At 40.0% G+C, this 41,544-nt stretch carries 40 protein-coding genes, 1 tRNA gene and 3 pseudogenes; 14 read left to right on the top strand and 30 right to left on the bottom strand.

Features of this window, described 5'->3' with window-relative positions; genetic code table 11:
- Positions 1 to 77: 77 nt before the first annotated feature.
- The 4 genes and pseudogenes from ACN6OV_RS06340 to ACN6OV_RS06325 all read left to right on the top strand — a co-directional run.
- A pseudogene (locus ACN6OV_RS06340) lies at positions 78 to 347 on the top strand (hypothetical protein); the annotation flags it as partial.
- A gap of 70 nt (positions 348 to 417) precedes the next feature.
- Positions 418 to 1,061, top strand: a pseudogene (locus tag ACN6OV_RS06335) (DUF421 domain-containing protein).
- A gap of 218 nt (positions 1,062 to 1,279) precedes the next feature.
- Entirely contained in the window at positions 1,280 to 1,513 is a 234-nt protein-coding gene (locus ACN6OV_RS06330; protein ID WP_427950882.1) for a DUF2171 domain-containing protein, read from the top strand.
- Positions 1,514 to 1,602: 89 nt separating this feature from the next.
- Positions 1,603 to 1,929, top strand: coding sequence for a four-helix bundle copper-binding protein (locus ACN6OV_RS06325; protein ID WP_427950880.1), 327 nt, complete (start codon positions 1,603 to 1,605; stop codon positions 1,927 to 1,929).
- A gap of 546 nt (positions 1,930 to 2,475) precedes the next feature.
- Here ACN6OV_RS06325 and ACN6OV_RS06320 read toward each other — a convergent pair.
- From ACN6OV_RS06320 to efp, 21 genes and pseudogenes are all read right to left on the bottom strand, one after another.
- Positions 2,476 to 3,855: a phage terminase large subunit gene (locus ACN6OV_RS06320; RefSeq protein ID WP_427950877.1), complete on the bottom strand. Its 1,380-nt coding sequence runs from the start codon at positions 3,853 to 3,855 to the stop codon at positions 2,476 to 2,478.
- A complete protein-coding gene (locus tag ACN6OV_RS06315) occupies positions 3,848 to 4,267 on the bottom strand; it encodes a hypothetical protein (protein ID WP_427950874.1) in 420 nt (139 codons plus the stop codon). Before ACN6OV_RS06315 ends, ACN6OV_RS06320 begins: the two co-directional genes overlap by 8 nt.
- Before the next feature lie 57 nt (positions 4,268 to 4,324).
- The gene (locus ACN6OV_RS06310) at positions 4,325 to 5,314 is read right to left on the bottom strand and encodes a major capsid protein (RefSeq protein WP_427950872.1); all 990 of its coding nucleotides are present in this window, start codon (positions 5,312 to 5,314) and stop codon (positions 4,325 to 4,327) included.
- Positions 5,315 to 5,451: 137 nt separating this feature from the next.
- The gene (locus ACN6OV_RS06305; RefSeq protein WP_427950869.1) at positions 5,452 to 6,009 is read right to left on the bottom strand and encodes a hypothetical protein; all 558 of its coding nucleotides are present in this window, start codon (positions 6,007 to 6,009) and stop codon (positions 5,452 to 5,454) included.
- Between the two features lie 22 nt (positions 6,010 to 6,031).
- Positions 6,032 to 6,355: pseudogene (ssb, locus tag ACN6OV_RS06300) on the bottom strand (single-stranded DNA-binding protein); the annotation flags it as partial.
- A gap of 242 nt (positions 6,356 to 6,597) precedes the next feature.
- The gene (locus tag ACN6OV_RS06295; protein ID WP_427950866.1) at positions 6,598 to 8,715 is read right to left on the bottom strand and encodes a DUF3987 domain-containing protein; all 2,118 of its coding nucleotides are present in this window, start codon (positions 8,713 to 8,715) and stop codon (positions 6,598 to 6,600) included.
- Positions 8,708 to 9,109: a hypothetical protein gene (locus ACN6OV_RS06290; RefSeq protein ID WP_427950863.1), complete on the bottom strand. Its 402-nt coding sequence runs from the start codon at positions 9,107 to 9,109 to the stop codon at positions 8,708 to 8,710. The genes ACN6OV_RS06295 and ACN6OV_RS06290 overlap by 8 nt, the downstream gene beginning before the upstream one ends.
- Positions 9,102 to 9,413: a hypothetical protein gene (locus tag ACN6OV_RS06285; protein WP_427950860.1), complete on the bottom strand. Its 312-nt coding sequence runs from the start codon at positions 9,411 to 9,413 to the stop codon at positions 9,102 to 9,104. Before ACN6OV_RS06285 ends, ACN6OV_RS06290 begins: the two co-directional genes overlap by 8 nt.
- Complete coding sequence (locus tag ACN6OV_RS06280) at positions 9,410 to 9,613, bottom strand: hypothetical protein (protein ID WP_076753823.1); 204 nt, start codon at positions 9,611 to 9,613, stop codon at positions 9,410 to 9,412. Before ACN6OV_RS06280 ends, ACN6OV_RS06285 begins: the two co-directional genes overlap by 4 nt.
- A complete protein-coding gene (locus tag ACN6OV_RS06275) occupies positions 9,610 to 9,849 on the bottom strand; it encodes a hypothetical protein (protein ID WP_427950857.1) in 240 nt (79 codons plus the stop codon). Before ACN6OV_RS06275 ends, ACN6OV_RS06280 begins: the two co-directional genes overlap by 4 nt.
- A complete protein-coding gene (locus ACN6OV_RS06270) occupies positions 9,846 to 10,064 on the bottom strand; it encodes a helix-turn-helix domain-containing protein (RefSeq protein WP_427950856.1) in 219 nt (72 codons plus the stop codon). Before ACN6OV_RS06270 ends, ACN6OV_RS06275 begins: the two co-directional genes overlap by 4 nt.
- Entirely contained in the window at positions 10,061 to 10,264 is a 204-nt protein-coding gene (locus tag ACN6OV_RS06265) for a helix-turn-helix transcriptional regulator (RefSeq protein ID WP_427950854.1), read from the bottom strand. The genes ACN6OV_RS06270 and ACN6OV_RS06265 overlap by 4 nt, the downstream gene beginning before the upstream one ends.
- A 94-nt stretch (positions 10,265 to 10,358) precedes the next feature.
- Entirely contained in the window at positions 10,359 to 10,916 is a 558-nt protein-coding gene (locus tag ACN6OV_RS06260) for a hypothetical protein (RefSeq protein ID WP_427950852.1), read from the bottom strand.
- On the bottom strand, positions 10,909 to 12,114 hold the full coding sequence (locus ACN6OV_RS06255) for a tyrosine-type recombinase/integrase (RefSeq protein ID WP_427950849.1): 1,206 nt from the start codon (positions 12,112 to 12,114) through the stop codon (positions 10,909 to 10,911). The genes ACN6OV_RS06260 and ACN6OV_RS06255 overlap by 8 nt, the downstream gene beginning before the upstream one ends.
- A gap of 185 nt (positions 12,115 to 12,299) precedes the next feature.
- Positions 12,300 to 12,376 (bottom strand) — tRNA-Val (locus tag ACN6OV_RS06250).
- 32 nt (positions 12,377 to 12,408) lie between these two features.
- Entirely contained in the window at positions 12,409 to 14,421 is a 2,013-nt protein-coding gene (locus ACN6OV_RS06245; protein WP_427950847.1) for a transglutaminaseTgpA domain-containing protein, read from the bottom strand.
- Between the two features lie 3 nt (positions 14,422 to 14,424).
- Positions 14,425 to 15,330, bottom strand: a complete 906-nt coding sequence (locus ACN6OV_RS06240; protein WP_427950844.1) for a DUF58 domain-containing protein — start codon at positions 15,328 to 15,330, stop codon at positions 14,425 to 14,427.
- 11 nt (positions 15,331 to 15,341) lie between these two features.
- The gene (locus tag ACN6OV_RS06235; protein ID WP_427950840.1) at positions 15,342 to 16,298 is read right to left on the bottom strand and encodes an AAA family ATPase; all 957 of its coding nucleotides are present in this window, start codon (positions 16,296 to 16,298) and stop codon (positions 15,342 to 15,344) included.
- 293 nt (positions 16,299 to 16,591) lie between these two features.
- Positions 16,592 to 16,897: a YbdD/YjiX family protein gene (locus ACN6OV_RS06230; RefSeq protein WP_427950837.1), complete on the bottom strand. Its 306-nt coding sequence runs from the start codon at positions 16,895 to 16,897 to the stop codon at positions 16,592 to 16,594.
- Between the two features lie 10 nt (positions 16,898 to 16,907).
- Positions 16,908 to 19,007 carry a carbon starvation CstA family protein gene (locus ACN6OV_RS06225; RefSeq protein WP_427950835.1) on the bottom strand — a complete coding sequence of 700 codons (2,100 nt, stop codon included), beginning with the start codon at positions 19,005 to 19,007 and terminating at the stop codon, positions 16,908 to 16,910.
- Between the two features lie 177 nt (positions 19,008 to 19,184).
- Positions 19,185 to 19,754 carry an elongation factor P gene (gene efp / locus ACN6OV_RS06220; RefSeq protein WP_427950833.1) on the bottom strand — a complete coding sequence of 190 codons (570 nt, stop codon included), beginning with the start codon at positions 19,752 to 19,754 and terminating at the stop codon, positions 19,185 to 19,187.
- Positions 19,755 to 20,141: 387 nt separating this feature from the next.
- Here efp and epmB point away from each other — a divergent pair, with 387 nt between their 5' ends.
- From epmB to ACN6OV_RS06205, 3 genes are read left to right on the top strand one after another with little or no spacing between them, the layout of a single operon-like run.
- Positions 20,142 to 21,158 (top strand): EF-P beta-lysylation protein EpmB, encoded by a 1,017-nt coding sequence (gene epmB / locus ACN6OV_RS06215; protein ID WP_427950830.1) that lies wholly within the window; start codon positions 20,142 to 20,144, stop codon positions 21,156 to 21,158.
- 14 nt (positions 21,159 to 21,172) lie between these two features.
- Complete coding sequence (locus tag ACN6OV_RS06210) at positions 21,173 to 22,918, top strand: GTPase (protein WP_427950827.1); 1,746 nt, start codon at positions 21,173 to 21,175, stop codon at positions 22,916 to 22,918.
- Positions 22,900 to 25,026, top strand: coding sequence for an EAL domain-containing protein (locus tag ACN6OV_RS06205; protein WP_427950824.1), 2,127 nt, complete (start codon positions 22,900 to 22,902; stop codon positions 25,024 to 25,026). The genes ACN6OV_RS06210 and ACN6OV_RS06205 overlap by 19 nt, the downstream gene beginning before the upstream one ends.
- Before the next feature lie 91 nt (positions 25,027 to 25,117).
- Here the strand turns inward: ACN6OV_RS06205 and rpmE are convergent, their stop codons facing one another.
- The 4 genes from rpmE to ACN6OV_RS06185 form a co-directional block, all read right to left on the bottom strand.
- A complete protein-coding gene (gene rpmE, locus ACN6OV_RS06200; protein WP_427950821.1) occupies positions 25,118 to 25,342 on the bottom strand; it encodes a 50S ribosomal protein L31 in 225 nt (74 codons plus the stop codon).
- Positions 25,343 to 25,721: 379 nt separating this feature from the next.
- A complete protein-coding gene (locus ACN6OV_RS06195; protein ID WP_427950888.1) occupies positions 25,722 to 26,696 on the bottom strand; it encodes a bile acid:sodium symporter family protein in 975 nt (324 codons plus the stop codon).
- Positions 26,697 to 26,887: 191 nt separating this feature from the next.
- On the bottom strand, positions 26,888 to 27,289 hold the full coding sequence (gloA, locus tag ACN6OV_RS06190; RefSeq protein WP_427950818.1) for a lactoylglutathione lyase: 402 nt from the start codon (positions 27,287 to 27,289) through the stop codon (positions 26,888 to 26,890).
- Between the two features lie 208 nt (positions 27,290 to 27,497).
- Positions 27,498 to 29,636 carry an AmpG family muropeptide MFS transporter gene (locus ACN6OV_RS06185; protein ID WP_427950816.1) on the bottom strand — a complete coding sequence of 713 codons (2,139 nt, stop codon included), beginning with the start codon at positions 29,634 to 29,636 and terminating at the stop codon, positions 27,498 to 27,500.
- Between the two features lie 183 nt (positions 29,637 to 29,819).
- On the opposite strand from ACN6OV_RS06185, the gene ACN6OV_RS06180 reads away from it, so the two are divergent.
- On the top strand, positions 29,820 to 32,486 hold the full coding sequence (locus tag ACN6OV_RS06180) for a Lon protease family protein (RefSeq protein WP_427950814.1): 2,667 nt from the start codon (positions 29,820 to 29,822) through the stop codon (positions 32,484 to 32,486).
- Positions 32,487 to 32,647: 161 nt separating this feature from the next.
- Here ACN6OV_RS06180 and grxD read toward each other — a convergent pair whose 3' ends face one another.
- Positions 32,648 to 32,989, bottom strand: a complete 342-nt coding sequence (grxD, locus tag ACN6OV_RS06175; protein ID WP_427950811.1) for a Grx4 family monothiol glutaredoxin — start codon at positions 32,987 to 32,989, stop codon at positions 32,648 to 32,650.
- Positions 32,990 to 33,186: 197 nt separating this feature from the next.
- Between grxD and ACN6OV_RS06170 the strand changes: the two genes are divergently transcribed.
- Positions 33,187 to 34,398, top strand: coding sequence for an aspartate aminotransferase family protein (locus ACN6OV_RS06170; RefSeq protein WP_427950808.1), 1,212 nt, complete (start codon positions 33,187 to 33,189; stop codon positions 34,396 to 34,398).
- Between the two features lie 68 nt (positions 34,399 to 34,466).
- Here the strand turns inward: ACN6OV_RS06170 and ACN6OV_RS06165 are convergent, their stop codons facing one another.
- The 3 genes from ACN6OV_RS06165 to surE form a co-directional block, all read right to left on the bottom strand.
- On the bottom strand, positions 34,467 to 35,396 hold the full coding sequence (locus ACN6OV_RS06165) for a LysR family transcriptional regulator (protein WP_427950805.1): 930 nt from the start codon (positions 35,394 to 35,396) through the stop codon (positions 34,467 to 34,469).
- 92 nt (positions 35,397 to 35,488) lie between these two features.
- Positions 35,489 to 36,322, bottom strand: a complete 834-nt coding sequence (locus ACN6OV_RS06160; protein ID WP_427950885.1) for a peptidoglycan DD-metalloendopeptidase family protein — start codon at positions 36,320 to 36,322, stop codon at positions 35,489 to 35,491.
- Positions 36,323 to 36,437: 115 nt separating this feature from the next.
- Complete coding sequence (surE, locus tag ACN6OV_RS06155; RefSeq protein WP_427950802.1) at positions 36,438 to 37,211, bottom strand: 5'/3'-nucleotidase SurE; 774 nt, start codon at positions 37,209 to 37,211, stop codon at positions 36,438 to 36,440.
- Positions 37,212 to 37,328: 117 nt separating this feature from the next.
- Here surE and ACN6OV_RS06150 point away from each other — a divergent pair, with 117 nt between their 5' ends.
- The 5 genes from ACN6OV_RS06150 (at position 37,329) to ACN6OV_RS06130 (ending at position 40,845) form a co-directional block, all read left to right on the top strand.
- Complete coding sequence (locus ACN6OV_RS06150) at positions 37,329 to 37,703, top strand: MCR_0457 family protein (protein WP_427950799.1); 375 nt, start codon at positions 37,329 to 37,331, stop codon at positions 37,701 to 37,703.
- Positions 37,704 to 37,916: 213 nt separating this feature from the next.
- Entirely contained in the window at positions 37,917 to 38,303 is a 387-nt protein-coding gene (locus ACN6OV_RS06145; RefSeq protein WP_427950796.1) for an MCR_0457 family protein, read from the top strand.
- Positions 38,304 to 38,421: 118 nt separating this feature from the next.
- Entirely contained in the window at positions 38,422 to 39,570 is a 1,149-nt protein-coding gene (dacC, locus tag ACN6OV_RS06140; protein WP_427950794.1) for a D-alanyl-D-alanine carboxypeptidase PBP5/6, read from the top strand.
- A 101-nt stretch (positions 39,571 to 39,671) separates the two neighbouring features.
- Positions 39,672 to 40,214, top strand: coding sequence for a gamma carbonic anhydrase family protein (locus tag ACN6OV_RS06135; protein WP_427950791.1), 543 nt, complete (start codon positions 39,672 to 39,674; stop codon positions 40,212 to 40,214).
- A gap of 37 nt (positions 40,215 to 40,251) precedes the next feature.
- Positions 40,252 to 40,845: a hypothetical protein gene (locus ACN6OV_RS06130; RefSeq protein WP_427950788.1), complete on the top strand. Its 594-nt coding sequence runs from the start codon at positions 40,252 to 40,254 to the stop codon at positions 40,843 to 40,845.
- A gap of 133 nt (positions 40,846 to 40,978) precedes the next feature.
- Here ACN6OV_RS06130 and ACN6OV_RS06125 read toward each other — a convergent pair whose 3' ends face one another.
- On the bottom strand, positions 40,979 to 41,365 hold the full coding sequence (locus tag ACN6OV_RS06125; protein ID WP_427950785.1) for a hypothetical protein: 387 nt from the start codon (positions 41,363 to 41,365) through the stop codon (positions 40,979 to 40,981).
- Between the last annotated feature and the right edge of the window lie 179 nt (positions 41,366 to 41,544).

Below are 41,544 nucleotides of genomic sequence, written 5' to 3'. Positions count from 1 at the left end.
AATTGAAGAATTGCTGCCGCACTGCTGGAAACCTAAATCGAATTAAAAAATAGGTATGGGATTCAGCGGACGCTTACAATCCGACTCCTCACGATTGGCGTACGGATTATAATAACCGCCCTTACTATGGTGAGATTCAACGCGAACTTCCTGATGTAGATTATGACCGCGATCTTCGTTCTGCTTATGAGCTAGGTCAACACGCTCGAAGTGAATATGGCGATAATGCACGCTTTGAAGATTCAGAGAGTGATTTGAAAGTAAAATGGGAAGATCTAAAAGCTGAGTCTCGTTTAAAATGGGAGCAAGCTAAACATGCCATTAAAGATGCATGGGATAGAATATAATTTTTTCTATTCTTAACTCTTCATAGCATTTAACTTAAAAGACATTATAAAAATTATAAAGAGTTAAAGAATGGACTTGATAAGAATTCTACTGCATGACACCACGCTTAACTTTGTTGTCGAAATTATCTTTCGATGCATCGTTATGTATATCCTTATTATCTTGGTTTTAAGATTTTCAGGAAAGCGTGGTGTCAGGCAGCTTTCCATTTTTGAAATCGCCATTATTCTTAGTCTTGGCTCTGCAGCTGGCGATCCCATGTTTAATGATGATATTCCTATCATTCATGACTTAGTTGTTTTTGCAGTCATATTAATCCTTTATCGTTTAACAACATATCTCATGATGAAATCTGACGCCATCGAAACTGTACTTGAAGGTAGGCCAATGTATATTGTTAAAGAGGGTCTGCTCATCATTGAAGATATTAAACAAGAAAAATATTCATATGATGAGTTTTTTCTGAAATATGCCAAAATAAAGTTGAACATTTAGGGCAAGTTAAATTAGCACTATTAGAAACTGATGGCTGCCTAAGTGTGATCCTTTATAGCAAAGAAAATATTAAATGGGGATTGCCTTTATTCCCTGATGACTATCAACAAGCAGTAGAACACATTATCGATCATCATTATTCATGTATGTTATGTGGTAATACTCAAAAAATTAAATATTTAACTCAAACGTGTCCACGTTGCCAATCTCATCATTGAGCTAAATCTAAATTTAGTTGTGAACAATAAAATCAGAAAAAAATTAAAAGATAATATTAAATCCTTGAATAGTCATTTCTAAATAATACAATGTAATGAAACTATACAGTGTCGTAAGCTTTCACAGTTTAATTTAACCTCTTTTATTTCAAATGCAGATATAACAAGTAATTTAATATAAGGTAATTATTCAATCACATTTAAATAGGAAGTATCCGATGACTGCTATTAATGTTGAAAATATTAAGAGCCATGCCGAAGTAATTGCTTCATGCGGTACCAAAGTGGGTGAAGTTGACCACATGCAAGGTAGTGACCAAATTAAATTAACCAAACACGGCGATGGTCACCATCATCTAATTCCAGTTTCATGGGTGGGTGAAATTACCGACAATAAAATTATACTCACCAAAGATTCTCAGGAAGTCAAAGATACTTGGGTACAACTTTAACATCACTAAAGGCTTGTATTGAAAACCCTCTTGATTAGAGGGTTTTCCTTAATTTTTTAGAATCTGCGATGATTAAAAAGGTATATAACATGGACTCATTAAACTTTTCAAAATGTGCTGAAATATGTATTCAGTGTTCGCTAGCCTGTACTACGTGTGCCTCTCAATGCTTAAATGAAGAACATCTACAAATGATGCGTGAATGTATTCAAAAATGCCTAGAGTGTGCTGATATATGTCACTTGTGCGCTAAAGCTGAACAAAGAAATTCACCATTCTCCAAGGAAATATGCAATGTGTGTGCTTTAGTATGCGAAGCATGTGCAGAAGAATGTGAAAAACACGATCATAAGCATTGTCAGGAATGTGCAGAGATTTGCCGTAAGTGCGCAAATGAATGTCGTAAAATGTCTTAATAAATTTAACTCAACTTCAATTTTTTGATACGCATTTTTAGATCTCGCCTCTTTTTCTTGGCTTTGGTAGTTTCATGTTGTCGCATATTTGTCGCAGAAGGCTTGTAAATATTGCCATTTTTCCAACTATACCAAATATAAAACATGAAAAATCGGCAAAAAAAATGGCCTATAAGTAATTAATTTACTTATAGGCCATTAATAAATCTTGGTAGGTTTAACCAATACCTAACTATTTTATAAGATATTGATTTATAAATATAATTTTAATGCACAAAATAGCAATGTACATATCAGTGTACAAATAACTTTTTCCTGCATGGTTTTCAATGACTAAAATCAAGGAAAAAAACACAATCAAAGGCCGCTTTCTTATATCTTTTTTACTGTTCGGAAAGGTCGGAGTTCATAAGTTTTTCTTATATAATCCCCATTAAAAAATCCCTCACTCATTATAAGCAAGGGATTCTCAAGGATTCGATTATTGTAATGGCTGCTACTATAATCTACACGACCATTATATAACCAATTCACATAAAAGAGAATCTATAACAATCCCTCTAATCTTACTTGTCCAGCTTTAAAATTAACTGCATTTAATCCATATCGCAAAGCATCGGCTGCATGGTCTGGGCCAGTAGAATCCATATCTTCAACTCTCCTCTGATCCCTTTCTAATATCGGTAAAGTTTCCCACAAGTATTTGCATCGGGTAGAAATATACAATCCGGCTTTATCAGGCTTTCCAGCATTGGCTAGTAGCTTCTTGAGTCTTTGCCATCCACTGATTCGATCCGCTTTCTTAGCTGGGTTAAATGTCACGCCATCAGCTCTAAACTCATCAGCAATAGAAGCAGAAGCATGACCTCGCACATGAGCAAAGCAAGCATCGTCCGCCACGCCTTGAGCTTTAATATCCCAATACTGGCACATCTTCTTAATTTCCTCGGCTAACACTGGCACAGTCCAGCCTAAACCTAGATTTAAATTGCCTGCCTTGTTTGTAACCAGCTCATCCACCACCACAATTGAACCTCTAGGATAGTAATAGCCATCAGGCGCAATTGATCCATCAGATTCACACATAACCAAAGTTGCAGAAGGTGCGGAGCTGCCGAAGTCATGAGCTAACCAAGTTCGCCATGTTTCAGGAATCATATTCCAGCTCTCTACTCGGTTTCTCTTTTCCTCCAGTACCGAAGCGAAATAAGCACCACGATTAACCGCCCAATCTCCATCAGTCCAAGCCTTTAATAACTCTGGATCGTCTGGGCATGAACTTTTGAGCTGCTGAAGATATTGCTCCTGATCAATGCAAGTATTATCTGTAAAGGTACTTGGTGCATAAATCCACTGACGTTGTGATTTTTCCTCGAAGAAAGGTAGCCAGGGAGTATTACCATTAAATACATATCTTTTTGCTAACCAGTGATGACCTACTCCACCTGGGTTGGCTGCAATCATCATCCGGATTGGAATATCTCTCGATCCTCGAAGGTTTGACCTCATCATGTCCAATAAGCCCGGATCGGAATATTGTCCAGCTTCATCGACAATGAGTAGGTTAAAAGATCGGCCTTGATACTTGGAATAATCTGCATAGGTTTCCAACTGTCCCAGCTCTAAATAAGCACCATTTGGGAATCTCCAGACATGCTCCCCTTGATTGTATTTTGCTGCTGTGCCGTAAATCATCCCGAAGATTTCACGGCAATTTAGCTCAAAGTCTGCCAGTCCTTTATAAGTTTTTCGCAAGAATAAAATACGTGCCTTTTCTTTATAAATCTCGATATGCCGTAAACAAGCCAATACGATGCCGTAACTCTTGCCGCCACCACGACCACCACCTAAAAAAATATCGTAGTTTTCAGGGATAGACATCAGCTTTTCTTGAAATGGATTTAACTCGATCTTTTGCTTATTCATTGCCGCCCCCAATCAAGGTTCTATTACTGCCAATTGTTCTTAGATAATCATCGGCATTTTGAGCCGGAGCTGGAAGCTGGAAAGTAATTGCAACTTTGTTTGATGTGTCGGATTGGTCGCCTTCACGGTAGCCATGACGAGCTTTTAATAAGAAGATAGCCGCTGTGACGTTTCCCTGCTCCGTAGCGGCCTTATAGAGTGCATTGTGTAGCTCTTTATGCTCTTTATCCTTTCCAAGCTGTAAGGCTTCCTCAAGCTCTGGATATTGCTCTAACCAAACTAAAAACAAGTCATAACCAATGCCCAAGCCTTTCGCTATGTTGCGTCTGGAATAGCCTTCACTCGCCATCTGCTCAATGATTTGAGCCGCATTAGGTTTTGGTTTTTTTCGGGTTCCTGTAGATACTGCCATTTTCTTAATCCTCCAATAATTGAAATAAGAAGGGATGCCGAAGCACCCCTGTTTTTCTTACTTAGTGACTAAGAAGGCAAGCTGTACGCTTTTCCGGTCTGCTGCAATTCGTGACCAGTGAGAAGCATCTGCTAGCTCTGCAATTGTTGGGGATTCACCTGTTAAGGTTCCCTCATTCCAAGTGAAGCCGCTTGGATGAATTGCCATATTTACACGACTATGGAGGATTTGCACACCAGCACCACGACCAGCACTAGGCTTGTTCTCGATCTCTGTCCCAGCCGATTCTGTCGGCTCTGAAATACCGTAGCCAAAAGCACCTTGTCCAAAAAGCACCGTTGTATAGTTGCCTGTTGCATCTTTTGCAAGGCCATCATCTACCAGCACAGATAAACCTCGGAAGGTTTGTATAGTCTGCCCTTGAGAATCTGCTACCGTCTGGATCAAGTCATTCTTTAATGCTTGCAAGTAAATATCACTGTGCATTGCAATTGCTACAATATCCTCCAGACTGTCGCCTAGAGTTCCGATTGCGTCAATAACTGACGATGCGGTGAATTGAGAAGCGGATCCGGTTTCTGCCGAAATATCTACAACCATATCACTATCATTATTTGCGATATTTGAGGCCTTGATACCATTCAGGGATGCAATTAAACGCTTCTGTGCCTGTCGTCCCCAGTAGGCGGCTGCACGATCTTTGATTCGAGTAATTGCACTATCCCCAGCAAGTTCGCTTGCAAGGTTCGCAGCACTCCACGAGTTATGAAGGAATGATTTTCTTACCAATTGTTTAGCTGCATTTAGCTTGTTTGGTACTGCAAAATCATCAGGGTCGTCATTTGTAGTATTGGCTTCGTCATCCCCTAGATCACGCCAGAATGGAGTGTTAAAACTATGTGCGCCTGCTTTGAGCTGGCTATTCATAACTTCATTGGGAACAATTAAACCGCTTTCAAATAATCGGGTTTTTGTAACTGCATTTTCTATGATGTACTGAGTAAAAACTGCGGGTTCAATTACATCAGTTAAACGAGTTGTCGACATTTTTGATTTTCCTGTCAATTAAAAGATTTTTAACTGATCAGAAAGTCACAGACTTTTAGATGTGAGCCACAAGCTCAAGGGGGAAGCGTAAACACTTGGCACGGCCTTATGATTACGCTTTGAATTATAACACTATCTTAACGGATGCCAAACTTTCTAATTGCTGGGGCAGCTTCTTCTGGTTTTTTGCTTTCGCAAACTCTGCCGCTACCCAATGCACCTGTCCCCTGAGGTTTTGGAAAGAAGTGGTTAAACTGATCCATCATTTTCATTTTGAGCTGCTGGCAATCTATTGCATCGAATGGCGACATGATAACGTCACTTTCTCCAGCATCCTTTTTGGCTCTCAGAAGTGGTGAGCCATCGGCATTGGTGAAGATCGGGTTATCATTTTCATCTAATCCAAACTTGATGCCTAAGCTACTCTCTAACTCCATAAAGAAATATTTTTCATGCTCTGCCAATGCACCCGATTCAGAAAAGAAATTATTTTTCGCCTTTGCTGTCTTGATGGTGATTAGCTCGTTTTTCATATTTGCAAGCTGCTCATCTTTTGCCTGATTATCAGACTTCACAGATTTAAGTGCTTTGACCTCTCCTAGAAGCTCCTGATTTTTCTCCAGTAGCTTTAACTTTTCCTCTTTAAGCTGCTGCACTTCTGCTTTCAATGTTTCAAGTTCGGTTTGGTTTGTCATTTTTAATGCTCCTGAATGGTTATAGAAGTTGTAAAGAATCGGCTTTAATCTCGGTGACTTCCCGATCTTGGCCGCTTTGGTCTTTCCATTTACGTGTTCGCAAGCTGCCCTCAATGTAAACCTTGCTGCCTTTCTTGAGGTACTTACTGGCAATCTCGGCTAAACGGTTGTTAGTGGTTATTCTGTGCCACTCAGTCGCTTCTTTACGCTCGCCTGTGGTCTTGTCTTTCCAAAACTCAGTAGTTGCAACGCTGAATGTCGTAATGCTGCCACCGTTGGGAAATTGTTTAGTTTCAGGGTCACGGCCTAATACACCCATCACAGTTACTTTGTTTACGTTTGGCATTGCTCAATTCTCAATTTATATATTTTTCTTCAAAAGTCTGACTAAATGACTAAATAGCCCTGTAACTATTGATATATAAGGCTCTCTGTTTAGCAGTCACCTAAAACCGCTATGACTAAATGACTAAACAAAAAATTAAATGATTAATTCCACTTAGTCACTTAGTCACTTAGTCAAACCATGACTGCTAAATGAAAGCCCTTTAGCTGTAAGGCTTTCAGGCTCATTTAGTCACTTAGTCACTATTTTACTAAACAAGGGTGAATTACAACGTATCTTGTCCGCCCTATGGATTCGATCTTGATATGACTTGAATCAATCAACTGCTCTACAACCATCTCCAAAAGGTTTTTATTCTTTTGCATTGGTCTAGGGCATGAGGTTTGAACATTTGAATACGCTATACGGTCGGTCTTTTGTTCATTGCACTTTTTGGCAATCCATTTAATGAGGCGTTCCGCTTCCGTTTCGGTTTTAACCTCAATATCTGCATACATTGCCCATTCATTCAAAGAATGCTTAACGACCTCACAAGCTCCCTTTAGGGTTTTGGCATCAATCCACTGCAAGCCCTCAAAATAAGCAAATACAGTAGCTAAACGGCGCGCTAATTGACTGGCACGACTGGCGAATGCTTGTAAGTACTCGTAGCGTTTCCCTTTGCCCTGTAATTCTTCAAACATATTGTAGAACGCTGCATCTATTTCCTTTGCTTCTTCATTCATAGGCAGAACATAACGCCCATTATGTAACTCATGCTCGGCTTTCACTTGAGGGCAGTAATCAAGTAGATATTCGCATCGTGTCCAGTAGGCTATAAGCCTATGGTCTGTGCTTGCGTTTTTATTTCGATAGATTGCATCTTGTAGGCGTGTGCCTGCTAGGTTTTCGGGAATGGTTAGAATAAATCTAGGTAAAAAACCTTGTCCCCTTAGCACTGGGTCTTTCAATGCTTCTGCTAGAACTTCGTGCTGCCCCTGCAAATTAAACGTCAATCGAACGTCATAAGCTCGTCCACTGCCGTTTAAATTAGACTTGGATCGGGTGCGTTCCACAAAACCATCATCAAATAACTTTGCATAGCCTCCTAGTGCTTGGTTACGTGTGTCGGCTTTCATGCTATGACCGCCGAAAAATTGCCCTGCTTCATCACTGGCAATGGACGCATTATTTAAAACGCCGTCAATAAAAAGCCCTGCAATAGATTCTAAGGTGATGTCACTGTATAGGGTGCTAGGGTCGTTTGGTGGTGGATTCTCTGCACAATATGCCTCACGGTCTTTTTTAGGTAATCCAGCCTGTGCGCTTTTCCATTGCTCCAGCTCTTGTCTGTATGCCTCGTACTGCTTACGCTCGTGCTTAATAATGGCCTGGTCTGCCAGGTTTCGGCTTGTACTCTTACGGCTGCCACTTTGCCCCTCTGTAAGCAAAAATAAGCTGCATGGCTCTCCCTGTGCATTAAATGGATGGGGTGCATTTACTTTAGCTTGGGCAATATGCGACATAGCACCAATAACACATTGGGCAGTCATAGCAATTGGTGATTGCACATGCTCAGAAATGGCCTTTACTGCCTCCTGTGCCAGTGGTGGCAGTGCATGGATCGGATAAGGATTTAAAACGGTTTCTGATTGAGATAACGGCAATAACTCGCCCCAATCGGTAGGCTTACTTAATAGCTCAATAGCTTCCTCAATAAACGCCAGTACCTCACTTACACTTTCATGCTGGCTTAATTCGATCTGAAATTCATTTACACCAATTTTTAAATACTGGCATAGCAGTCTAACTGCCGTGTTTTGCTCCAATGCTTTAAATGGCTCAAGGTGCATGTGTTCAATTCTGACAGGCAAATAAAGCTGCTTATAGCCTGCCTGTGATAGCTGATTAATAACGAACTGTATTTGTTCAAAATCATACGGCTTGAGTTCTGTTTTATGGCTGCTGCATAGGGTAGGCAGTAGTACCAATACAACGGCATAACCTGTTTGAGCAATCTTAAAGAATGCCTCCAGTCCATAAGTAATGATTACTGGCTTGGCATGGTCAAAATCACCATACCTTGCAAAACCTTTAGCCAGTCCATCAGGAATGACAGCTACACGCTTCCCATCTTGCATGACAGCACATTGAACAAGCTCAAGATACCCATCATAAATAGGCATAATCAAAGGCTGTGCATAGGTAACGCCGTTTATATCCACATTGCCATCATCAACACAGATTGGCTGCTCAGGACTGCCAAAACGCTGTATTAATGGATGTGATGAATAAGCATCATTAAACGATACAAGCTGGGTGCATTCGTTTAAAATGGCATCGGGTGTTATTAGTTCTTTGGGGTGGTCATAATCAAGCATTGTGGCTACCCCCTTTCATCACATAATCCACCGCAGTTTCTAGCAATTCATTTAATGTGCTACAAGCTAGGGTTAATCCATTTATAGCTGCTGCTGTATGGCCTTTTGCTAGGTTTAAATGCGCCAGTTCTTCAAGCGTGTATAAAATGCCAGTAGCAAGGCTAACAATCATTGAGATGTCTAGTATTGTTTTTGCGCTCGCACTTTCAATATCTTCTAAAGCAGCACTTGCCAGCGTTTCGCATACTTTAAGTATCGCCTTTGCTTTGGCATCGGATATATCGTGCTGGTCATAGCTCACATATAAGCGAAGCAATGTGCCTTCTAGTGATTCAATAATCACTTGGGAATTTTCTAAAAAGTTTTGAGCTGATTTATTGATTTGATTAGGCATGAGAATGCGCTCCTGAGTTTGTAGGAGCTTTGCCAATTACGACCAAGTAATTAAGGTGGCAAAGCTGAAAGGGGTTGGTCGACCAGTAACTCAGGTGACTGGCACACTCGAAAGTGTCCCCCTCCAGCTTCGCCATAACATGCGAACGCATAGAGAAATTACGCATACAAAAAAAGCCCTTTAAGCGGACTGTATGCGCTGAGTATTCATAGCCGACCAAAGCTAACTTTGAGATTTTGCTCAAAGCCCGATTAATATAACCATACTTGGGCATGTTGGCAATATTGAATGATTTATTTTTCATGCGTCAAACTCCTCTCGTATGATTTCTAGGACTTCAATCATTTGTTCTTTGATTTCTGCCATTGAGAAGATGCGCCCCTCCTCAATATCAATAATTAAACCGACTGCAACATCGTAAATATTGGCTAACCGCATTTCGTCATCGGTCATGGGTTGGCTGTCGGCTTGAGTTTCGGATTTAAAATCTATAATTTGGCTCATGCTTTCACCTCTACCAACTTGTCAAACAAGGTCTTTAAGCTGCCATAGTGAAAAACCACAACGTCCACCGCATCGGGGTTCTTCATCAGTTTTTCATGAGTTGCTAAAATCTCTAGCTCTGCACCATCCACCGCATCAAGCTCCACGAATACCATTGCGTCATCATTCACGATTAAATGAGCCTCGGTTTCTGCGTCTCTCATTGGTCGGTATGAAGCCAATACAAAATCTTTCATGCTGCCACCTCTCGGATGAGTTCATAACGAGCATGAGTTCCGCTTGTGGACTTATTGCGCTCTCGATACGTGACAATATGGTGGCCTGCATTGCGTAGGCGGTTGATGATTGCGCTTAAACGGTAGCATTCGAAAAGCTGGATAGCTTCAAACTGTGTAATAGTTCGACCTTGTTTAAGGTGGGCTAGGATTTTTTCGCTTTGGGTGTTTTTCATGCTTCAAACTCCCCATTGCGCTCTGCTTTTTTCTTCTCCAGCCATTGCTCCAGCTCTTTAACATCGAAGAAAACTGGGGATTGTTTGCTATCGCCTAGCTTGATTGGTTTTGGAAATGAAGAATCTTTGAGCATTAACTTCCGCAAGCCATCAGCACTTAGGCTTAGTCGGGAGCATGTTTCTGATTTTTTGATAAGCATTTGAATGTACCTTGATATAACTTCATTTGAAGCGGTACATCCCATTATTCACATAATTATTTTTTTTCTTAGGAAGATTTAAAATTAGAAATTCCTATTTGCCTAAAACCTCATGACCATCAGGGGGGAAAGGAAATTTATCCTTGAGCAGCTCCCATTGTTTTTGTGCTGATTCATTCAGCTCTGGCATGGATTTTCTATCATTAATCCATGATTGATTTTGTTTTAAATACTTCCTGTATTCTTTTACTAATACGCTGGACTTATATATTGCTTTACCGAACTTCTGATAAACCCAAAAAGCTGAAATCTCAGCCGCTTGCTGCTGATTAAAATTAAGATACTCTTGAAGATTCAACATAAGCATACATGCTTGGTTTTTTATAAAATCATTTTTTATCTGTTTATTCTTTCCAAAATCCAAGCCATCAGCTCTTAATTTTGAGGCATCAATTATAGCTTTGAATATGATCCCTTTCGGTTCAGTTCTCAGCCCCTCAAGCATCTGAATAACCATATCTATATATCTGGGGTTTTTAGTCTGGTAGAACTCATAAATTAAGTAAGTACATTCTGTCGGCACTCCCTTTCCATCTGCTTGATAGTCTTCAATGATTTGAGAATGAATTTCCCCATATGTCCTTTTAATCATTAGCTAGCATCCGATCCAGTTCATCAGCCCACCATTGCATCATCTCGACACGTTCTTCAAAGTGAGTACCTTTGTCATACTTGCCCTTAACGCCTTTTTTCAAGTGTGCCAGTGCAGCTTCAACCACTTGGGCTTTATCACTGAATTGTTTATTTAGCTCGGTGCTGGCAATATGCCTAAATCCATGCGGATTTTGTTTGTTCTTATAGCCAAGTCGGTTCAAAGCAACATTGAAGGTCATATTACTAATTGGCTTTTCTAAACTGTCACGACTTGGAAATAAAAACTCTGACTCTGTTCTATATTTTTGAAGCTCTTTAAGTAGGGTTATTGCTTGGTGCGGTAGTGGTACAGCGTGAATAATACCTTTCTTCATTCTTTCGGCTGGCTTCACCCATTCAGCCCGATCTAAGTCAAACTCGCACCAGACAGCCTCCCGAAGTTCCGAAGGTCTAGGGAATAAGAGAATTAATAATTCCAGTCCTATTGCGATTGGTCTTGATGGATATGTTCGGATTGATTGAATTAATTTAGGCAGCTCATCAAAGCTGACATGACTCATACTGCCTGAGCTATTTTTATCTAAAAACTCAGTTATACCCTCCAGTGGATTGTATTTAATCTTTTTCCTAAACTTGGCAAGGTTGTAGGCACTTCGACAATATGAAGTTAATTTCTCTGTCTGTGTATAAATACCCAGATTTCGCTGTAATCCGTGAAAAAAATCAAGCCATTCTTGAGGTTCAATCTGAGAATAATCACGATGACCAAAGGCCGGAATGATATGCCGTTCTATTGATTTCACAGCTTTATCATAAGTCACAGCGTCCCAGCTTGGCTCCTTAGTTGCTAACCAGTCCGTCATCAGTACGCCAAACATCAAGTTATCTTGATCCGCCTGCTGCTGCTTTATGTCAGCCCTCGTTTGTATCAATTCACCATTAGCCATGCTCTCAGCTAGTTCTGCTGCTTTCTTACGTGCAGAAGCCCCCTTAATCGCTGGATAAGTACCAATGCCTAACCATGACCACTTGCCACTCTCTTTTTTATATCTGAATAACCAGCCCTTCTTCCCATTTGGTTGCACACGAAAATAAAGTCCGTTTCCGTCTAGCTCACGATATTCTTTATCTTCCGGCTCCAAACCTTCCAGCACTGTATCTGATAGAGGTCTTTTCTTGATTGCAGTTCTTTTCATAATGCAGCCACTTGCTTGTACACTGAGTTATATATTCTAATAGTGTACATAAGAGTGTACAAGGAATTTTGTACTGTATAGCGTTATTCGACTTTAAGAAAAGCAATAAAAAAGCCCTAAATCATTATAATTCAGGGCTTTAATTACTATGTGAAGCTATGTAACAACATATGATTTTAGTATATTGGTAGGTTTAACCAGATTCGAACTGGTGACCTCTACGATGTCAACGTAGCGCTCTAACCAACTGAGCTATAAACCTAGAATGCGTAGCATCATATTCATTTTTATTTTTTAAGACAAGTCCTTTTCACGCATTTTTAGTGTTTGCGAACACTTTTTAAGCAAACTCTTAAATTGTTGCATATTTTCAAGACACTGCTGATCCGCACCATATACTGAACGTTCATAAATCTGTATCGCGTCAAGAAAAGACTGTTGTTGCTCTTCGGCTAAATTTGAGGACAAACGCATTAACCATGTTCTAAAACTCTCATGATTCATTTTTTGAGCTTGCATCGGTAGTTTTTTTGAAAATGAATGAATCGCTCGCTCATATTTACTCAATGCTTTATAGCTATTTCTGACTTGCCACAAATAATAGAATCCAACGCATCCAGCGATGCTCACTATGAGTAATAAAATGCCCATGTAGCTCGATTGGATACCTATTTTTTTGAACCATTGTTGCTGTGCATCTGCGTTATAGCCCACAACCTTACTCTGCCATTGATAACTTGCGTAATCACTCCATACGCGTAAGTTCTTCATCATTGAAAATTGTTTATATGCCCAAGCCGATTGCTGGCCTCCAAATACCGTTTGATCCTGTTCCATATAGTCTTGCATCCCACCCTCAATACGTTGCGGTGCAATCATTGCTGTAGGGTCAAAGCGTTGCCATTTTCCATCTAAAAGCACTTCTGTCCATGCATGTGCATCTAGTTGCCGAACCTCCCAACTTTTTCCATCTGGTGCTAATTGTCCACCTTGGTAACCCACCACAATTCGAGCAGGAATACCTGAATAACGCATCAGCATGGCAAAGCTCGAAGCATAATGTTCACAAAAACCCTGCCTTGTACTAAATAAAAAATCATCAATCCTGTTTTGACCCAATAGACCGGGATTCAAGCTATAACTAAAATGATTTTTCTTATACCAATTCAGCACCAATGCAATATATTGCTCAGGATTGGCATGACTTTTTTGCCAAAGCTCTTGCGCGAGTTGCTGCGACTTTAAATCCAACTGTTGTGTATAACGGCTGTTGAATCGTTCAAGTTGCTGAAGCCCCGCTACCTGATAGCTTGGATTGGCAGAACCTAGCCATTTTAAATGGATCGGTTCATGACGTGCAGTGAGACGATACGGCGTAATTCTCCAATCTTGCCCCAAAAAGTAACGCTGTTCATTGGGAATAGACTTCTCCAGAGACATCACCCACATGACACTCGGATCAGCAGCCAAATATTGATAATCCAGCGTTTTATGGTTTTGAACCGTCAGCTTATCTGTTCGATTGATCTGTTGATTAAAAAAATGACTGGTCCATGTTCGGCCATCATATTCATCTAGCGCCATGGCACGCCAATATAACTCATGACGTGGTGGCAAGGCTTTCATATCTCCAATAATGCGAAAGGCTAAACGACTAGACTGTGAAAGTTCCGCAATATCACCCGGCGACATGCTGTCACTGATACCCGTCGTGGCTTTATTTTCAGGGATTGGAATGTGCCATAAGGGCGGTAAACGTGGAAAAAATAAAAATAGCAGTACAAAAAATGGGACAGCTAATCCTAGAAATTTCCCAACATGGCCAAAATCTTGCTGTAACGACTTTAACTCGACCTGAGATGTGGAAATAAAATCAGTCGTTTGTAAACGGTACAAACCAATAAAACAACTAAATAAGGCCAATATGACAATAGCTGCCATCGCAAAAGACTGACTAAATAGAAAGCTGCTGGCAATCACAAAGAGTGCAAAATTAAATAAAACAATCACGTCGCGACGTGTTTTGGTTTCCAACGACTTGGCAAATAAAAAAGTCGTTAATACTGCTACACCTGCCTCAATGCCAATAAAAGTTTGATGACTGATATAAATCGTCACGAGTGCAACAATGGTCAATAAAAAGGTCCAAATTTTTGCTAAAGGCTTCTGATTCATTTTACTCCATAACAAACAGAGCCAAATCAGACACAGAACCGCTGACGTTGCAGTCGGAATAAACAAAACTTGGGCTGCTAAGACCAGCGCCAGCATAATTAAAATCGAATAATGAATTGAGATTTTTATCATGGGCTAAGCCTGCGCCAATAACAATTTAGCCGCCCTAAATTGCTGTTGTCCGATTCCGATGGCCAATTCAGCCTTGGGTAAATACACGGCATATGGACAGTTCAGTTGTTCTGCCTGTTCCACCAACCCCATCATTAAACTGAGCTTTTCTTCATGAGAATGTGCAGGCATCTGTTGATAATGAATTTCAAGGCGATGTTGATCTTCAAACTGCTCAAATACCTTGACGTATAGCCCTTGCCCTCTTGCCACTTGTTTCCACGACACCGCATTGAGTGAATCCCCCAATTGATAATTTCTTAATTCACGAAACTCATCCAGATCGGGTTCAAATGCCTGTTGATGATGCTTATTTTCCGCAGAGTATGTTGTTGCTTTCGGTGCAATCCAAGCTTGGTCCGATAAATATAAATAGGTCCATGCACGAACCAATCCAAACGGATATACACTGAAAATTTGGATCGGTGGAAATTGAAACTCACCCCGTTTTTCAGCATTAAAATTTAGAATAAAACTGTGTTTTTTGTCCTGTATTAAAACCTGATGCAGTTGAGATTCAGTCTTGATCCAAAGGTAACGCTGTTGTAGTGAACGTTGCTTAAAATAAAGTTGTAATTGCAGCACTTCACCAACTTGTGGAATATCCTTCACTTCTACTTCGATGGATAAATCATGCAATTGTTTAAAGGTAATATAAAAACTAATACACAGCACAGCGCTAATTAAAAAACAAAAGCCAAGAATCAGGTTATTAGCATAATTCACACCTGCAATAAAAGTGATCAAAATCAAGACCAAATACAGATAACCTTGCTGATAAATAAAAATCAGCACATCTTTTTGAGCCAATTGTTTTTGACTCTGAAATTGAAATCGTTTGGCGACCCACTTTTGCCACATAGCAGACAAAGCAATGCTCCTTATTGAATTTCAACCTGTTGGAGCAATTGCTTTGCTTCAGCATCAGACAATCCTATTCGATGCGCCACTACCGCAACAAATACCGCTTGCACATCATCAGGCGTGACAAAAGTACGTTGTTCAATCAGTGCATAGGCCTGTGCTGCTTTTTTCAGTGCCAATACACCTCGGGTCGATAAACCATGTCGATTCTTACGGCTTTCTTCTGCTAAATCCAAAATATAATCAAGCAAATGTTCACTGACATGGATCTCATTCACATAATTTTGTAGCGCAAGAATCTCAGCTTCCAAAAATACATGCTCAAGTATCGCAATTAAATCGTGACGTGACTGTTGTTGCAGCAGTAATTTTTCCGCGTGTCTTGAAGGGAAACCTAGAGATAAACGCATCAAGAATCGATCCAGTTGAGATTCAGGTAAGGCATATGTTCCACTTTGGAATAGTGGATTTTGCGTGGCAATTACCCAAAACGGTTGTGGCAAAGCATAGCGCACCCCATCAACCGTCACATAGCTCTCCTCCATCGCTTCCAAAAGTGCACTTTGGGTTTTAGGGCTACAGCGGTTGATTTCATCGGCCAGTAAAATTTGGGTGAAAATCGGCCCCGACTTAAACTCAAAATGATGTTCTTTTTGATTGAACATATTCACCCCTATCACATCACTAGCCAGCATGTCATTGGTAAATTGAATTCGTTGAAATTTAAGCCCCGCTAAATGTGACAATGCACTTGATAAAGTGGTTTTCCCTAGGCCTGGCAAATCCTCAAACAGCACATGTCCACCAGCCAATAAACAAGCCAAAGCCAATTTAGTTTGTTGGTTTTTATCTAAAATGATTTGATTGATTTGATCTAAAAAGGCATTAATTTTAGGATAAAAAGTTGCAAGTTTCTGCTCATCCAATGTCGTTAAAGATTTTTGTTCTTGCTTGTTTTCTGTTCCCCAAAACACCTTTTATTCCCCAATAAAAAAGTCGATCTCGCACTAACATACAGGTTTTTATGGAGAAATACAGCGTTTCTGCTTCAAGTATGAATGGCGATGCAAAATTTTTAGCAATTCAATACAAAAGGTTTACCTCTTCCAATAGATTCAACTTGGATCATCACGTGCTACGTTGACATCGTAGAGGTCTATATTTTTATGTCTGTTGATTTTTTCGACTCAAAAACCAATTGCAAAATGGACTGCACCATAAAAAAAGCGCCCCGAAAGGCGCTTTTAATGACTTTAGCTTATGCAAATTAGCATGGACATTTCTTCATGCCACCACCTGCAGATGGATAACGTGCATCCACACAATAGCGGTAAAATGTTTTCGGATCCATCGCTTCCAAATCTGGATGATGTTTTTTCATGTGTTCCAAATAATTTTGATAATCCGGAACACCCACCATTAAGCGAAAACTTTGCTGCAAACGCTGCCACAAAGTCGCAATGCGTGACCAGTTTTTTGGATTCAGGATCAAATCCTTTTGCGACATGATGGTCATTTTAATGATTTTATAAATCACAGTTTTTCCACTTTTTGCAAATTTCAGATTCATCACTATCTCCTACTTAGTGCTGATTCGATGCAACAATGTCTTCAGGGTCGCGGTAAACCGCTTCCGCTTCATGCACAGTCGGTACTGGGCTAGCTAAAGCTCTGCGCACCACACCAATCGCAGCAATCACCATCACCACAGCAACAATCATAAAGAAGCCACACAATACGGCATTAATTTGATTAGAGAATGCAACGGTCTGCATTTCAGCCATATTTTTTGCCGGTGCCAAAAGTTCATTCTTCGCAATAGCGGCATTAAAACGGTCAGCCTGCGCCAAGAAACCAATTTTTGGGTTGGAGTGGAAGATTTTTTGCCAGCCTGCTGTCATACAGGTAATGAAGAGAAAAATCGTTGGGATAATCGTGATCCACACATATTTCTCTTTCTTCATTTTGAATAGGATGACTGTACCCAAAATCAGCGCCATCGCTGCCAGCATTTGGTTACCAATACCAAACAGTGGCCATAAGCTGTTAATACCACCTAACGGATCAACCACACCTTGGTAAACAAAGAAGCCCCAACCTGCAACCGCAACCGCTGTACCGAGCAAATTACCAAAGAAGTTATGTGATTTTTTCACCGCTGGAATCACAATACCGACAGTATCCTGCACCATGAAACGGCAAGCGCGTGTACCCGCATCAACTGCGGTTAAAATGAAGAGTGCTTCGAATAGAATGGCAAAGTGATACCAGAACGCCATCATTGAACGGTTGTTAAAAATTTCCGTAATGATATGCGCCATACCAATCGCAAATGTCGGTGCACCACCGGTACGTGACAGAATTGAGTTTTCACCCACTTCTTTTGCCAATAAGCTCAGTGTTTCTGGCGTCACCACAAAGCCTAGATTGCGTACCGCTTCAGAGGCTGATTCCACTGTCGTACCCAGTACGGCTGCTGGCGCATTAATTGCAAAATACACACCCGGCTCAAGCACCGTTGCACAGACCATCGCCATAATCGCAACAAAAGATTCCATCAGCATACCGCCGTAGCCAATCACGCGGATATCCATCTCATTATTGACCAGTTTTGGCGTTGTCCCAGAAGACACTAGCGCGTGGAAACCTGAAATTGCACCGCAGGCAATGGTAATGAATAAGAATGGGAACATGGAGCCTGCAAATACAGGGCCTGTGCCATCAACGAAATGCGTCACGGACGGCATTTTCAGCATTGGCATTGCCACCATAATACCGACGGCCAAACCTGCGATTACACCAATTTTCAAGAAAGTGGATAGATAATCACGCGGCGCAAGCAATAGCCAAACAGGCAAGACTGAAGCAATAAAGCCGTAACCAATCAACCACCAAGTCAACTCAGTGCCCGAAAGGGTAAAGAATGGCCCCCAATAAGGATGCTGTGCCACATCGCCGCCATAAATAATGCCGGCCATCATCAATACAAAACCAATGATCGACACTTCTGCAATTTTACCTGGACGCAGGTAACGCATGTAGATGCCCATAAAAATGGCAATCGGCACAGTTGCAGCAATACTAAATACGCCCCAAGGACTATTGGTCAAGGCTTTGACTACCACCAATGCCAACACGGCAAGGATGATGATCATTACGCCCAAAGCACCGAGCATGACAATCACGCCAGCAAAGGAACCAAGTTCCTGTTTGGCCATTTCACCTAGTGAACGGCCGTCACGGCGGGTCGAAATAAACAAGACTAAAAAATCCTGTACTGCGCCTGCCAGTACAACGCCAATTAACAGCCAGAGCGTTCCCGGTAAATAACCCATTTGCGCTGCTAGAATCGGCCCGACCAAAGGTCCTGCGCCGGCAATGGCGGCAAAGTGATGTCCAAACAACACACTTTTATTGGTCGGCACATAGTCTAAACCGTCATTAAGCCGATGCGCTGGCGTTAAACGCCGCGGATTCAGTTCAAAAACTTTTGTGGCGATAAATAAACTGTAAAAACGGTATGCAATACTGTATACACAGATTGCTGCCAAGATAAGCCACACAGCATTAACATGCTCACCGCGGCTGACTGCGAGTATCCCAAAGGAAACTGCACCTACAATTGCGACAAGAATCCAAATCAGCTTTGACACTGTTCCGGGCTTCTTTTGAATAGATTCCATCTCAATCCCTCATAATCTGTTTGCATAAAATCAGCTTTAACGTTTTTCTTGTTCGAGGTACTGCTGTTTTTTCCCTTGCGACTCTACTCCTCATGTTTTACTTTTCATCTAATACTTTGGCATAAAAAAAGGGATGATTTTGATCATCCCTTTCGATAATAGTCTATTTTAAAACCATTATGCACGTTCTAAATAATCACCCGTACGAGTGTCTACACGAACGCTTTCTTCTTGCTGTACGAATAATGGAACACGTACAACTGCGCCAGTTTCAAGCTTAGCAGGTTTACCACCACCGCCTGAAGTATCGCCGCGTACACCTGGATCAGTTTCAACGATTTTCAAAACCACGAAGTTCGGTGCATTTACTGTTAAAGGAACGCCGTTCCACAATAAAATTGTGCAAAGTTCGTTAGAGTCATCTTTCAGCCATTTCGCAGCGTCACCCATTGCAATTTTGTCAGCTGCAATTTGTTCGAAAGATTCTGGATCCATGAAGTTCCACATTTCACCATCGTTATACAAGTAGTTCATTTCTACTTCTTGGATGTCAGCAGCTTCTAGTGAATCACCAGATTTGAAAGTTTTTTCTAAAACTTTACCAGTTTTAAGGTTACGTAATTTTACGCGGTTAAAAGCTTGGCCTTTACCTGGTTTTACGTATTCGTTTTCCATGATTGAACATGGGTTACCGTCAAGCATGACCTTAAGGCCCGACTTGAAATCATTCGTAGAATAATAGGCCATGACTGGCTCACTCCAAACTTACTAACTTTAATCTATAGGTGCTATGGGCTGTAACACGTCATTTAGCAAGAACTGACCTGAACATTGGCTGCCACATGCACATTAATGTGATATTACGTATTCTAAATGACCAATGCACGTTGTCGCAACGAAAAATTCCCCAAGAAAGGGACTAAGCTGCTTAACTTACATGCAGACATGACAGAACTTTGTTTATACAACGCTTGCGAACAGGTAAAATTAGCGCTTATGAAAAGTTGAATTGAATATTTCACTGCAACCCTCCTTTTATAAAATGTCGAAAAACTTAAGTCATTTTATAAATAAAGTGCAGATGACATTCGACTTTACTCTCCAATCACTACCCTGCATTTTTAAACATCCGGCATGATAAACTATTTATTTCAAGAGCAAAACTGGCAAACTCAGCTGAGTGATCTAATCACTGATCCTCAAGAATTACTCGAAACACTAGAGCTTTCACAAGAGCAACTTCTATCGGGTGCTTTATTGGCTGTGAATCAATTTCGCTTGCGTGTACCGCGTGCATTTGTTGGAAAAATGCAAAAAGGGAATCCCTTAGACCCACTATTATTACAAGTTTTACCACATCATTTAGAACTTGAAGAACATGCAGGCTTTATCACCGATCCGCTCGGTGAAGAGCAAGCCAACCAACAACCCGGTGTACTGCATAAATATAAATCACGGTTTTTACTGACCCTAACTGGCGCTTGTGCAATTCATTGTCGCTATTGTTTCCGTCGCCATTTTCCTTATCAAGAAAACTTACCTAAAAATGATGATTGGGAAAATATTAAGCACTATATTGAAGAACAACCCGACATTAATGAGGTGATTTTAAGCGGTGGTGACCCACTGACCCTATCAAATCGCAAATTAAAAGTCTGGATCGATCGTTTATCGACTCTTCCTCAAATTAAATTTCTGAGAATTCATTCACGGGTTCCGATCGTAATCCCCAACCGTGTCGATGAAGAGCTGGTTTCTATTTTAAAAAACAGTAGGCTACGGATTATTCTGGTGGTACACTCGAATCATGCATCTGAGCTCGATGACTTCACGTGTAGCCAGCTTCAACAGCTTGTAAAATGTGGAATTACCGTACTTAACCAAGCCGTATTATTGAAAGGGGTCAATGATTCTGCTGATGTATTGGTCGAATTAAGTTATCGTTTATTCGACGCAGGCATAATGCCTTATTATCTACATGTTCTAGACAAGGTTAAAGGTGCGCATCATTTTGATACGCCGACCGAGAACATAGATTTAATTTATAAAAAAGTTTTAGAGAACCTACCTGGCTATTTGGTTCCTAAACTTGTACGGGAAATTGCGGGCGAAAAAAACAAGACACCGCTTTTTGGGGCTTCAACTTTTTGAGTTAAATAATAACGATGACCACGCAGACTTCAGATACGTTCTACAATCCGACTGAATTAAAGCTGGATAAACTCAGCTTTTGTCCTACCAATGCCAAAGGATTACAAGAGTGGTTAAATGGCATTTCAATTTTACAGCTCGGAACATCCTCCAAAGCTTTATTTAATGCATTACTTGAAATTTCTGAACTGAAATGCCAAGAAATGTTGCGCTTTGATTTGATTCAAATTCTGCATCCAACCTTAGAAAGTGTACTAACCAGCTTAGAAAAGCACTTTACCAATCAGAGTTTGATTACAACCGATCGCAATGATCAAATTATTGAATTGGCGATGTTGCTGCGCAGCCATTTTGCCAAGATTTATATTGATATTGCCAAACGTTGCAATCAACAACTAAATCAGCAAAAATTTTCGATCTTTTCATTTGGGCATAAAAAAAGCCTAAAAACCGCCCGTATTGCATCTATTTACTATGCCCTACAACAACTAAGCTTACTGCTGTATCAACAACAGATGTTATATACCACGCCAATTTCAGGTCAATGGAGTGCAGCGCATCAATTAATTGAATGCGCGATTGAAAATAATTTTTATCAAAGTAATGTCAATCAACTTCTGGGTACACAGCATCAAATTGCCAATATTGCGCAAGCCTATTCACAGCTCATTTTGCTGGATATTTTCAATAATAATCAAATCCGTCCAGCAGAAATTCAAGGGCTATATTTATGTAGTTTTGACTGGGCTAAATTGGTGCAGGTTTTACCGAAAGAAACCACGCTTGCGCGTTATATTGTCGATACATCAAAAGACCACCCGCCGGTCTATAACTCGAAACAAAATCATGCCTATCAACCTAGCGTCTATATTTCGACACAAAGCTTGCTGGATCATTTAACTGAAACCCAAACTAAAAACGGCAATTATTTATCGAAAAATGAAAAGCTATTTTTAACCCCTGCGCTGTATTTCCATATCCATAATATTTTGACCAACAATACCGAACGCCGTCATGAACGCTATGAATATTCAGCACAAATTAATCTTTGCTTTAGCTTAATGGTGGCTCACTTCTATCTGTCTAAAGGGAAAAGTTTCACAGAAACGTTGGATTTAGAAAACAATTACCAATTCCACAATGAAACTTCATTTGCTAACTCGACAGAATCCAATATTCCAACCGGCATGTCTAATGCGAAAGTTTTGGACCGTGAAGCCAAACAAATTCACAGTGCTGAAGTTTTAGATATTAGCGTCAATGGTTATCGCATTAAATGGTCAGGGCCGACACCAAGCAACTTAAAAACTGGTGAATTTATCCTGATTCAAGAAAATGCCCAAAGCCAATGGCGTGGCGGCGTGATTCGCTGGATTAAACAATCAACAGAGAAGAGCTTAGAACTCGGGCTTGAAGTATTAGCGCAAGATTTATATCCGTGTTCGGTGCATATTCGAACGGATCGAAATACAACGAACCATCAGCCTGCGTTAATGGTTCAGACCTCTCAGCTCGATCAAGTTTCGACCACCTTAATCTTACCGGGGTCAAATCTGTTCCGTGAAAAACAGACTATTCACCTACGTTTAGGTAAAAAAGATTTAAAAGTTTACCTCACCAAAGCACAACTGGTAACACAAAGTTTTATCCGTTTTGAATATGAATTATTGAATGAAGAGCAAGAAAATGTCGTTAAAGACTTTATTGCAAAACAGAGCAATGAAATCAAAAATAATGACTTATGGGAAGCATTGAAGTGAGAAATCCATTACTATCCAAAAAGCTAAAACGTACAGAAACCCGATTACTTATTATTGATGATAATCAAATACGTTTTAACCAGATACGTGATCTATTGACAGACAGCGAGCATCAAGTACAAGCAACTTTACTGGATGATCTACAAAATTTTGAAAAACAGCTGAACCTCAATTGGGACTTAATCATTTTCGGTCGTGCTTATGATTTAAAATATGAACAAGCCTTAAGTTTGGTTCAACTATCAAGCCAACCCAATTTACCGATTATTTTGCTTAAACCTGAAGACTATCAAGCTGAGCAATATGCAGGCTTCATCAAAAAAGGCATTTATGACATTGTCGATTTAGCTGAGCCTGAAAGTTTCTATATCGGTCTTATTCGTGCTTTATCGTTCAGTCGTTTACAACAATCGCAACAGCATTTAATGGAAGAGCTTGAAACTGCACAAATTCAAACTCAATCCTTAGTTGACGACAGTCGTAAAGCGGTTGCCATGATTCAAGAAGGGATTCACATTCAGGCCAATGCTGAATATCTGACTTTATTTGGCCTTAAAAATGAAGATGATATCATTGGTCTGCCTTTACTCGATTTATTACAACCCAATGATTTAAATGAGTTTAAACAGCGTTTTAAGAAAATCAGTCAAGGCCAACTCGATTTAGGTCGTTTCGATCTTTCATCTCAAAATATTGCTGTTTCTGGACAAAATCCACTTAAGCTTGAGTTCATTGCTGCTGCAGAAGATGACGCCTTGCAGTTGGCAATCGAAATGCACAATCCAAGCGCTATATCTGCGAGCCCAGCTGTTGAACATACCGCGCAAAAGCCCAAAGTTTTTCAGCAGATTAATCGCACCATTACCAAACAACCATCGAATATCAATACATTGGTGATATTCACACTTTCTTCGTGCCCAGATGCCGTATTGCAGACGGATTGGACTACCTTTAAAAACTATTTCAGTAACATTAAAGCCTTTTTAAAAGATCAAACCCATGCGCCATTATTTAATTTAGATAATGGTGCAATTGTTGCATTATTCCAAGCAGATAATCAGGCAAAACTTGAGTCTAAATTGATTGGCCTTAATACCTTAAGCAAGCCTCAATTAATCAATGTTAATAATGAAACTTATCCTTTAAATTTACGTTTGGGTTATGCCGTCATCAATAATGAAATTCGTGATGATATACAGCTCGAAAACTATATTTCTCAAGCTTTTAGCACTGCCCTCCCAATCAATCAACAAGCACCGGAAATTGACTTAAATATTCCACTTGAATTGGATATTCCAAGCGTAGAGTTTAGTACGCCTGAAGTACAAATTACCCCAGTTGCAATCAGTGATGAACCTCCTGTTATTAAAGCACTTAGAAACTGCTTAGAACGTGGTGAGATTCATTTGAAATATCAACAACTTTACGATAAAGAAGACTCTCATCTCTATACCTATGAAGTCACGAGCGGTTTTATTTTCGAAAATAAATGGAAAGATATTGCCCAGCTTCGTGAGTTAGCAGAAGATTCTGAACTGTCGATTAAATTAGATCGCTGGATTTTGGTGGAATCATGCAAACAATTGCATAACTTTATTACTCAATTCCCAGAGGCAAGATTAATTGTCAATCTGAACAAAGAAGTTCTGTATAACGATCGTACTTTCCCTGAGTTTATTTCTAAGCTCATCACGATTATTCGCAGTAAACTGCAAAATCCGTTGATTCTGCAATTTGCCGAAGAAGATATTCAGCTCAATATTGCTGCGGCACAAAAAGCCTTTATTGAATTACGTAAGAATGGTGCGGATTTAGCTTTACGTCATTTTGGTCATTCGATGTATAGCGAATCGTTACTCCGTCAAATGGATGTAAATTGCTTAACGCTGGATAGCAAATTAACAAAAATGTTGGAAAATGAAAAATCTTGCCAAGAGTTGCAGGAAAAAATCAGCAGTTTCCAAGAGGTCAAAACGGTTGAAATCTTGCTACGCGAATTAAACGATATGACCCTGTTCGCCAATGCTTGGAATGTCAATGTTCGCTTTATTCAAGGTGATTACTTCCAGAAAAAACTCGATCATCTCATTGATGTTCAGGACCAATAAGGTTCTGAACACATCAACCAAGCCTATCTGAATATTCGATTTTGATAGGCACAAAAAAACGGGCTTAAAGCCCGTTTTTCCGTTTTGGATATTAACGTTTGATAGAACGTGACATACCAGCAAAACGTTGTTTGAATTTGTCGATACGACCGCCAGTGTCAACGTTTTTCTGTTTACCAGTGTAGAATGGGTGGCAAGCAGAACATACGTCTAGGTAAATCGTTTCTTTACCAAGAGCTGAACGAGTTTCGATTACGTTACCACATGAACAAGTAGCAACTAAAGTATCATATTTTGGGTGAATATCGGCGCGCATCGTCGATTACTCCTAAGATTCAAGAAGGTTTAGCTGTCATCGCAATTGATCACTCTTGTATTTCTACAAGGAAAGCTTTTAAAGCAGATCAACACCACAACAGACCATTCTTTTGGCCCACCGAGACGGATACCGTCAGAGCTAAGCACAACAAGTTGGGGCAAATTATAGCTGAATTTTTAGTGTTAATAAATAGATCTTTCAGGCTTAATTACCTTCTTATTAACTTGTGCCCAATCTAAATAGCATTTGTACTGCATTTTTTCATGGCATAAATTTTTGACGTAAATTTTAGAGAAGTTCAGATCACTTAATGAACATTGATCAATAAAAAACTTGAGATGTCCCGAGTTTTTTACATAGCCTTTTTACATGCGGATCATTCTTGACCGCGACTTTGCTTTGACCACAAATTCGCAAGTACACCACAGACCATCAACTGTATTTGATGAAAGATCATAATTGGTAGGACAATCATCCCCAAAGGCTGACCAATAAATAAGATTTGCGCCATTGGAACACCACTGGCTAAAGTTTTTTTCGAGCCACAAAAGAAAATTGTTTTTTGATCAGCTCGGCTAAAGCCCAGCCATCTTGGAACATAAAGTGCCAAAAGCATAATAATGGTCAAAAATACAGAGCATACAACGATCAGTAAAAATAAAGTCATGCCACTGACTTGATGCCATAATCCTGCCACAACTGCGCTACTAAACGCACCATAGACCACCATCAAAATCGAACCTTGGTCAAAGACTTTCACAATCTCAGGCATTTTCTTCATATATGGAAATATCCAAGGGCGCAAGATTTGCCCCAGCACAAATGGAACCAAGAGCAACAAGGTAATTTGGATAATTGATGCCGTCGGATCATAGTCATGTGTGGATTGCCCGAGAATAAAGTACGCAACTAAAACTGGAGTAATGAACATCCCGATTAAATTTGAAAATGATGCACTACATACCGCCCCAGCCACATTTCCTTGCGCCACCGAAGTAAATGCAATCGATGATTGCACTGTAGAAGGCAAGAAACACATAAACAAAAAGCCCCAATACAACTCTTGCCCTAACATTGGCATAAGAATCGGTTTGGCCATAAGGCCTAAAATTGGAAACAGGGCAAAAGTAAAGGCAAATACTAAAGCATGTAATTTCCAATGCATAATGCCTTCGACAATCGCTTCACGAGATAATTTGGCACCATGCAAGAAAAAAAGTATGGCAATGGCTGCTGTGGTAATAATGCCAAAAATCTCAGCAGCATAACCACTTACAGGAAAGAAGGTCGCTAGTATAACCATCACAAAAAGTAAAATTGTAAAGCGATCCAATGCCAATAGTTTTAACATCATTACGTCCTGTATTGAGATGGCAGAATAGTCCATGCAGACATTTAAAATGCCCAGCAAATGAATTTACCATTGAGTAAATTTTCATCTTACTGAGCATTTTAAATAAAGCGAGCTTTTTCAACCTTATATTCATTATTTCGTAAGTTTATAAACGAAAAAAATAATTTGTAGGATTTTGAATCAGGCGCTTAATTATTACGAGCATTCAAGTCTTGTTGAATTAATTCAATTTTGTAGCCATCGGGATCCTCAACAAATGCAATAACCGTTACACCGCCCTTCATTGGACCTGCTTCACGTACTACATTTCCACCACGTGCTTTGATTTCTTCACAGGCTTTGTAGGCATCCTCCACGCCAATGGCGATATGACCATAGGCATTGCCCAATTCATATTTTTCGGTATCCCAGTTATGGGTTAATTCAAGTACGGTGTGATTTTCTTCATCACCATAGCCGACAAATGCCAAAGTAAAACGGCCTTCTTCATAGTCACGTTTACGAAGCAAAGTCATACCGAGTACTTCAGTATAGAACGCCAAAGAACGCTCCAAATTGCCTACACGTAACATGGTATGCAGCATGCGCATGATTATATTTCCTAAGTCGATAATTCTGATTGAATACTATAGGGATTTAGGTTCAAAAGTTCAATTTTCACTTTTCACTTTTCACACAAGGCTCTCTTTTATGATATAGACTGGATTATGGATCAATCATTTGATTATGCTTAGGCTATTTTCTGTATTGAAAAAAAGCCCACTTCATTAAAGCGGGCTTTTATGTGAAGCAATCCAATTAACCTGATTTCTGCTCATGCTCTTTTAAGAGTTTTCCAACCCAAACCACTAAAATTAAAATTGGAATACCAATTAAAGTGGTCATTAAGAAGAAGTTTGGATAGCCGATATTGGTCACGATCGTTCCCGAATAACCGCCTAAAATCTTCGGTGTTAAGGTCATTAATGAACTGAAAATCGCATATTGAACTGCGGTAAATGACACACTAGTTAGGCTCGATAAGAATGCAATAAATGCAGCACCGGCTAAACCTGAAGCCAAATTATCCACAATAATGGCAAAATATAACCACATTGAACTGTAGGATTTAATCACCTTACCTTTGAGCTCAATTTGACCATGATCCGCTGCGGCCAGATTGATCGGCTGAATATCAATATCAAGGACGCTTGCCATATTCGCTGAGGTATCTACCTCATACTGACGCTCTTGACTTGATTGAACCTGTGTCCCCTTTAACAGTTGTGCGGTAACTTTTTTAGATACAGAAGCTGCTAATTCCTTACCCGGAATGACTGCACTAAAAATCCCTTCTTTATCCAGTTTGGCATCAAATGCCTTGCCATCTAGGAGTACTTGTAACTTTTGCGCTTCATTTAACTGCTGGGCAAATTGACCACGTACCACGATGCTGTTTTGGCTTTCATTGGCATGAATTACATTATCTGCAGTTACTGGCAATAACAGCAATTGATTCGCTGCTGCACCATTTAGATATGGCATATTGACATGCACAGGCGCTGACTCAGCGTTTAAATAACCTGCACTGGCCTGAATGGATTGTCCTGATTTTAGACTTTTTACTGGAACTTGAACTTTCCAAGCCCCTGTTTCATCAGGATGCACCATATACTTTTGCCCACCTGCAATGACTTCTACCTCACCCAACGCTTGCCCTGATTTTACCAAGCCAATAAAAATCAGGTTAGTTGAGCTGGCCAAAATCGCACCGACAAACATCAATTTCATGATGTTCATACGCTGTGCAAGCAAACCACCGAGGAAACCACCAACAAGACTAAAAATCACTCCGTACACTTTAACAGCTTCGGCAATCTGTTCTTTACTGAAATTCAGATCCTGATAGAACACATTGGAAATGACACCTGCAATAATGTCTGAAATACGATAGAAACCAATGAGCAGTAGTAAGACCAATGCTAGCTTCATTCCATAGCGTTTAAAGAAGTCCGCAATGGGATTGACCCAAGTTTCAAAGGCCATTTGCTTATTTACAGCACCCGCTTTCACTAACAGAGAACCGACAGCTAAAGCGACTGCGCCTGACCCAATAAATCGTACCGCTTCCAAACAGAACAATAGGAATGAATCGGTGATTGCCCATGCTGATTTTAATGCCTCTACAACTACACCTGAATAAATGTAGCCCAATACAAAGGTGATCACTGCACAGAAAAATACCGCGACCAAGCGATAATAATCGGTCCGTTTATAGTCTTTATGGATGCGGTCAACTTGAGGCTCTCGTATACACAGCGTCGTGATGATACCCACCAACATCACCGCAGCCATGGCTAAATAGGTGTATTTCCACGCCTCGTAAATGTAGTTGCCTTTAGCCGTTCCTAAATATGCAGCAAGAAACAAAGCCCCTGCACCTGCAACAATCATCCCGATGCGATAGCCTGCGTTATAGGTCGACGCCAAAACCGTTTGCATTTCAGTTTCAGCCAGCTCAATACGGTAAGCATCAATCACAATATCTTGCGTCGCCGCAGAGAAACCAAGCAATACTGCGCCTGCCGCCATTTGATAAATATAGCTTTGACCTAAAGCCGGATCTGAAAATGCCATAATCGAAATGGCGCAGATAATTAACACCTGAGCAATCAACAACCAAGCTCGACGCCGTCCAAGCTGTTTCGTTAAAAATGGAACAGGCAGTTCATCAATCAAGGGTGCCCAAACAAATTTAAAAGAATATCCTAATGCGGCCCAACTAAAAAAAGTGACTGCACTTTTATCAATCCCGGCTTCACCTAACCACAGCGATAAGCTGGAAAAGATTAAAAGAATTGGAATACCGGCTGAAAAACCAAGGAACAGCATAATCAGCGCACGTCGGTCTAAAAATGCGGTAAAAGCAGATTTCCATCCTGAAGCTTGTGTTGTCATGACTCAGTTATTTTTGTCAAAAATCGAATCCTGCTATTCAATCGCTTAATCGTATTCGTTTCAACAACATTTATGAAATCATTGTTTTATTTTATCGATTATTCACTCGTGCTTGCTTGATCTTTGGCACTAAACCTGTATACCTTTAATCCATACCTCTTATCTTTTGTTTTGGATTCAACAGTGACCCAGAGACTTGAACAAATTCACTCTTCTTTATCAACTTCAGCAACCCTAAATGATACCAATACGAACAATCCACAAGATACAGTAACATCACTCAAGAGCGCTTTTGATCAACCTGATATTCAAAACACCTTAACCAAAACTCAGCTGCAACCCGTGCAGTTGACCCATACGCCTGACTTAAAAAAAATTCCAACCTCAACCAAACGTATTAAGCCGCTTAACGATTTCTTAGGACAAGATCGTGCGCGAGCATCGGTGGAAGCGGGCATCGCATTACCCTACTCTGGCTATAACATCTTTGCGGTAGGGACTGCCGGTTTAGGTAAGCGCACTATGATTAAGCGCTTATTGCAACAACACGCGAAAAATATACCTACCCCAGATGACTGGGTGTATGTAAATAATTTTAAATTTCCGCGTGAACCTTTGGCGCTTCAATTTCCTGCGGGACAAGCCACCAAGTTCCAAACGTTGCTGCATCAAAGCTGGCAAACGATCTTAAAACAACTGGAACGGCGCTTTACAGCTGAAACTTATCACAACCGTATTGAAATGATTCGCCAACATGCAGGCGATGAACAACATCAAGCCCTAATCGACCTGACGCGTGAAGGTGAAGAATTTGATTTAAAACTGATTTCTCAAGATGATGAGCACTGCTTTGTCCCTGTGCATTTGGTTGATAATAAATATCAAGAAATGTCGAAGGAAGACATCAATGCGCTAAGCAGTAAACAACGTGCCGAAATTGCCTCCAATATGCGTTATATGGACAAAAAACTGGAGCGTTTGGGACTGCATTTAGGTGATCTTGAAGATGATGCACGCGATCAAGTTCAGATTTTAAATCGTGAAATTGCCAAACAAGTGGTCATGCCACGTATTGATCTGATTTTTAATAAATTCAGTTCAGTCGATGGTTTAGAAGATTATCTCAAACACTATGCAGAGGATCTGATCAATAATGTTGAATTTGTCCTTGAGCAAGAAGAGGACGATTTCACTCCGGGTCAATTCAACCGTGTGCCTTCACGCTATCAAGCCAATATCATTGCAAGCCACAAACCGAATACTGGTGCACCGGTTATTTTTGAAGATTTCCCAACCCATTACAACTTATTGGGTCATGTGGAACAACTCACTCAAAATGGTACGATTACTACAGATTTCACCTTAATCCGTCCCGGTTCATTGCATAAAGCCAATGGTGGTTTCTTAATTTTAGAAGCCGAACAATTACTTGAACAACCTTATGCATGGCAAGGGCTAAAACGTGCACTGAAATCGGGTCATTTAAAGCTTTCCTCACTTGAGCATATGCTGACACTGACTGGCAGCATTTCGATCGAACCTGCTGCAATTGACTTAAATATCAAAGTCATCTTATTGGCTGAGCCTGATATTTACTATGACATTTTAGAGCTTGAGCCTGAACTGGGTAGTGTATTTAAAATCCGCGCTGACTTTACAGACACATTACAACGTAATGACATTAATGAGCAGGCTTATATGCAGCTCATTGCTGATTATGTCCAAACAGATAAACTTTTACCCTTTGACCGTTCAGCTTTAGCGGCTTTACTTACTGATTCAAGTCGTCAAGCTGAAGACCAAAGTTCATTGTCATTACATGCCCTCACCTTAGGTGATCTGATTCGTGAAGCGCATCATCATGCCGCATTGGCGAGTGACAAAATGGTGACTGAAAATCACATCAACACCGCTCTCGATCACCGCAAATACCGCTTAGGCTATTTACGTGAGTTGTATTGGCAAGATTTGACGCGTGGCACACAGCTGATTGAAACCAAAGGCCATCGCTTGGGACAAATTAATGCCCTCTCAGTGATTCAATATGCAGATGTTGAATTTGGTTTGCCTTCACGCTTAACCGCTTCGGTATATCAAGGCGGCGGTGATATTCTCGATATCGAACGCAGTGTTGAACTTGGCGGCTCACTACATGCCAAAGGTGTGTTATTAATGTCGAGTTTCCTAAAAGCACATTTTGGTCGCGAACAGATTTTGCATTTCTCTGCGGCCCTTGCCTTTGAACAAAGCTATGGTCAAGTCGATGGAGACAGTGCAACAGTGGCTGAACTTTCAGCTTTAATCTCTGCCATCAGCCAATTACCGATTGATCAGTCTTGGGCCATTACCGGTTCCATGAACCAGCTGGGTCAGGTTCAACCGATTGGTGGTGTCAATGCCAAGATTGAAGGCTTCTATGATGCCTGCAAACTTCAAGGGTTGACGGGCAAGCAAGGTGTGATTATCCCGCGTCAAAATATGCAACACCTTATGCTGCGTAAAGATTTGATTGAAGCGGTACAACAAGGTCAGTTCCATATCCATGCCATTGATACCATCGATCAAGCGTTGGAAATTTTGATGGCTCGCCCAGTCGGCACACTCGATAAAAAAGGTCGTTATAGCAAAGATTCAATTTATGCAGCAGTGATGGCACAACTTGAATACTGGCAAGCGATTGAAGATGGTGCTGGGTTCGAGGAAGAAGAGCCGAAGAAAAAGAAAAAAAAGAAGAAGAAAGAAAAAAAAGACAAGAAGGCAAAAAAAACGGAAGTAAAAGTTGAGGCGACTCCTGATACCGAAAATTTACTTGAAAGCACTGAAGTATCTGATCAGGCTGAAACTAAATAAGTTTAGCCCCACTTGATTCAATTGACGATTTATTCACCACTCGATTTCGATAATTCGCTGTTGGGTGGTGAATAAAGCTCCTAGATTAGTTCATTTACAAAACTCTAGTCATGAAAAAAGCGCCGATCTGGCGCTTTTTTTACAGCTTAATCTGAAATAAATTAAGCTTCTGGAGCTGGGCTGTATTGCTCAACTAAAGGTTGTAATTCACCTTTTTGGAACATATCAAGCATGATGTCACTACCACCGATTAACTCACCGTTAATCCATAATTGTGGGAATGTTGGCCAGTTCGCAATTTTAGGGAGTGTCGCGCGAATATCTTGATTTTCAAGAATATTTACATAAGCGAATGGACGGCCAATTTGACTGAGTGCTTCTACCGCACGAGCAGAGAAACCACACTGTGGAAACTGTGGAGTACCTTTCATGTAAAGTAGAACTGCATGTTTAGCAATTTGGTCACGAATTAACGCTTCTGTATCGCGTGCTTGATCAGTCATTGATATATCCTCAATAAATCTGCTTCGCATTATACCCAAAACTGAGTAAAACAATATGACTAAAGCAATATTTCACGTTTTATTTACATTTCGGCTTTTCATTCGGAGCATATTTTGATTATATAGACCAGTTGATGCTCATATGAAAATGGCGTCACCTCTATATTATTTCAATCACCTGACAGATAGAGTTAGTCATGAATAACATTACCCTTGCCCCAGTACAAACTGATCACCCATCGCATTTGATGCCAGTATTTGGCCGCCAACCGATCAGCTTTGTCCGAGGTCAAGGTGCTTACCTATATACAGCAGATGGCACTGAATACTTAGATGCACTTACAGGAATTGCAGTATGTGGTTTAGGTCATTCGCATCCTGCTGTTACCACCGCGATTGCTGAACAAGCTGCGACTCTCATTCATACCAGTAACTTATTTGAAGTGCCTTGGCAAACTGCGGCGGCGCAAAAGCTAGCTGAAGTGGCTGGCATGGAAGAAGTATTCTTCTCAAACAGTGGCGCTGAATCAAACGAAGGTGCAATTAAAATTGCGCGTAAATTTGGTCATATGCAAGGTGTCGCAACACCAAAAATTATTGTTGCAGAACATTCTTTCCACGGTCGTACCATGGCAACCTTATCTGCAACTGGTAATAAAAAAGTGCAAGAAGGCTTTGGCCCATTGGTTGAAGGCTTTGTGCGTGTACCTTTTGGTGATGTTGAAGCGATTGAAGAAGCTGCCATTAACCATCCAGATATCGTAGCGATCTTGGTTGAGCCGATTCAGGGTGAAGGTGGTGTAAATACTGCCCCTCAAGGTTTTAGCTACCTCGAAGATATCCGTCGTATTTGTAACCAAAATAACTGGTTAATGATGTTAGATGAAGTTCAAACAGGTAACGGCCGTACAGGTAAATATTTTGCTTACCAGCACACCGACATCGTGCCAGATGTATTGACCACTGCAAAAGGTCTTGGAAATGGCTTCCCGATTGGTGCGGTGATGACTCAAGGTCGTGGCGTTGGTGTTTTAACTGCCGGTAATCATGGTTCAACATACAGCGGTACAGCTTTGGGTTCACGTGTAGTTTATACTGTGATTGATACCATCCAAAAAGAAAAGCTTGTTGAAAATGCTGCAAACATGGGTGCTTATTTAGTTGAGCAATTTACAGCTCAATTGGCTGAGCAAAATGTAACAGTGCGTGGTTTTGGCTTAATGGTCGGTATTGAATTACCAAAAGCATGTGGTGAATTGGTTGCGATTGCACGTGATGAATATCACTTGATTATCAATGTCACCGCGGGCTCGGTGATTCGCTTATTGCCAACTTTAAATATTACCAAAGAACAAGCAGATCAACTTATTGAGCGTATTGTTAAAATGGTAAAAAGCTTTTTAGCTTAAAATTTATCGTATTAAAAAAGCCGCATGAAGCGGCTTTTTTTATTCTTATGCAATAATTTAAAATATAATTATGATGCTTCTTGATAAACTCGCCCGCCAGGCAACTGACTAAAATACTGTTTTAAGGCATCTAAACAGCGGTGAATTTTGGTCGGCTGTTGCTCACGTTTAGACATCACTGCACATAAAGTATAGGACGGCAAACGCCATTCAGGCAGCACTTCAACTAATGAGCCATTTAATAGGTCTTTCTGAATATCGAGGTATAAGACTCTAGCGATCCCATGACCTTGTAAACACATTGATTTTGCAGCAAATACATTATTGGTGGTGAAACGTGAAGTTAACTCCATATCCACCTGCTCTTGCGTACCGGCATGTTCAAATGCAAACTGTTGGTAATTTTTAATCAAATTAATTTGCAGTAAGTCATGATTGAGTAAATCTTCAGGGCGGCTAATTAACGTTGCTTGATTAATATAACTCGGTGCAGCCACAAGTACCTGTTCAACACGTGCTAATGGAACAACGTGAAATTGTTGTTCATCAAATTTTGAACTCATTCTTAAAGCAATATCAATACGACCATCAATCAAATCGATATATTGATTATCTGCTTCTAAATGTATGGCCAAACCGCGATGTGCTGACATCCAATGTGATAAGGCAGGAATGACGTGATTTGCGCACAACTCAGGTGTTGAAGCGATACGCAACTCACCAACAAGATCGTCGCGCAATTCGTTAATTCGGATTTTGCCACGTTCGGCCGCTGAGAGCATTTCTTGGCAGCTGTGAAAAAAAGCCTGTCCAGCTTCAGTCAAACTCAACTTTCGTGTAGAACGATGTAAGAGTACGACTTCCATATCTTGCTCAAGAGAGCGTATTTGCTGGCTCACGGCACTTGTCGTAATTCCTAACTCACGAGCAGCGCCGCTAAATGAATTTTTTTCTACAACGCAAGCAAAGACACCCATTGCTCGGAGTTGATCTAACATAAATTTCCCTCATAAACTTATGAGAAGCTTCATCATTTGATAAAAGCAACTCATTGTATTATACGGGGATATTAAGCTTTTGCATTATAAATTTAATTATTTGGTAAAACAGCCGTCGGATTAATTGGTTTACCGTCTAAACGTACCTGAAACTCAAGCATTGTACGATTTGTACCCGACGAACCCATTTCGCCAATTTGCTGGCCGGCTTTTACAGCATCACCACTTTTGACATTCATTTTGCTGTTGTGTGCATAAGCGGTAATGTAGCCATTAATATGTTTGATTAAAATCAAGTTACCATATTCTTTGAGTCCATCAGCCGCATATACCACTTGCCCATCAGCAGCGGCAAAAATTGCATCACCCACATTGCCCGAATAACGCGTTCCTTTGATATTCGAGGCTAAGTTATAGCCTTGTAAAACCGTAGGACGAGATACAGGACTCACCCACCGTAAACTTGACGCCGTCACCACAGGTGTAGGTACTGTCGTACGCGTCACTGTTGTTGAAGGTGTCTTAGAGGCTTGAGTGACTGGTGCAGTTTGCGTTGGCAAAGCAATAGTTTGGCGTTGAATTGGCGCAGCTTGTGTCATCGCCTGAGTCGATGTGGTACGACGTGAACCGCCATTTTTCAGGCGAATCGACTGCCCAACATAAATACGATAAGGCTGTGCAATATCGTTCATTTCTGCAATGCTGACATAGCTCAATCCATAGCGAGCAGCGATGCCACTTAATGTGTCACCCGAACGGACTGTATAATAATCTGGAGCAGTCGCATAACGAGTCGCATTATTAATTTGTGGTTTTGACGCACAGCCTGTGATTACCACAGTGCTAATCACAGCAGCAGATAAAACAAGGGTCTTAAACAGTGCTGCAGGAGCGGCAATAACGCGATTTTGTGACACCGGGGACATCATCTTCCTCACTAATAATTCAAACTATAGTCATTATGAATGGGCTAAGATTAGCAAAAAACCGCTACAAAAGAGTTGCGGCATCGCCATTTTCACAAAGTTATAACATTAATACTTACGATTTAGATAACTCTGTATGTAAGTTATTCAAAATCTCGTAGTTTGTCGCATCCATTTGTATAGGCGTTACGCTCACATAACCATGCGCCACAGCAAAAAAGTCTGACTCAATATGCGTTAAACCTTTTTTCGGTTCTGCAACTGCCTCTCCAGCCAAACCAATCCAATACACTTGGCGTCCACGCGGATCTACATGACTGGTAATTGGTTTAGATTGTAAACGACGACCTTGATACGTCACTTTGGTGCCCTGAAGTTCAGGAACATCAGGAATATTCACATTCAAAATATGTCGTGGCGGCAAGGTTGGAAAACCCCGAGCAATAAAATCATGTACCCAGTTTGCCGCAATGGCATAATCTTGCGGGTTGTTATAGCTTCGTACATTTGGGCCAGCTAAAGAAACTGCAATTGCAGGCTGTTTCATTAAACGACCTTCAAAAGCTGCCCCTACTGTGCCTGAATATAAAACATCATCTCCTAAATTTGCACCGCTGTTAATACCACTCACAACGAGATCAAATTCAAAGTCGAACAAGCCATTCATGGACAAATAAACACAGTCCGCAGGCGTCCCATTAACCGCCCACATATCTGGTGCAATTTCGACCGGTCGTAATGGTCGATCTAAAGTTAAGGCACTTGAAAATCCACTGCGTTCACTTTCTGGAGCGACAATCACCACACGGCCGAGTGGGCGCAAAGCTTGTGCAAGTGCTTGGATACCGGGAGCAAAGACGCCATCATCGTTGGCTATTAAAATATTCACTGATTAATTCCGTAACTAATATAAATATATAAAATGACTCGCGAGAACATTTTATTGAAATATATGAATAATTATATATATTTGCTTTTCAACATCCAGCATCAATGTGTGTACAAAATGAATAAAATGATAGCATTTCGTGGTTTATTGGGTTTAGCTTTCGCAGTTGTTATTTCTCAGTCTGTAATTGCAAACAATGACTTTACTGTAGAAGAAGCAAATACCATCTTAAAAGAAGATATTGCAGCTGCACAAGTCATGTCTGAAGTTTGCCCAGCAATCATAGGTAAAAATGCTAAATTTGACGGCAACATCACAACGCTTACCAAATCATACCTTGCCGACTACTCTGATCAATCAATAACTTTAGAAAAATTACAGTCAGACAGCGAATATAAATCTGTACTTGAAGAAGCGCGCCAAGCGGCAAAACAAACGGATAAAGCTGAACAACAATCTGTTTGTGAAGATGTCTTAAACTACGAAGGCTAATCCATTTTTATGCGATTTATCATTTAAATGCGTAAAACGCATACAGATTTAGAGTCTTTATAAAAAGGATGAGTATTCACCTCATCCTTTTTTCTTTCACAATTTACTGATTTCCCAACAGCTTCAATACAATTTTCTACTGACCTCTTTCCTAAATGCGATTAAGCTAGACAAATTAAATTTTGCCTTATTAAATGAATTTAGGTTATTTGAATGAAAAACATTTTTGTAAAATCTCTTTGTGCACTAACTTTCTCTGCGGTTACTTTGGGTTCAATATCTGCACATGCAGCAAATGAAAAAATCGAAGTCACGCCGACGCCAGCAGTGACAACCCAAGAATTGGCGGCTATCTATGTACTTTCAGAAGTGTGTCCAAAATTAGTCAGTGATGGTGATCAACCAAAATTCGAGGCTGGCTATGCCAAGTTAGCGAAAGAATATATGCCAAGTGAAAAGAACCCTGTAAATGCATTACAGCAATTGAGCAAACAAAAAAGTTTCAAAGAAGCTTTAAAGGAAGCACAGTCTGATGCCAAGAAAGCTGGCGACAAGAAAAACGGTGCAATTTGCCAAGAATTAACCGCATACAGTAAATAATACCAATTGGTTACAATACTTTTAAAATAAGCACTTGCACCCCATAGCAGTCGGCCTAGCTTTGTCCTAAAATGCTAGGCTCTTTGTGCTCATACCTAAGTTATTGGAACCACCCAGAATGACCCGAAAAACCGCCCTTGCTGCATTGCTACTAGCACCTAGCTTTTCTTTTGCGGCAACCGTCTTATCTGCACCTCCAGAATTGAATAATAAATCTTATGTGCTGATGGACTATGAGACAGGGCAAATCCTTGCTTCTAAAAATGAAAATGAAAAATTAGCCCCTGCTTCAATGACAAAAATGATGACCAGTTACATCATTGAACAAAAGTTATTAAGCGGTGAGCTAACTGAAAATGAAAAAGTACGTATGAATGAGTCGGCTTGGTGTCGCGGTAGCAGCACTGAGTCATGTATGTACGTTCCGCTCAACGGTACTGCAACAGCGTTAGAAATGTTACGTGGTATTATCATTCAGTCAGGTAATGATGCTTCTAAAGCCATGGCAGAACACATTGCCGGCAATGAAGGCACATTTGCCCATATGATGAACCAAGAAGCAAAACGTATTGGTATGGTGAATACTCAGTTCATCAATGCCACTGGTATGCCTGCTGAGGGTCACTATTCAACTGCTAAAGATATGGCGACACTTGCTCAGCACATTATCCATGACAGTTCAAAATACTACCCAATCTATTCCGAGAAAGAGTTTACTTTCAATGGAATTAGACAAGGTAACCGTAATGCTCTGCTTTATACTGATCCAAGCGTAGATGGTTTAAAAACAGGTCATACTGAAGAAGCCGGTTATTGCTTAACCACTTCTGCAAAACGCGGCCCACTTCGCCTGATTTCAGTAATTTTTGGTGCGCCTAGCATGAATGAACGTGCATCACAAACACGTGAAATTTTAGCTTGGGGTTATGCAAACTTTGAAACTGTTAAAGTTCAACCTGCAAAACAAGTGCTTGCCAAAGCCAAAGTTTGGTACGGTAAAGAAAACGAAGTTCAAGTTGGTTTAGCTGAAAACTTTAACGTGACTATGCCTAAAGGCGAAGCAAACGCAATTAAAACCCAATTGGTTGTGCAACCTAAATTGACTGCACCTTTGAAACAAGGTCAAGTAGTTGGTAAATACGTTGCAACTCTAAATGGTAAAGTGATTGCGGAAAAACCGCTGGTTTCACTTCAAAATATTGAAGAAGCGGGTTTCTTTGCAAAAATGATTGATCACATCAAACAATTCTTTAGCAACTTATTCTAAGTTTGATGAAAACTCGATATTAAGACTAAAGTAAAGCATCTAGATTTCGGTCTAGGTGCTTTTTTATTTATACTGCCTAAAAACCTGTAGATGACTTTCCTATGAGCCAAAACATCCGCCCTTATTTAGACGCAGCTCCACACATTGATGACTCTTGTTATATTGATGAAATGTCTGTGGTGATTGGTGAAGTAACTTTGGCGGAAAATGTTTCAGTCTGGCCCTTTGCTGTGATTCGTGGTGATGTAAACCATATTCGTATTGGTAAAAACTCTAATGTACAAGATCACTCAATGTTGCATGTTAGTCATAAAAAAGCCGATAAACCTGAAGGTTCTCCACTGATTATTGGTGAAGATGTGACGATTGGTCATCATGTGAAATTACATGGTTGCACCATTGGTAATCGTGTTTTAGTCGGTATTGGTACGATTATTTTGGATGATGTCATTGTTGAAGATGATGTGATGATAGGTGCAGGCTCCCTTGTTCCACCCAATAAGGTTCTAGAAAGTGGTTATTTATATGTCGGTAGTCCTGTTAAGAAAGTTCGACCTTTAACAGATAAAGAAAAAGCGTTCTTGCCTTATTCAGCACAAAATTATGTGAAGGTGTCGAATAATTATCTTGATCAAAATAAATAATATACACATTCGTTTTTAGTTTTAACAATTGCAGCTTATGTCTCAACGTTTCATTGGCAGACAAATTCAAATACAGAGTAACTCTTTAATGTTGATTAAACCTTATACTTTATTAATTACTAGAATATTTTTTGCAGGCGTAATTTTAACCTCTAACACTGCTTTTGCGAATTCAACGCAGTGTAAAGATGATTATGAAAAAATCATTGCCAAAGAAATTAAAGATATCGGCACAGCCTTGAATAAGGGTAATTATGCATTAATCACCGAAAAAACAGATTCATCTATTATCAATTATGCAGGTGGTAAAGATAAATATAATGCCATATTAGAACTTGCTGCAAACTCCTTTAAACAAAATAAAATATATGTCTCTCAAGTTGAAACATATGCTCCTAAACAAAGTTATATCATTGGCAGAAATGAGTTTTGTGCAGTACCCAAACAAGTCACGATTTCTATGAATGGCCGCAAAATGACAGGTGATCTTTCCTTCATGCTTGCAGTACGTCCAATTGAAAGTAAGGAGTGGAAATACATTGATGGTACGGGTCTGCAAAAGAATCCTGATATGATTTACACGCTATTCCCTGATTTGCCTCGTGAGAGTAAAATTCCCTTCATTGAATAAAAATTAAATATTTAACATTACTACTTTTTTAAGCAAGTAGTTTTGAAAAGCAGTAATGTTAAATCTATAACAATTCGGTCAGTACTGGGCTAAAACTATAATTTCACTAACTAATTAAACAATACACTTTTATTTAACAATTTTTCTTACTATAAACAAAAGAAAATAAAACTGTATCATTCATATCATATGTAATTGACTCTACAGAACAATCCCAACCAAATGTTTCCAATAAAGATTTGCAAATAACATTCTTTACAGAATCTGATTTTGCATATTCTTCTAACAAATATATTTTATCTTTTGGAAATATATAATTATCCATCTGATATATTAATTTAATAGTTACACCATCTCTGTATATATCTTTCCAAACCGTATATACATTATTTTTCTTTGGCAGCGTTTGTTTAACGTCAAGAATTGCATCATCTACAAGCAACAACTTTTCATCAGCACTACTTTTTGCAGTACAACTAACCATTAACATCACAAAAATAAATAAACTTAGTATTTTCATCTAATTCTCAAAATAATTTTCAGTGTGAAGATACGTACAATGGATATATCTTACAAGATTCCTCCAGGCTCTTCTTAGTTCAATATTGAAACGCATCTCAAAGAAATTAAGAAAAAAATCAATCATAGCCACCGCTCCCTAAATTTTGTAGAATAGCGTTTTTACCCCATGGTGCTTTT

This window comes from Acinetobacter sp., from assembly GCF_050285345.1.
Taxonomy (GTDB): domain Bacteria; phylum Pseudomonadota; class Gammaproteobacteria; order Pseudomonadales; family Moraxellaceae; genus Acinetobacter.
This window is presented reverse-complemented; position numbering and strand designations above follow the sequence as displayed.

Coding starts and splice junctions, on each gene's coding strand:
- ACN6OV_RS06255 (WP_427950849.1), bottom strand. CDS start 12,114: ATGAAAAGAACTGCAATCAAGAAAAGACCTCTATCAGATACAGTGCTG.
- ACN6OV_RS06225 (WP_427950835.1), bottom strand. CDS start 19,007: ATGGAATCTATTCAAAAGAAGCCCGGAACAGTGTCAAAGCTGATTTGG.
- ACN6OV_RS06330 (WP_427950882.1), top strand. CDS start 1,280: ATGACTGCTATTAATGTTGAAAATATTAAGAGCCATGCCGAAGTAATT.
- ACN6OV_RS06260 (WP_427950852.1), bottom strand. CDS start 10,916: ATGATTAAAAGGACATATGGGGAAATTCATTCTCAAATCATTGAAGAC.
- gloA (WP_427950818.1), bottom strand. CDS start 27,289: ATGCGCATGCTGCATACCATGTTACGTGTAGGCAATTTGGAGCGTTCT.
- ACN6OV_RS06320 (WP_427950877.1), bottom strand. CDS start 3,855: ATGAATAAGCAAAAGATCGAGTTAAATCCATTTCAAGAAAAGCTGATG.
- efp (WP_427950833.1), bottom strand. CDS start 19,754: ATGGCCTATTATTCTACGAATGATTTCAAGTCGGGCCTTAAGGTCATG.
- epmB (WP_427950830.1), top strand. CDS start 20,142: ATGATAAACTATTTATTTCAAGAGCAAAACTGGCAAACTCAGCTGAGT.
- ACN6OV_RS06170 (WP_427950808.1), top strand. CDS start 33,187: ATGAATAACATTACCCTTGCCCCAGTACAAACTGATCACCCATCGCAT.
- ACN6OV_RS06265 (WP_427950854.1), bottom strand. CDS start 10,264: ATGCTTATCAAAAAATCAGAAACATGCTCCCGACTAAGCCTAAGTGCT.
- ACN6OV_RS06130 (WP_427950788.1), top strand. CDS start 40,252: ATGTCTCAACGTTTCATTGGCAGACAAATTCAAATACAGAGTAACTCT.
- ACN6OV_RS06125 (WP_427950785.1), bottom strand. CDS start 41,365: ATGAAAATACTAAGTTTATTTATTTTTGTGATGTTAATGGTTAGTTGT.
- ACN6OV_RS06305 (WP_427950869.1), bottom strand. CDS start 6,009: ATGACAAACCAAACCGAACTTGAAACATTGAAAGCAGAAGTGCAGCAG.
- grxD (WP_427950811.1), bottom strand. CDS start 32,989: ATGACTGATCAAGCACGCGATACAGAAGCGTTAATTCGTGACCAAATT.
- dacC (WP_427950794.1), top strand. CDS start 38,422: ATGACCCGAAAAACCGCCCTTGCTGCATTGCTACTAGCACCTAGCTTT.
- ACN6OV_RS06245 (WP_427950847.1), bottom strand. CDS start 14,421: ATGATAAAAATCTCAATTCATTATTCGATTTTAATTATGCTGGCGCTG.
- ACN6OV_RS06280 (WP_076753823.1), bottom strand. CDS start 9,613: ATGAGCCAAATTATAGATTTTAAATCCGAAACTCAAGCCGACAGCCAA.
- ACN6OV_RS06325 (WP_427950880.1), top strand. CDS start 1,603: ATGGACTCATTAAACTTTTCAAAATGTGCTGAAATATGTATTCAGTGT.
- ACN6OV_RS06160 (WP_427950885.1), bottom strand. CDS start 36,322: ATGTCCCCGGTGTCACAAAATCGCGTTATTGCCGCTCCTGCAGCACTG.
- rpmE (WP_427950821.1), bottom strand. CDS start 25,342: ATGCGCGCCGATATTCACCCAAAATATGATACTTTAGTTGCTACTTGT.
- ACN6OV_RS06165 (WP_427950805.1), bottom strand. CDS start 35,396: ATGTTAGATCAACTCCGAGCAATGGGTGTCTTTGCTTGCGTTGTAGAA.
- ACN6OV_RS06295 (WP_427950866.1), bottom strand. CDS start 8,715: ATGCTTGATTATGACCACCCCAAAGAACTAATAACACCCGATGCCATT.
- ACN6OV_RS06315 (WP_427950874.1), bottom strand. CDS start 4,267: ATGGCAGTATCTACAGGAACCCGAAAAAAACCAAAACCTAATGCGGCT.
- ACN6OV_RS06210 (WP_427950827.1), top strand. CDS start 21,173: ATGACCACGCAGACTTCAGATACGTTCTACAATCCGACTGAATTAAAG.
- ACN6OV_RS06205 (WP_427950824.1), top strand. CDS start 22,900: ATGGGAAGCATTGAAGTGAGAAATCCATTACTATCCAAAAAGCTAAAA.
- ACN6OV_RS06290 (WP_427950863.1), bottom strand. CDS start 9,109: ATGCCTAATCAAATCAATAAATCAGCTCAAAACTTTTTAGAAAATTCC.
- ACN6OV_RS06185 (WP_427950816.1), bottom strand. CDS start 29,636: ATGACAACACAAGCTTCAGGATGGAAATCTGCTTTTACCGCATTTTTA.
- ACN6OV_RS06275 (WP_427950857.1), bottom strand. CDS start 9,849: ATGAAAGATTTTGTATTGGCTTCATACCGACCAATGAGAGACGCAGAA.
- ACN6OV_RS06145 (WP_427950796.1), top strand. CDS start 37,917: ATGAAAAACATTTTTGTAAAATCTCTTTGTGCACTAACTTTCTCTGCG.
- ACN6OV_RS06150 (WP_427950799.1), top strand. CDS start 37,329: ATGAATAAAATGATAGCATTTCGTGGTTTATTGGGTTTAGCTTTCGCA.
- ACN6OV_RS06195 (WP_427950888.1), bottom strand. CDS start 26,696: ATGTTAAAACTATTGGCATTGGATCGCTTTACAATTTTACTTTTTGTG.
- ACN6OV_RS06285 (WP_427950860.1), bottom strand. CDS start 9,413: ATGAAAAATAAATCATTCAATATTGCCAACATGCCCAAGTATGGTTAT.
- ACN6OV_RS06135 (WP_427950791.1), top strand. CDS start 39,672: ATGAGCCAAAACATCCGCCCTTATTTAGACGCAGCTCCACACATTGAT.
- ACN6OV_RS06310 (WP_427950872.1), bottom strand. CDS start 5,314: ATGTCGACAACTCGTTTAACTGATGTAATTGAACCCGCAGTTTTTACT.
- ACN6OV_RS06270 (WP_427950856.1), bottom strand. CDS start 10,064: ATGAAAAACACCCAAAGCGAAAAAATCCTAGCCCACCTTAAACAAGGT.